41 protein-coding genes and 2 tRNA genes (1 of these 43 running past the window's edge) are annotated in these 57,671 nt (G+C 63.5%); 12 read left to right on the top strand and 31 right to left on the bottom strand.

The window, feature by feature from the left end; translation table 11 throughout:
- Positions 1-39 precede the first annotated feature (39 nt).
- Positions 40-1,533 (bottom strand): Re/Si-specific NAD(P)(+) transhydrogenase subunit beta, encoded by a 1,494-nt coding sequence (gene pntB, locus HMPREF3166_RS06240; RefSeq protein WP_070488241.1) that lies wholly within the window; start codon positions 1,531-1,533, stop codon positions 40-42.
- 3 nt (positions 1,534-1,536) lie between these two features.
- Positions 1,537-3,162: a Re/Si-specific NAD(P)(+) transhydrogenase subunit alpha gene (locus HMPREF3166_RS06245; protein WP_070488242.1), complete on the bottom strand. Its 1,626-nt coding sequence runs from the start codon at positions 3,160-3,162 to the stop codon at positions 1,537-1,539.
- 291 nt (positions 3,163-3,453) lie between these two features.
- Between HMPREF3166_RS06245 and HMPREF3166_RS06250 the strand changes: the two genes are divergently transcribed.
- Positions 3,454-4,317, top strand: a complete 864-nt coding sequence (locus HMPREF3166_RS06250) for a hypothetical protein (RefSeq protein ID WP_246816947.1) — start codon at positions 3,454-3,456, stop codon at positions 4,315-4,317.
- A 101-nt stretch (positions 4,318-4,418) separates the two neighbouring features.
- On the opposite strand, the gene HMPREF3166_RS06255 is transcribed toward HMPREF3166_RS06250, so the two are convergent.
- The 6 genes from HMPREF3166_RS06255 to HMPREF3166_RS06280 form a co-directional block, all read right to left on the bottom strand.
- Positions 4,419-4,491, bottom strand: a tRNA-Glu gene (locus tag HMPREF3166_RS06255).
- Position 4,492: 1 nt separating this feature from the next.
- Positions 4,493-4,564, bottom strand: a tRNA-Gln gene (locus HMPREF3166_RS06260).
- Positions 4,565-4,802: 238 nt separating this feature from the next.
- Positions 4,803-6,305, bottom strand: coding sequence for a glutamate--tRNA ligase (gene gltX / locus HMPREF3166_RS06265; protein ID WP_070488248.1), 1,503 nt, complete (start codon positions 6,303-6,305; stop codon positions 4,803-4,805).
- Between the two features lie 130 nt (positions 6,306-6,435).
- Entirely contained in the window at positions 6,436-7,524 is a 1,089-nt protein-coding gene (locus HMPREF3166_RS06270) for a CE1 family esterase (RefSeq protein WP_035003626.1), read from the bottom strand.
- Between the two features lie 116 nt (positions 7,525-7,640).
- Positions 7,641-8,723, bottom strand: a complete 1,083-nt coding sequence (locus HMPREF3166_RS06275; RefSeq protein ID WP_246816948.1) for a CE1 family esterase — start codon at positions 8,721-8,723, stop codon at positions 7,641-7,643.
- Between the two features lie 95 nt (positions 8,724-8,818).
- The gene (locus tag HMPREF3166_RS06280; RefSeq protein ID WP_246816949.1) at positions 8,819-9,694 is read right to left on the bottom strand and encodes a TIM barrel protein; all 876 of its coding nucleotides are present in this window, start codon (positions 9,692-9,694) and stop codon (positions 8,819-8,821) included.
- A 147-nt stretch (positions 9,695-9,841) separates the two neighbouring features.
- Here HMPREF3166_RS06280 and HMPREF3166_RS06285 point away from each other — a divergent pair, with 147 nt between their 5' ends.
- On the top strand, positions 9,842-10,984 hold the full coding sequence (locus tag HMPREF3166_RS06285) for an isochorismate synthase (RefSeq protein ID WP_070488251.1): 1,143 nt from the start codon (positions 9,842-9,844) through the stop codon (positions 10,982-10,984).
- Positions 10,985-11,036: 52 nt separating this feature from the next.
- On the opposite strand, the gene HMPREF3166_RS06290 is transcribed toward HMPREF3166_RS06285, so the two are convergent.
- Positions 11,037-11,849, bottom strand: coding sequence for a fumarylacetoacetate hydrolase family protein (locus tag HMPREF3166_RS06290; RefSeq protein ID WP_070488253.1), 813 nt, complete (start codon positions 11,847-11,849; stop codon positions 11,037-11,039).
- Between the two features lie 183 nt (positions 11,850-12,032).
- On the opposite strand from HMPREF3166_RS06290, the gene HMPREF3166_RS06295 reads away from it, so the two are divergent.
- Entirely contained in the window at positions 12,033-13,748 is a 1,716-nt protein-coding gene (locus HMPREF3166_RS06295; RefSeq protein ID WP_141741138.1) for an alkaline phosphatase D family protein, read from the top strand.
- A gap of 70 nt (positions 13,749-13,818) precedes the next feature.
- On the opposite strand, the gene HMPREF3166_RS06300 is transcribed toward HMPREF3166_RS06295, so the two are convergent.
- Positions 13,819-14,835, bottom strand: coding sequence for a 3-isopropylmalate dehydrogenase (locus HMPREF3166_RS06300; RefSeq protein WP_070488254.1), 1,017 nt, complete (start codon positions 14,833-14,835; stop codon positions 13,819-13,821).
- 175 nt (positions 14,836-15,010) lie between these two features.
- Here HMPREF3166_RS06300 and HMPREF3166_RS06305 point away from each other — a divergent pair, with 175 nt between their 5' ends.
- On the top strand, positions 15,011-15,892 hold the full coding sequence (locus HMPREF3166_RS06305) for an ABC transporter ATP-binding protein (protein ID WP_070488256.1): 882 nt from the start codon (positions 15,011-15,013) through the stop codon (positions 15,890-15,892).
- Entirely contained in the window at positions 15,879-17,510 is a 1,632-nt protein-coding gene (locus HMPREF3166_RS06310; RefSeq protein WP_070488258.1) for an ABC transporter permease, read from the top strand. Before HMPREF3166_RS06305 ends, HMPREF3166_RS06310 begins: the two co-directional genes overlap by 14 nt.
- A 114-nt stretch (positions 17,511-17,624) precedes the next feature.
- Here HMPREF3166_RS06310 and serA read toward each other — a convergent pair whose 3' ends face one another.
- The 10 genes from serA to HMPREF3166_RS06360 all read right to left on the bottom strand — a co-directional run bounded on the left by serA (position 17,625) and on the right by HMPREF3166_RS06360 (position 29,717).
- The gene (gene serA, locus HMPREF3166_RS06315) at positions 17,625-19,214 is read right to left on the bottom strand and encodes a phosphoglycerate dehydrogenase (RefSeq protein WP_070488260.1); all 1,590 of its coding nucleotides are present in this window, start codon (positions 19,212-19,214) and stop codon (positions 17,625-17,627) included.
- Positions 19,215-19,312: 98 nt separating this feature from the next.
- Positions 19,313-20,524: a GTP-binding protein gene (locus HMPREF3166_RS06320; RefSeq protein WP_070488261.1), complete on the bottom strand. Its 1,212-nt coding sequence runs from the start codon at positions 20,522-20,524 to the stop codon at positions 19,313-19,315.
- 196 nt (positions 20,525-20,720) lie between these two features.
- Entirely contained in the window at positions 20,721-21,500 is a 780-nt protein-coding gene (locus HMPREF3166_RS06325) for an ABC transporter ATP-binding protein (RefSeq protein WP_070488263.1), read from the bottom strand.
- The gene (locus tag HMPREF3166_RS06330; RefSeq protein WP_246816950.1) at positions 21,497-22,660 is read right to left on the bottom strand and encodes an iron ABC transporter permease; all 1,164 of its coding nucleotides are present in this window, start codon (positions 22,658-22,660) and stop codon (positions 21,497-21,499) included. Before HMPREF3166_RS06330 ends, HMPREF3166_RS06325 begins: the two co-directional genes overlap by 4 nt.
- On the bottom strand, positions 22,660-23,568 hold the full coding sequence (locus HMPREF3166_RS06335; protein WP_210383926.1) for a FecCD family ABC transporter permease: 909 nt from the start codon (positions 23,566-23,568) through the stop codon (positions 22,660-22,662). Before HMPREF3166_RS06335 ends, HMPREF3166_RS06330 begins: the two co-directional genes overlap by 1 nt.
- A 126-nt stretch (positions 23,569-23,694) precedes the next feature.
- Positions 23,695-24,591: an ABC transporter substrate-binding protein gene (locus tag HMPREF3166_RS06340; RefSeq protein ID WP_070488266.1), complete on the bottom strand. Its 897-nt coding sequence runs from the start codon at positions 24,589-24,591 to the stop codon at positions 23,695-23,697.
- Between the two features lie 187 nt (positions 24,592-24,778).
- A complete protein-coding gene (locus tag HMPREF3166_RS06345) occupies positions 24,779-25,906 on the bottom strand; it encodes a cation diffusion facilitator family transporter (protein ID WP_141741139.1) in 1,128 nt (375 codons plus the stop codon).
- A 257-nt stretch (positions 25,907-26,163) separates the two neighbouring features.
- Positions 26,164-27,180: a ketol-acid reductoisomerase gene (gene ilvC / locus HMPREF3166_RS06350; protein WP_070488268.1), complete on the bottom strand. Its 1,017-nt coding sequence runs from the start codon at positions 27,178-27,180 to the stop codon at positions 26,164-26,166.
- A gap of 156 nt (positions 27,181-27,336) precedes the next feature.
- Positions 27,337-27,855, bottom strand: a complete 519-nt coding sequence (gene ilvN, locus HMPREF3166_RS06355) for an acetolactate synthase small subunit (protein WP_034973946.1) — start codon at positions 27,853-27,855, stop codon at positions 27,337-27,339.
- Positions 27,855-29,717 carry an acetolactate synthase large subunit gene (locus HMPREF3166_RS06360; protein ID WP_034985529.1) on the bottom strand — a complete coding sequence of 621 codons (1,863 nt, stop codon included), beginning with the start codon at positions 29,715-29,717 and terminating at the stop codon, positions 27,855-27,857. The genes ilvN and HMPREF3166_RS06360 overlap by 1 nt, the downstream gene beginning before the upstream one ends.
- Before the next feature lie 1,002 nt (positions 29,718-30,719).
- Here HMPREF3166_RS06360 and HMPREF3166_RS06365 point away from each other — a divergent pair.
- The 4 genes from HMPREF3166_RS06365 (at position 30,720) to HMPREF3166_RS06380 (ending at position 38,528) form a co-directional block, all read left to right on the top strand.
- The gene (locus HMPREF3166_RS06365; RefSeq protein ID WP_070488270.1) at positions 30,720-32,915 is read left to right on the top strand and encodes a mechanosensitive ion channel domain-containing protein; all 2,196 of its coding nucleotides are present in this window, start codon (positions 30,720-30,722) and stop codon (positions 32,913-32,915) included.
- 13 nt (positions 32,916-32,928) lie between these two features.
- Complete coding sequence (locus HMPREF3166_RS06370; protein ID WP_246816951.1) at positions 32,929-33,498, top strand: PH domain-containing protein; 570 nt, start codon at positions 32,929-32,931, stop codon at positions 33,496-33,498.
- Between the two features lie 126 nt (positions 33,499-33,624).
- Positions 33,625-35,472, top strand: a complete 1,848-nt coding sequence (gene ilvD, locus HMPREF3166_RS06375; RefSeq protein ID WP_035003479.1) for a dihydroxy-acid dehydratase — start codon at positions 33,625-33,627, stop codon at positions 35,470-35,472.
- 320 nt (positions 35,473-35,792) lie between these two features.
- A complete protein-coding gene (locus HMPREF3166_RS06380; protein ID WP_070488316.1) occupies positions 35,793-38,528 on the top strand; it encodes an ATP-binding cassette domain-containing protein in 2,736 nt (911 codons plus the stop codon).
- Here HMPREF3166_RS06380 and HMPREF3166_RS06385 read toward each other — a convergent pair whose 3' ends face one another.
- The 8 genes from HMPREF3166_RS06385 to gatC all read right to left on the bottom strand — a co-directional run bounded on the left by HMPREF3166_RS06385 (position 38,529) and on the right by gatC (position 49,269).
- Positions 38,529-40,094, bottom strand: a complete 1,566-nt coding sequence (locus tag HMPREF3166_RS06385) for a DoxX family protein (protein WP_246816952.1) — start codon at positions 40,092-40,094, stop codon at positions 38,529-38,531.
- 184 nt (positions 40,095-40,278) lie between these two features.
- A complete protein-coding gene (gatB, locus tag HMPREF3166_RS06390; protein ID WP_070488274.1) occupies positions 40,279-41,805 on the bottom strand; it encodes an Asp-tRNA(Asn)/Glu-tRNA(Gln) amidotransferase subunit GatB in 1,527 nt (508 codons plus the stop codon).
- A gap of 230 nt (positions 41,806-42,035) precedes the next feature.
- Complete coding sequence (locus tag HMPREF3166_RS06395; protein WP_070488275.1) at positions 42,036-43,472, bottom strand: HNH endonuclease signature motif containing protein; 1,437 nt, start codon at positions 43,470-43,472, stop codon at positions 42,036-42,038.
- A gap of 312 nt (positions 43,473-43,784) precedes the next feature.
- A complete protein-coding gene (locus HMPREF3166_RS06400; protein ID WP_035003488.1) occupies positions 43,785-44,813 on the bottom strand; it encodes an ATP-dependent 6-phosphofructokinase in 1,029 nt (342 codons plus the stop codon).
- Between the two features lie 121 nt (positions 44,814-44,934).
- Entirely contained in the window at positions 44,935-46,401 is a 1,467-nt protein-coding gene (locus tag HMPREF3166_RS06405; RefSeq protein WP_070488277.1) for a DHA2 family efflux MFS transporter permease subunit, read from the bottom strand.
- The gene (locus HMPREF3166_RS06410) at positions 46,401-47,084 is read right to left on the bottom strand and encodes an NUDIX domain-containing protein (RefSeq protein ID WP_239317677.1); all 684 of its coding nucleotides are present in this window, start codon (positions 47,082-47,084) and stop codon (positions 46,401-46,403) included. Before HMPREF3166_RS06410 ends, HMPREF3166_RS06405 begins: the two co-directional genes overlap by 1 nt.
- 219 nt (positions 47,085-47,303) lie before the next feature.
- Entirely contained in the window at positions 47,304-48,806 is a 1,503-nt protein-coding gene (gene gatA, locus HMPREF3166_RS06415; RefSeq protein WP_070488279.1) for an Asp-tRNA(Asn)/Glu-tRNA(Gln) amidotransferase subunit GatA, read from the bottom strand.
- 157 nt (positions 48,807-48,963) lie between these two features.
- Positions 48,964-49,269, bottom strand: a complete 306-nt coding sequence (gene gatC, locus HMPREF3166_RS06420; RefSeq protein WP_049049747.1) for an Asp-tRNA(Asn)/Glu-tRNA(Gln) amidotransferase subunit GatC — start codon at positions 49,267-49,269, stop codon at positions 48,964-48,966.
- A gap of 63 nt (positions 49,270-49,332) precedes the next feature.
- Between gatC and HMPREF3166_RS06425 the strand changes: the two genes are divergently transcribed.
- Complete coding sequence (locus tag HMPREF3166_RS06425) at positions 49,333-50,004, top strand: ACT domain-containing protein (RefSeq protein ID WP_070488281.1); 672 nt, start codon at positions 49,333-49,335, stop codon at positions 50,002-50,004.
- Positions 50,005-50,062: 58 nt separating this feature from the next.
- Here HMPREF3166_RS06425 and ilvA read toward each other — a convergent pair whose 3' ends face one another.
- The 3 genes from ilvA to HMPREF3166_RS06440 form a co-directional block, all read right to left on the bottom strand.
- Entirely contained in the window at positions 50,063-51,766 is a 1,704-nt protein-coding gene (gene ilvA / locus HMPREF3166_RS06430) for a threonine ammonia-lyase, biosynthetic (RefSeq protein WP_246816953.1), read from the bottom strand.
- A gap of 183 nt (positions 51,767-51,949) precedes the next feature.
- On the bottom strand, positions 51,950-53,548 hold the full coding sequence (locus tag HMPREF3166_RS06435) for a cation:dicarboxylate symporter family transporter (protein ID WP_246816954.1): 1,599 nt from the start codon (positions 53,546-53,548) through the stop codon (positions 51,950-51,952).
- A gap of 286 nt (positions 53,549-53,834) precedes the next feature.
- The gene (locus HMPREF3166_RS06440) at positions 53,835-54,509 is read right to left on the bottom strand and encodes a 3'-5' exonuclease (protein ID WP_049049745.1); all 675 of its coding nucleotides are present in this window, start codon (positions 54,507-54,509) and stop codon (positions 53,835-53,837) included.
- A 213-nt stretch (positions 54,510-54,722) separates the two neighbouring features.
- On the opposite strand from HMPREF3166_RS06440, the gene HMPREF3166_RS06445 reads away from it, so the two are divergent.
- Together HMPREF3166_RS06445 and HMPREF3166_RS06450 are read left to right on the top strand one after the other, a co-directional pair.
- The gene (locus HMPREF3166_RS06445) at positions 54,723-56,708 is read left to right on the top strand and encodes a vWA domain-containing protein (protein ID WP_070488282.1); all 1,986 of its coding nucleotides are present in this window, start codon (positions 54,723-54,725) and stop codon (positions 56,706-56,708) included.
- Between the two features lie 112 nt (positions 56,709-56,820).
- Positions 56,821-57,671, top strand: the start of a protein-coding gene (locus tag HMPREF3166_RS06450; protein WP_141741140.1) for a vWA domain-containing protein. 1,042 nt of this gene lie beyond the right edge of the window; 851 of the gene's 1,893 nt are visible here — the first part of the coding sequence; the start codon lies at positions 56,821-56,823; the stop codon falls past the right edge of the window.

Consider the following 57,671-nt stretch of genomic DNA (forward strand, 5'->3'; position numbering starts at 1 on the left):
CCCCCCTAGCTCAGGCCCCTAACTCCTGCAAGGAAACCCCTACAGGTTCGCGATGATGTCCTCGACGGTCTTCTTCGCATCCCCCAGCAGCATGTCCGTGTTCTCGTTGAAGAACAGCGGGTTCTGCACGCCCGCGTAGCCGGAGCCCATGGAGCGCTTGAAGACGATGACCTTCTCCGCCTCCCAGACCTTCAGCACGGGCATGCCCGCGATCGGGGAACCCGGCTCCTCGGCGATCGGGTTGACGGTGTCGTTCGCGCCGATGACCAGCACCACGTCGATGTCCCCGAAGTCGTCGTTGACCTCGTCCAGTTCGAGGACGATGTCGTACGGCACCTTGGCCTCGGCCAGTAGAACGTTCATGTGTCCTGGCAGGCGGCCTGCCACAGGGTGGATGCCGAAGGTGACGTCCACGCCTTGTTCCTTCAGACGCTCGACCAGCGTGGCCACCGGGTACTGCGCCTGCGCCACGGCCATGCCGTAGCCCGGGGTGATCATGACCTTCTTCACGCCCTTGAGCAGCTCCGCAGTCTCAGCCGCGGTGACCTCGGTGTGCTCGCCGTATTCTCGGTCGTCGGAAGCTGCAGCCTCGCCGCCGAAACCGCCGAGGATAACGGAGACGAAGCTACGGTTCATTGCCTGGCACATCACATAGGACAGGTAGGCACCGGAGGAGCCGACCAGCGCGCCCACGATAATGAGCAGCGGGTTGGCCAGCATGAAGCCCGCCGCTGCGGCCGCCCAGCCGGAGTAGGAGTTCAGCATGGACACAACCACCGGCATATCGCCACCGCCGATCGCCGCCACCAGGTGGTAGCCCAGGAACAGCGCCAGCGCGAGCATCACGCCCAGCGCGATCCACGCCAGGGTCAGGTTCTCGTGGCCTGCGGAAATGAACAGCACCATTCCCACGAGAGACACCACAATGACAGCCAGGTTCAGCAGGTGGCGGCCCGGCAGCATCAGCGGCTTGCCGTCCATCTTTCCGGACAGCTTGAGGTACGCCACGATGGAGCCCGTGAGCGTCACTGCACCGATGAACACGCCCAGGTAAACCTCGCCCAGGTGGAAAGCCTCGATGGACTTCGTGCGCTCGTCCGGCTGAATGAAGGAGTTCACGCCAATAAGCACTGCAGCCAGGCCCACGAAGCTGTGCAGCATCGCGATGAGCTCCGGCATTTCGGTCATCTCGACCTTCTTGGCGCGCGGAATGCCAATCGCCGCGCCGAGCAGCATCGCCACGGCGATCAGCAGCACGGTCACGAGCGGACCGGTGGATGCCTCTCCCCCATTGATGGAGTTGACCACGGCCTTGACGATGGTGGCGATGAGCGCGATGGTCATGCCGGCGATGCCGAAGCGGTTGCCGCGCGATGCGGTCTGCTGCTTCGCCAGGCCTGCCAGCGCCAGGATGAATAGCAGCGCGGCGACCAGGTAGGCCAGGTTGGTAATCTTGTCCGTCCATTCGAGGACGGTCGGGTTGACGAGGTTCTGCGCGCCGGTCTCTGCGGCGCTAAGGAGTTGCTGTTTCATGGCTTAGTTACCTCCGTCGAACATGGTCAGCATGCGACGGGTCACGAAGAATCCGCCGAAGATATTGATAGAGGCCACGACGATCGCCACAAAGCTCAGGCCCGCGACCACCAGGTTGGAACTACCCACCTGCAGGATCGCGCCGACCAGGATGATGCCGGAGATCGCGTTCGTCTCACTCATCAGCGGCGTGTGCAGTTTGTGCGTCACCGCGGTGATCACGTAGAAGCCCACGACGATGGCCAGCATGAGCAGCATGTATTCGCCGGCGACCTGCATCGGGCTGGCGAGAATCAGCGCGATGCCGAACAGCGCAGCAAGGATCTTCCATCCCGCACCCTTGTTCTTTGCCTCGCCTTCTTGGTTTGACGCCGACTGCTCCGCCGCAACCGCATCCGTATCGGCCTTAGCACCCGCACTCTGCGCGGCGGGGGCTGCAGAGACCTTGACCGGTGGGGGTGGCCAGAGGATCTCAGCGACCTCCCCGGCGGGCTGGGACGTGGCGTCATTAGAAGGAGCGCCGGAAGAAGCGACGGCAGACGGCGCCGCGAAGGTGGAGTGCGTGACGGTGATGCCGCGAACGATCTCGTCCTCCAGGTCGAAGGTCAGCTGGCCGTCCTTTCCCGGAGTCATGAGCTTGAGCAGGTTGACCACGTTCTGGCCGTAGAGCTGCGAGGCCTGGGCGGGCAGGCGGCCGGCGAGATCCGTGTAGCCGATGATGCTCACACCGTTGTCGGTGACAGTGATCTCGCCGGGGACGGTGAGCTCGCAGTTGCCGCCGTTGGCAGCGGCCATGTCGACGATGACGGAGCCGGGCTTCATCGCAGCCACGTCGGCGGCGGTGAGCAGCACCGGGGACTTGCGGCCCGGGATGTTCGCGGTGGTGATGACGATGTCGGCGGCGGCGGACTGCTCTGCGTAGAGCTTCGCGGCGGCCTGTGCCTGGTCGGCGGTCATCTCTTTGGCGTAGCCGTCTTCAGACTTCTCGGTCTCCGCCTGGATGGCGACGAACTCGGCGCCCATGGACTCGACTTGCTCGGCGGTCTCGGGGCGCAGGTCCGTGGCCTTGACGATCGCGCCCATGGAGTTCGCGGTGCCGATCGCGGCCAGACCGGCCACGCCCGCGCCGATGACGTAGACGACGGCAGGCGGAACCTTGCCGGCGGCAGTGACCTGGCCAGTGAACAGGCGACCGAAGGTATTGGCCGCCTCGATGACCGCGCGATAGCCGGCGATATTGGCCTGGGAGCTAAGCACGTCCATGGACTGTGCGCGGGAGATGCGCGGAACGGTGTCCATGGCCACGGAGGTCACGTTTTGGTTCGCAAGCTCTTGGATGAGCTGTTCGTTACGACCCGGTGCCAGGCGAGCGATAAGGGTGGCGCCGGGCTTAAGCTGTGCGCGCTGTTCGTCGGTTGGCGCGTCGAGCGCGGTGATGATGTCCGCATGCCAAACGTCATCGCCGACGATGCGCGCGCCGGCCTCTTCGTAAAGGTTGTCAGGGTAATTGGACTGGTCGCCTGCGCCGGACTGGACCGCGACCTCGTAGCCAAGCTTGATGAGCTTGCCCACGGTGTCCGGCGTGGCCGAAACCAGGGCTTCTGGCTCTCTTGGGATACCGATAAGCAAGGGAGGCTCCTCACTGGTGTGTCTCTTGCATGTTTACTTCTGCTCGCGTTTCCTAAAGGCCGTTACGCCTGGTGAAGTCCTGGTTTGGACGGGGTTTGCGAGCCCATTAACTACGTTTGGGTAGTTCTAAAACCATAGGTGCTTATTTGGACCCATATCACGATTTGAGAGAAATACCCCCGTGCCTCTCATAATTTGGGAGTTGACGCCCTCAGCCTCGGCGCTGGAGAGATAGCGACAATTAAAGCCATTCAGAGTTTCCGAGGCAAAGCCATGCGAAGCCTCCAAAACTTGCGTACTCTCACAGCCATGTTCGGACTATTCGGCAAGAAGAAGAACAACGACACCACCCCACAACAATCAGCAGCGCAGGAAGCTGCTGGTCAGCAGCCAACAGCGCAGCAGCCAGCAGCTCAGCACGGCCACTTGAAATTTCAACACAACAGCGACGGTGACGCGACCTTAACCACTCCGAATGGAGAGCTTGTCTACGGCATCATCTCCCCTGCCCCGAAGGATGCCAGCAACTACTCATACGCAAAGGAGATCCTGCCGGGCGTCTACCGCTTCCTCGCCACCGTAGATTCCGGTTTCAAGCCACTTTCCGACGCTGATCTTCCGCAGGGCTTTGACCTTGACCTGCAAGTTCTGGGCGACGCAACCTTCCCGGGCCTGGACATGCCCGGGAGCAACCACACATTTTGGTCAGCGGCTTCTATGGCCACCACGCGTAAGTCTCTCGAAACGTTGAAGGTTGCAAGCGCTGGCGATGTCTTCTTCCAGGTTAAGTCCGACTTCCCATTCGGGGCGACGCTCGCCATCACGTTCGATCTCTTCCTGCAGATCACCAAGATTCCTGACCATGGCCACGGACACGTGGTCTCCATGCCCGGTGGCAGCACGGTTCTGGTTCACCCAGTGGTTCCGGATCAGCCAGCGGACAGCATTATGCAGCAGATGGCCCAGACCCGCCACGAGCTGCGGCAGCACCCGGTGAACATCTCTCCCCTGACGTTCTGGGTGCACGATAACCACTGGGATGTTCTCACCGCCAAGGATGGCGTATCCCTCTTCCTGCCAGAAAGCTTCCCTGTGAAGCGCAATGCTGACGGCGCGCCTCTCATGTCCGACGGCAACGCGGGCACCCGCGCTTAGCGCTCGCGTATCTTCTTCCGGCACATATCCAGCGCGAAAGCGAAAACCTCCGGCCGGCTTCTGAAGGGAAGCTGACCGGAGGTCGTCGTATTCAATATTTGTACCCCGTACGGGATTTGAACCCGTGTTACCGGCGTGAGAGGCCGGCGTCCTAGGCCGCTAGACGAACGGGGCGCTGGCCTACCAGGACTCGAACCTAGAATGACGGTACCAGAAACCGTAGTGTTGCCAATTACACCATAGGCCATCGTTCGTCGAACAAAACCCGCAAGTGACACTCCCCGGATATCCAGGTCGTTGAACACTGCGAACCTCGCTCGCAACGAGGAATACTATAACCAGAACAGTGAATTACAAGCAAATCAGCTGGTAAACACGCATTTTTCCGGCCATAGTGCGCTCACTGCGCCGCCCCTCTCTCGCAGGACGGCACGCGCAAGCGCACCTCCCCCCCGCTGCTTCTACCGCCGCGCCCACCGCTGCCTCTACTGCTGTGTAGGCGCGAACGGCGTCTGCTCGCGGGCGGCCCGCAGGCGTGCCAGCGTGGACTCCTTGCCCAGCAGCTCCATGGACTCAAACAGCGGCGGGGACACAGCCGCACCACTGATGGCCACACGCAGAGCACCGTAGGCCTTGCGCGGCTTCAGCTCCATCTCCTCGATCAGCTTCGACTGCAGCGCCTTCTCAATGACGTCGGTCTTAAACTCCCCGTCCGCGATAGCCTCCAGCTGCGCGATGGCAACCTCGAGAACCTCCACCGCGTCCTCCTTCAGGTTCTTCTTCGCAGCCTTCTCGTCCAGGGACAAATCGGCGTCAGAAGTGATCAGGAAGCGCAGCAGACCGTCAGCATCCGAGAGCGTCTTGATGCGCGTCTGCACCAGCTCCGCGGCGAAAGCGAACTTATCCGCGGGGTAGTCCGCCGGGAAGGCCTTGTGCTCCTCCAGGTAGGCGCGCAGGCGCTCGGTGAAGTCGTCCAGCTCCAGCATGCGGATGTGGTCGGCGTTGATGGCCTCCAACTTCTTCTGGTCGAAGCGTGCCGGGTTGGGCTTCACGTCCGCCACATCGAAGTTGTCGATGAGCTGCTGCATCGTGAAGATGTCCTCATCGGCGGACAGCGACCAGCCAAGCAGCGACAGGTAATTCAGCATGCCCTCGGGGATGATGCCGTTGTCGCGGTGGTTGAACAGGTTCGATTCCGGGTCGCGCTTGGAAAGCTTCTTGTTGCCCTCGCCCATCACGAACGGTAGGTGGCCGAATGTAGGTACCTGTTTAGCGACGCCCACCCGTACCAGCGCCTCGTAGAGTGCGATCTGTCGCGGTGTGGACGGCAGCAGGTCTTCGCCTCGCAGGACGTGCGTGATCTCCATCAGAGCATCGTCCACCGGGTTAACGAGGGTGTACAGCGGCTGGCCGTTCGAGCGAGCGACCACGAAGTCCGGCACGGTCTTGCCGTCCACGCTCATGTCGCCGCGGACGAGGTCATGCCACTCGTAGACTCGGTCGTCGGGCATGCGCAGGCGCCAGACGGGCTCGCGGCCTTCGGCCTGGAACTGCGCGATCTGCTCTTCGGTGAGGTCGCGGTCGTAGTTGTCGTACCCCAGCTGCGGGTCACGCCCTGCAGCCTTGTGGCGGGCCTGGACTTCCTCGTTGGTGGAGTAGGCCGGGTACACGTCGCCGGATTCCTTCAGCTTCTCCAGGACGTCCGCGTAGATGTCCATGCGCTGGGACTGGCGGTAAGGCTCGTGCGGGCCGCCGACCTCGATGCCTTCGTCCCAGCCGAGGTTCAGCCACTTCAGGGAATCGATGATGGCCTGGTAGGACTCTTCGGAGTCTCGCTTCGCATCGGTGTCCTCGATACGGAAGACGAGCTTGCCGCCAGTGTGGCGGGCATAAGCCCAGTTGAACAGGGCTGTGCGCACCATGCCGACGTGCGGGGTGCCGGTGGGCGACGGGCAGAATCGAACGCGAACTTCGCTTACTTCACTCATGGTATTTAACTGTACCTTCCCGCGTTCTTGCCTTCGCGCTCGCTCGGCGCGGGCTTTGTGCAGGCTCTGTGCGGGCAGAGCAAAACCCCCGCGCGGTGGCGCGGGGGTTCGGGTGCCGTTAGGTCACCGTTTAGGCATGACGGTGGCGCGACAGGAAGTGCCACGCAGCCTTCGGAGCGTCCGGGGCGAAGGCGTGCCAGTTGTGGCCGCCGAAGTCCGCACGCCACAGGACGGTGGAAGCGCGGCAACCGTTGTAGGTGAATCCGCTGGTAAGGGCGTGGGCGCGAACTCCATGCAGGGTACGCATGTCGCAGGAATTACGGCGTGCTGCGTTGTCGAAAGCAGCGCGGGCGCCGTAGTAACGCATGCCGTGGCGCTCGCCGCCACCGTAGTGCATCAAGGTGTCGTGCACACCGTGGATCAGCATGGTCGGTACGTTGCGCCCACGGCAGTTGTTCATGGTGGCGTCATAGTAAGCACCAGAAACAGACACGACAGCGGCGACCAGATCCGGAGCCTGGCAGGCCAGGTTCATCGCCATGCCGCCACCGTTCGACAGCCCGGCTGCGTACACGCGGCGGGTGTCGACGTTGTAGCGCTTAGACAGGGAGCGGACCATCTCGCGGACGAAAGCGACGTCCTCGCCGCGGCGGGTCTTGGAATACGGGGCGCCTTCCCAGGAGCGGCCGATGCCCTCCGCGTGGACTACGACGGCATCGCGGCCGGCCACCGCATTGAGGCGGGACGTGTTCTTCATGTCCGCCGCAGATTGGCCGCGACCGCCGAACACAAAGAGGATCGGCTTCTTGCGGCTACCGGAGTTCACCGGAACATCGACGATAGCCGTGCGGGTCTTCCCCTTGACGTTGAAGGTCTGGTAGTTGTTCCCCGGGCGCGGGCTCAGAGAGCCGGCGAGGCCGGTCAGACTACCGGAGAGGCTGCCCACCAGGTTGCTTGGGGCGGCGCTGGCCTGCGGAGTCGCGGACTCGTTGCCGGCAGCAGTATCCAGAGCCGGGCCAGCCAGGGTACTTGCGCCGATACCGAGGGCTACAGCCAGGGAGAGCGTGAGCTTGCGGAAGCGACCGCCGCGGCGAGCCGAGCGGGAAGCGCCGGAGGCTGCAGAGACTACGGAACCTGCGGAATCAGTGTGATCAGCCGCGGAAAGAGAGTGAGTGTTCGCGGCCTTCGTGTGAGTAAAACGTGACGAAAACTTTTGCACCGCTTTAACATACACCGGGCAGTAAAATTTAGGTACTTTTTCTTACAAAATCCTAAAAGCCGCCACAGCGGTGGCTCTAGCTAGCTCTGGCCGGTTTTAGCTAGATCTAGCTAGCCCTAGCTGGCCGCGCCCGGCAGCGTCTTGTTCTGGCGGGCCAGGAAGTTCCAGGCCTCGTTGGCTACGTCGGGCGCAAAGTGCCAGTTGTGACCCTGGTCGTTGATCCGCCAAAAGACAGCCTCGTCGCGGCAGCCAGGGTAGCCGAACTGGGTGACGTTGTTGGGCTTCTGCTCCACCACAGGCTGTGGCGCGCAGCCGTTGCGCAGCGCACGCGAGTGGATCAGGCGGGGCGCCGGAAGATAAGGCGCGTTGTGCAGCGTGCCGCCGTTGTAGTGGGTGAGCTCGTCCTGCTGGCCGTGGATCACGAACGTCGGCACGGACTCCGGCGCGCAGCCCTCGTTGACCGGGTTGTAGAAGGCGCCGGAGACGCTCACCACGCCAGCGATCAGGTCAGGAGCCTGGCACGCTAGGTTCATCACAAACCCGCCGCCGTTGGACATGCCGGTGGCGTAGATGCGGTTGCGGTCGACGTTGAACTTCCTGTCCAGCTCATTGACGATCTGTCGCACGAAGTCGACGTCCTGGCCGCGCTTGCTGGTGGCGTACGGTGCGCCCTCCCAGGCGTTATCAATGCCACGCGGGTAGACCACGATCGCTTCGCTGGCCGCGCCGGTGTTCGAGAAGCGGGAGTAACTGCGGTAATTCTCGGGCGTATCGTCGCGCCCGCCGAACCCAAACAGCACGGGCGTGGGCTTGTGCGGGTCGTAGTTGGAGGTCACGCTGACGATTGCGCTGCGGGTGCTGCCGTCGGGTCGGGTGAACTCGATGTTCTCCGGTTGTCCGGGGTGCGCCCTATCTATTGTTGACGCCGGCTTCGGCGCCGGTGCCGGTTTCGGTGCAGGCTTGGGCGCGGGAGCCGGTGCAGGCGCGGGCGCAGGGGCAGGCGCCTCCTGCGCGCTGGCCACGCCAGCTCCGCCGACGAGCACGGTGGCAAGCATTGCCAGCGTCATAGCAACGGATACCGCCATGAGCAGGGCAAAGCTCAGAGCACGGTTGCCAAGGTGGCGCCCGGCACCCGCAGCGTTTCCGGCAATTCCAGAACTAACAGCTTTAACATTCTTAACAGCAGTCACATGAGTCACAAACGTAACATTAGACACAAGTTTCGCTGCGCATGTGCTGTAACACGCCGGAATGTGCGCAAATTCTTCAGCTTTTACTCAGCTGACCCCACGCACTAGATGTGCTCGAGGACTACTTCCCCCTCATAGCCAGACGCGCGCAGCTGGTTAATCCACTCCTCCAGCGGCGCTTCTCCAGTCCCCGGCGCCCCGCGGCCTGGGAAGTCCGCGATCTGCACGTGCTCCGGCCACAGCTCATTCCCCGGTCCCCGGTCGGCGAGCCAGGTCCAGTCTTCACCGTTAGCGGCGAGGTGGTAGGCGTCAAGAAGAAGGCGACCACCGGCAGCGACCAGGGGCGCAGCCTCCTTAATGCTGGTCACAGGGTAGTTTTCAATACCGCTCAACGGCTCGACCAGGGCCACGCCGCCGAAGCGTGCCAGACGCTTGGCCACTGCGGCGAACGCGCGAACCTGGCGTCGTTGCAACGCGCGACCACCGCGGCCGACCAGCACGTTGAAGCGCCGCACGCCCGTCAGCCGGTGCAGGTACTCGACGGCGTTGAGGTGCTCAATGAGCTCCTCGGTGATCGCGGGATCGCCATCGACAAATACGTCGTCGACCGCACTCCCGGCATTCTCAGTATTCCCGCCGCCAGCGTTGCCAGCGTTCCCAGCACTACCAGCATTCTCAGCGCCACCCTCCGGGCCGACCAGGTGCAGCACTCCCCGATCGCCCGCCGCCAGATCGCCGCCCCAGAGGTTCAGCGCGACGAGCTGGCGCGGGTTCTCTGGTCGCCCCTTAGCCAGCACATCAACCAACTGGCGCATCTGCTGCTCAGAGGGGTGGGGCGTATCCCACGGCCACCACAGCTCCACCTTGTCGTAGGGGGAATTCGCAACCGCTTCGAGGGCATCCGCGCCGGTCTGCGCGCCGAGGGAATGGTTCATCGCGGTGGCGAAACTCACCGGATGTGCACCTGATTCTGTATTCATAAGCATCATCATTCCACGTAGAGGCGCTAATCCAGAATTGAAGTCAGTTTCTTGCCGCGTGCACCCCAGGGCTTCTTGCCGCACACAACCCGCGCGCAACCCAGGCCGAGGCAGCTCGCTGTCCCGCCGGGAAGTAAAATGGCAGCCATGACCCACGAGCAGCGACCGGCCACCGCCCCGGATTTCCTGCTTTCCCGCCCAGATCGCAGCATCCGCACCCAGGGGCGCAAGGCGACCTTCCCGGACCCGTTCGAAGCCTCCACCGCGCTTCGAAACAAGGATGCAGACTTGATTGTCGGCGCTTTCCCCTTCGACACGTCCCTCCGCGCGGCTCTCATGGAGCCGGAGACCGTCGTCCGCGCCGAAGGCCCGCTGGAGCCGCCGGCTTTCTTCCGTGGCAAGGATGCCGCCCGCTCGTTGACGGTCGAGTCCGTCGAAGCGCAGACCACCGCCGAGGAACACACGGCAATGGTCGCCGCCGCCGTCGCCACGATCCAGCAGTCCCGTTTGGAAAAGGTGGTACTGGCGCGTGCCGTGGACATCACCTACGCCGAGACCGTGGATCCGCTGCTTATCGCCGCCCGCCTGATCGACCTGTCCGCCTACCGCGACGGGTTCGCCGTGGATCTCTCCGCCACGGGTCGCTCCGAGTACCAAAACGCAATGTTCGTCGGCAGTTCGCCGGAGATGCTGATTCGCCGCGATGGTCGCCGGATCTCGGCCTTCCCCCTGGCCGGTTCCGCGCCGCGCACCGGAAGCCTCTCTATTGATGACGCCACAGCCCGCGAACTCGGAAGCTCCGACAAGGATCTACGCGAGCACCGCTTTGTGGTGGAGCACTACCGCCGTGTGCTGGAGCCGTTGTGCGAGACGCTGGACATCCCGGCTACCCCGGAGATCCACGAGACAAACGAGATGATCCACCTGGGGACCCAGATCGCGGGCACACTAAAGGACGACGAGTATTCCGCGCTAGATCTGGCCTTGATGCTGCACCCCACCCCGGCCATCGGCGGCACCCCGACGGACGATGCGCTGGGGGTTATTGCGCAGGAGAAGTCTCCGCGCGAGTTTTACTCCGGCGCCGTGGGCTGGTGCGATTCCAGCGGCGACGGGGAGTTTATGCTCTCTATCCGCTGCGCCATCGTGGAGGACAACACCGCCCGCGCCTGGGCCGGCGGCGGCATTGTCGTGGACTCGATTCCCGCCATGGAGGCGGAGGAAACGTCCGCGAAGCTGCAAACAGCGCTGCGGGCACTCAACGTGCCTGCAGCGCTGCGGGAAGTGTAGCGCCCCGAAGCCACAGCCGTCCGGCGCTGACCACGCGGCTGGCGAGCTCCGCCTACTTGCCGTAGGCCTGCACCGGGTTGGCCAGCTTGCCCAGACCCGGGATCTCCACCTCAATGCGGTCGCCCGGAACCATCTCTGCGGTGCCGGCGGGCGAGCCGGTGCAGATCACGTCGCCCGGCAACAGCGTGAAAGCGGAGGAAACCCACTCCACGATCTCCGGGATGGACTTGATCATCTGGTTGGAGTTGGAATCCTGCTTGGTTTCCGTCTTGCCCTCGTGGGTGAGGTGCGCCAGGATCGGCTGGTTGTCGATGTCGATGCTGTCCACAGCCGTTTCGATCCACGGACCCAGCGGGCAGAAAGAATCCAGACCCTTCGCACGGGACCACTGGCCGTCCTGGAACTGCAGGTCGCGGGAGGAGACGTCGTTGACGATGGTGAACCCCAGCACCACGTCCTTCCAGTTGTTCCGGTTGACGTCCTTGCACGGGCGGCCGATGACGATCGCCATCTCGCCTTCGAACTCCACGCGCGTGGCCCACTCGGGGATGCGGATGGGAGCCTCGGGGCCAACGACTGCTGTTGGGGGCTTCAGGAAGATCGTCGGCGGCAGGTGCTCGGCGCTCTTGTTGAACACCTCCTTGACGTGGTCAGCGTAGTTGCGCCCGACGGCGATAACCTTCGACGGCAGGATCGGGGCCAGCAGTCGAACGTCTTCGATAGGCCAGGATTTTCCGGTGAATTCGGGCTGTCCGAACGGGTGGCCTGCGATCTCGCGGAGGGTGGCGCCGGTGCCGTCCGGCTGGCCGCCTTCCACGATCGCGAAGGCCATGCCCTCGGGGTGTGCAATTCGAGCAATACGCATGTTTTCATACCCTACTCCATTGCCCCTTCTACCTCTTGCTATGCCCCTTCTTTGCGGTCTTGTGCCTGTATTTTTTATGACGCCCCCTTCTCCCCGCCCATTAACCATGAATTTAGTTTCACGTAATCCGCGGTTTACGTGCTTGCCACGGCTCCGACAGTTTTAGCCGTTAGCTTGGCCGCTATGACGAATCGCAGCGTTAATCCTCAATTCCCCAACTCCTCGACCCCTTCCCACCCCTCAAATCCTTCCGACTCCCGCAACACCACCCGCAACTCCCACAGCACCACCCGCCGCACGTTCCTGGCCGGCGCCAGCGCCACCGGCGCCGCCCTGCTGGGCACTGGCGTGGCGCACGCTCTCAGCTCGCAGGCCGGCAGCGTGGCTGGCTCCGCCGCCGGATCCTCAGTTGGTTCCAGCGGGGCGATCGGCTCGATTGGTTTGCAGCGCGCCCGGCCGGTGATCACTCATGGCGTCGCTACCGGCGATGTGCGACCCGACGGCGGCCTGGTGTGGGCGCGCGTCGATCGACCGGCTCGCATGGTCGTAGAGGCATCGACGGACCCGGCATTCCCGCGACACAAGACCAAGACCTTCCGCGGCGCCACGCTCACCCCGGATAGCGACGGCACCGGGCGGCTGCGCCTGGTTGGCATGGAGCCCGGCCAGAAGATCCACTACCGCGTGACCATGGAGGACCAGCACACCGCCGCGCGCTCCGTGCCGGTAATCGGCAGCTTCACTACCGCGCCTTCCACCAGCCAGGCACCGAAGAACATCCGCCTGCACTGGTCCGGCGACGTGGCGGGCCAGGGCTACGGCATCAACCCGGACATCGGCGGCATGTACTGCTGGAAGACGATGGCAGACCGCAACCCGGACCTGTTTATCCACTCCGGCGACACGGTCTACGCCGACGGGCCGATCGAGGAAAACCATAAGATGGACGACGGGCGGGTGTTCAAGAACCTCACCAGCCCGTACAAGAACAAGGTCGCCGAGACTCTGGAGGAGTTCCGCGGACAGCACGCCTACAACCTGCTGGACGAAAACTACAAGCGCTTCAACTCTCAGGTCGCGCAGGTGGTGCAGTGGGACGACCACGAGACGACGAACAACTGGTACCCGGGCGAGATCCTGGAGGACGACAAGTACCAGGTCAAGGACGTTAACCTGCTGGCCCAGCGCGGCTTCCAGGCGTTCCACGAGTGGCAGCCGCTAGACCGGAAGATGGCCGTGGATGGCCGCGTGTACCGCAAGATTTCCTACGGCTCCCTGCTAGATATCTTTGTGCTGGATATGCGCAGCTACAAGGATCGCAACCCGGATAGCGGAGCTTCCGCCACCAAGCCGGGGCACATCCTGGGCGCCAAGCAGGAAAAGTGGCTCATCGAGGCCGTGAAGAACTCCACCGCCACGTGGAAGATCATTGCCAACGACCTGCCGCTGGGCATCGTGGTTCCGGATGGGGACGACCAGGAAGGTGTGTCCAACGGAGCGGGCGGCAAGGCCGTCGGCCGCGAGGCGGAGATTGGGCGCGTGCTTAGCGGAATCAAGGACGTGCGCAACGTGGTGTGGCTGACCGCCGACGTGCACTACACCGCCGCCCACCACTACTCGCCGGATCGTGCGGACTTCCAGGATTTCGCGCCGTTCTGGGAGTTCGTCACCGGGCCGCTGAACGCCGGTGGCTTCGGCCCGAACGACATGGACGGCACCTTCGGCCCGGAGGTCGTGTACGTGCACGCCCCGGCGAAGGATAAGCAAAACTCCTCGCCGCTGGATGATTTCCAGCACTTCGGAGAGGTAGACATCGACGGCGGGTCGAAGGACCTCACCGTCCGACTGTTCACCACCCGCGGCAAGGAGCTGTGGTCGAAAACGCTGCGTGCGCAGTAGTCACAAAATGCAGGGGTGGTAGCCGGGCGCACCGCGAGCGGGCGCGGGCTGCCACCAGCTAGTCGGCAGCTTACTTGAGGTTCGCGACCACGCGGTCGCCGACCTCCGCAGTCTTCACCGGGCCGCCGTCGCGCGAGCCGGCCTCGGCCAGCACGGCAGCCTCGATGCGCTCAGCGTTGGCATCGTCACCCAGGTGGCGCAGCATCAGCGCCACCGACAGGATCGCCGCGCACGGGTCGGCAATTCCTTGGCCCGCGATGTCCGGCGCGGAGCCGTGCACCGGCTCGAACATGGAGGGGTTCTTCCGCGAGGGATCAATGTTGCCGGAAGCTGCCAGGCCGATACCGCCGGTGACAGCACCCGCCAGGTCGGTCAGGATGTCGCCGAACAGGTTGTCCGTGACGATCACGTCGTACTCCTGCGGCTTGGTAACCATGTAGATCGTCGCCGCGTCGATGTGGTTGTAATCGACCTGCACCTCGGGGTACTCCTGCCCCACTTTCTCGATGGCGCGCTGCCACAGGGAGCCGGCGTTCACCAGCACGTTCGTCTTGTGCACCCAGGTCAGCTTCTTACGCCTGCTCTGCGCGCGTTCGAACGCATCGCGCACCACGCGCTCCACGCCGTAGTAGGTGTTTTGGGATACTTCGGACGCCACCTCGTGGTCAGTGCCCGCACGCAGTGTGCCGCCGTTGCCGCAGTAGAGGCCCTCAGTCCCCTCTCGCACGACGACGAAGTCAATGTCGCCCGGGTTGACCAGCGGGCTGGAGGAGCCCGGGTACAGCTTCGACGGGCGGAGGTTCACCGCGTGGTCCAGCTTGAAGCGCAGCGGCAGCAGCAGGCCGCGCTCCAGCACACCGGCGGGCACGGTTCGGGGGTCGCCGATGGCGCCCAGCAGGATAGCGTCGTGCTCGCGCAGGGAGTCCAGGTCCTCGTCGGTCAGGAGTTCACCATTGCGCAGGTAGCGGCGGGCGCCGAGGTCGTAATCGGTTGTCTCCACGTCGTCACGCAGAGCGTGCAGAACCTTCAGGGCCTCGGCGGTTACTTCGGTGCCGATGCCATCGCCGGCAATCACTGCGAGTTTCACTGTATGAACTCCTTTGTCTCACTAGTTGGTTATCTAGAACAATAGCATGCCACCCGGACACCACCCACGAACCGACATAAAAGGCACACGATGAAGCCTCGGTTCACAGAGACCGAGTGGGCGTCAGACCCAAAACAGAGGAAGCCACGCGACACCCATTGATAAAGTGGCGCGCATGACCTATGAGCCATTTCCCTCACACTTATCCCCCAACGCGGAGGTCGGCGACGCAGCGCTGGTCATCCGCAACCTAGTGAAGACATTCGCCGACAAAGTCGCGGTGAACAACCTGAACCTGACCGTCCCGAAGGGCAGCTTCTACGGCATCGTCGGCCCCAACGGAGCGGGCAAGACCACCGCCATCCTCGCAGCAACGGGCATCATTCGCCCCGATAGTGGCAACTCCTGGGTCGCCGGCCACCCACTGTGGGCAGACCCCGCCGAAGGCACCCGGGTGGAAGAGGAAGTTCTGGCAGCCAAGCGCAGCTACGGGCTGCTGGTCGACGGCCTCCCCGTCTTCGAACGCCTCAGCGGCAAGGAGTATCTGGAGTACATGGGCTACCTGCGCGACATCCCCGGCGAGGAATTACAGCAGCGCATCGCAGACCTGCTGCAGGCACTCGACCTGGCGGATGCCGGCAAGAAGTACATCGCCGACTACTCCGCGGGCATGAAGAAGAAGATCCTGCTGGCCGGCGCCCTGCTGCACAGCCCCGAGGTTCTGATCCTGGACGAACCCTTCGAGGCCGTGGATCCGGTATCCGGCGAGGTGATCCGTACGATCCTGCGACGCTACGTGGATGCCGGCGGCACCGTGATCCTCAGCTCCCACGTGATGGAGCTGGTCGAGGGGCTGTGCGACCACGTGGCGATCATTAACCAGGGCACCGTCGTCGCCGCTGGAACCACAGAACAGGTGCGCGCGGGCAAGTCGCTTTCCGAGCGCTTCGTCGAGGCCGTAGGCGGCAAGCAGCTGGATACGGGATCCTTCGGCTGGCTCCGCGGCGGCGAGCAGCCGAGCGCGCGACACGAGAGGCAGGCCGGTGTCGAAGACTAAAACCCTCCTCAAACTCCACTGCAAGCTGTGGGCGCACGCCTTCTTGGGCAACCTGCAGATGATCATCGCTTCGGTGGCAGTAACCATCACTGCAGTGATGGGCTGTATCGGGCTAGGCTTCAGCAGCTACGGGGTGCTTGTCAACGATGGAGACCCAGCGATGTTCGTGCTGACGATGGGGCTCGGCAGCGTGCTCTACCTAGCCATGTCGGCCATTTTCCCCAGCGAGGAACGGATGCTGGACCCACGCATGTTCAGCTCCCTGCCCCTGACCGACCGGGACATCTTGCCGGGCATGGTCACGGCGATGTTCATCAACTCGCGGGCGGTGATCTCGCTGGTGAACACCATCATCATGGCCACCCTCGGATATCTCGCATTCGCGGAGGTAGCCTCCGCGGGCGCCGGCGCACTGTGGGTGCTGGCATGCGTACTCCAGCTGGTGATCACCCTGCTGGCGGGCGAGGCGCTGGCCGCCGCGCTCAGCAGTATTGCCACCAAGTTCAACGAACTGTGGGGAAACGTCGCCGGGTTCATCGTCACCTTCGGCTTCCTTGCGTTGTACCTCTTACCTCAGTTGCTGGCCGACGGAACCGACCCCACCGCGGCCATCAAGACCAGCGCTGACGTCCTTTCCTGGACACCCTTCGCCGCCGCAGCCGGAGCGGCTGTTGACATGGCCGGTGTCGGAGACGGTGGCGTCGGCACCGGCCTTGCCAAGGGCGCGATCTGCCTTGTGGCGATCCTCGCCGTGGCTTACATAATGCGCGTGGCGGTCAAGCACGACCTCAACAACCCACTGCCTCCTCAGCACGCCACTCGCGCTGCGAAGGGCGATAGCCTGCTGCTGCCACGTGTCCCTGGCTCCCCCGTCGGCGCGCTGTATTCCCGCGAGATTCGCTTCTGGCGCCGGGACAACCGCTTCATGATGAGCCTGATGGTCGTGGTCGTCATCTGCGGGTTGTACCTACTGATGGGAATGCTCAACGAGACCAGCCACTGGATGCTGTGGTTCGCCCTGTTCTTCGTATCCCTCGGGCCGCAGCAGGTCGCTGGCAATTCCCTGGGCATGGACGGCCCCTCCAACTGGGTGCACATGGTCGCCGGAGTGCGCGGCACGCAGATTGTCGCCAGCCGCAGCCTCTCCACCGTGACGGTACTACTGCCGATCTGGCTTGTCGTCTGCATCGCCGCCGGAGCCATCGACGGCTTTAGCGCTACCTGGTTACTGGTTAGCCTTCTCACCCTGGGGTGCATCGTCATCGCCTCCGCAATGGCGAACTTCAGCGCCACCCGCTTCCCCGCTCAAACCACCGCGCCGGGAACCAACTCCTTCAAGCAGCGCAACGGGGGCAGCAACGCAATAATCTCCGCGCTGGTGACGATGCTGATCCTGACCGCCTCTTTCCTGCCGGGCGGGCTATTAGCGCTGATTCCGCTAGCCACGGCAGACGGAGCGAAAAACAGCATTGTCGCCATTCCCCTGCTCAGCTGGCTGGGCGTGTTGCTGCACTGGGTGATCGTCGTCGGCGCCGCCTGGATCATGAATCGTCGCGCCTCCCGCAGGCTCGACCTCAAGTGGCCGGATATCGCGCAGAAGGTGCAGCAGTACCTGTAGTCGCGCGACCGGGGGGCGTCCATAAAAGATCAATCCATAAAAGAACGCAAGAAAAAGGCCGGGCAACAACTGCCCGGCCTCACACGTACTGGGCGTGAAGCCCAGCCTCGCGGTTTAGAGGTTCAGAACGAATGCGTTGGAGGCGTTCAGCTCTGCCTTGACCTCTTCGACCAGCTGCTGGTCCAGGTTCTCGCTTACGCGCAGAACCAGCGTTGCCGTCTGCTCATCGTCCGTTGGGGACAGCGCGGCGGCGTCGATGTTGATGCCCTTGTTACCCAGCAGCGTACCGACCTTGCCCAGCGCGCCCGGCTGATCCGGGTATGCCAGGAACAGGTTCGTGCCAGTGGCGCGCAGGTCCAGGCCGCGGTGGTTGATGCGGACGATCTTCTCCACGTGCTCCAGGCCGGTCAGCGCGCCAGCGACGGTGGCGGTGGTGCCATCGGCGGCGACTACCTGAACCTCCAGGATGGAGCGGTGGCTGACGGACTCGTCCTGGGTCTTCACGTCCAGCTCCACGCCGCGCTCCTCGGCGATCTGCGGGGCGTTGACGAAGGTGACCTGCTCGTCGATCACGCCGGAGAACACGCCGCGCAGACCAGCCAGACCCAGCGCGTCGACGGACTCGGTGGACAGCTCACCGCGGGCGGTGACGGTCACAGTGTTCGGGGCGCTGTTCAGCAGCTCGGAGGCAACGCGACCCAGGTTGGTGGCCAGGTTCAGCCACAGGGCAACTTCCTCGGAGACCTTGCCGCCGGAGACGTTAACGGCGTCCGGCACGAAGTCGCCGGCCAGGGCCTTCAGAACGGAAGCGGCAACATCGGTGCCCGCGCGGTCCTGTGCCTCCACGGTGGAAGCGCCCAGGTGCGGGGTAACGACGACCTCTTCCAGCTCAAACAACGGGGAGTCGGTGCACGGCTCGGAAGCGTACACGTCGAAGCCGGCACCGCGGATGTGGCCGGACTTGATGGCCTCCGCCAGGGCAGTCTCGTCCACCAGGCCACCGCGGGCGGCGTTGATGATGATCTGCCCCTTCTTGGCCTTTGCCAGCAGGTCCGCGTCGAACATGCCCGCGGTTTCCTTGGTCTTCGGCAGGTGGATGGTCACGAAGTCGGAGCGGCTCATCAGCTCTTCCAGCTCCACCAGCTCCACGCCCAGCTGTGCAGCGCGGGCGGGGTTAGCGTACGGGTCGTAGGCGATGATGTCCGTCTCGAAAGCGGCCAGGCGCTGTGCAAACAGCTGGCCGATGTGGCCGAAGCCAACGATGCCGACGGTCTTGCCCAGGATCTCCACACCCTTGAAGGAGGAGCGCTTCCACTCGCCGTCGCGCAGGGTCTTATCGGCGGCGGGGATCTGGCGGGCGGTGGACAGCAGCAGGCTGATTGCGTGCTCGCAGGCAGAGTGGATGTTGGAGGTCGGAGCGTTGGCGACCATCACACCGCGGGAGGTAGCGGTGTCGATGTCAACGTTGTCCAGGCCCACGCCTGCGCGGCCGACGATCTGCAGCTTCGGCGCTGCCTCGAGCACCTCGGCGTCGACGGTGGTTGCAGAGCGGACCAGCAGCGCGTCCGCGTCTGCGACTGCCTTCAGCAGTTCGGGGCGGTTCGGGCCGTCGACCCAGCGAACCTCGACGGAATCGCCGAGGGCATCGACGGTGGACTGGGACAGCTTGTCGGCGATGAGGACTACCGGACGGGTGTTACTCACGAATGTTTCTCCCTAAAGTGCGACATTGCCTCGCCCACGCCGAAACGACCGCGCCGACGCGGGAAGGGACCACGCCATCCAAATGTGACGTGCGACCCTTACAGCATAACTCTTACCTCTGCGTCACTCAGCATTGCCTTAGAGAATTGCTGTACCGCTCTGTCTGTATTGAAATTGACGCCAATAAGTACCACCTCACTGGAGGGGGTCAGCCCCACCTGGCGCCACCCGCCCGCCGGCTGTATCCGCAGGTCGGGGCCAGCTTGGTGCCAGACGTGGGCAAGCTCCGGGCGATCGGCGATCCAGCAGTACCCCTTGGAGCGCACCAGCCCGGTTGTGGAGCGCAAAGCCTTAATCAGGCGCTCCCTATCGAAGGGACGGTCCCCGCGGAAGACAACGGAGCTGATGCCGTACTCTTCCGTCTCTGGGGTGTGCGGGTTCTCCAGCTCGTCGAGGTAGCCCTCGTAGGCGCGGGCCGTCGCCTCGTCGTAGAGTTGTGCGCCGAGAATGTCGTCGACCGCCGACCGCCCCGCAGCTGCGCCGCCGGTCGCCACACTCGGAGTCTCAGCCGCGCCAGGGTCGCCCGCGCCGGCGCCTGCGCCTGTTGGGGCGTCGGACTGGTCGACGACGATGCGGCCGTGGAGGAGCTTTTCAATGCGCGCCCGCGGGTTCATTCGGCGCAGCAGCGCTACCGTCGCGCGGTAGCGCTGCTCGCTGACAAGGTCCGCCTTGGTGACGTAGATGACGTCCGCGAACTCAACCTGATCGACTAGCAGATCAGCGATGGTGCGTTCGTCGTCCGCAGTCGCCTGCAGGTCCGCTTCTGTAAGCAGCTTCTTCTGCCCTATTTGCGACAGGAACTGGGCGGCGTCAACAAGAGTAACCATAGTGTCGATCGGCGCAACGTCGGCGAGGCGAGTGCCGTCCTCCCAACGCCATTCGAAGGTTGCAGCGACGGGCATGGGCTCGGAGATGCCGGTGGATTCGATGACGATGTGGTCGAAGCTGCCGCTGCGCGCGAGCGTGCCGACGGATTCCACCAGATCCTCGCGCAGCGTGCAGCAGATGCAGCCGTTGGTGAGCTCGACGAAGCGGTCTTCGCCGCGCGTGAGGTGGCCTTCCCCGGCGATGAGGGCGGCGTCGATGTTGATTTCCGAGAAGTCGTTGACGATCACCGCGATGCGGCGGCCGCCTCGGTTGGCGAGCAAGTCGTTAAGCAGTGTGGTTTTGCCCGAGCCGAGGAAGCCGGAGAGCACCGTCACGGGCGTGGCGCTCCCGGTGGTGGCAGTCGGCGCGACGTCCGCAGGCACCCCACTTCTCTGGCGCAGGGCCTCGCCAGAAGCAGCAACTTCGGAAGCTGGGTGGTCGGAAGAATGGCTATGTGCGTATCTCACAGCCAGCTACCCTACACTTTATTGCAACCTGTTTTCATCAGTGACGCTGGAACTAAACTGCGAAATACTTCTAACGACCCTATCTTTAGCGCCTTTAGCGTCTTTAACGTCTTTAGCGATATGGGATCGGCAAAACTCGACCCGTTTCCGGATCCTTAACCTCCAGGCAGGAAATTCCGAAAAGATCCTCAACGAGCTTCGCAGACATAACGTCTTCCGTCTCCCCCGCCGCTAGCACCTGACCGTCACGCATAGCGACGATGGAGTCGGCGAAACGGGCCGCGTGCGTCATGTCGTGCACGACCATCACGACAGTCCGGCCAGCAGTGTTGAGATCCCGCACCAAATCCAGAATCGCGATCTGATGGGCGGGATCCAGGTACGTCGTTGGTTCGTCAAGGAGCAGCACGGGAGTCTGCTGAGCCACGGTCATTGCTACCCACACTCGCTGGCGCTGACCGCCGGACAGATCCGTCGCTGGAACGTCGAGCAGGGCAGTAACCCCGGCGCGTTCCGCCGCCTCCTCCACCGCGCGGTGGTCCTCCGCTCCCAACGACGCAAACGCCCCGGTATACGGGTACCGACCGTACGCGATAACTTCCCGCACGCTCACCCCTTCGGGAGTAACGGGCTGTTGCGGCAAGAACGCAACGTGCCGGGCAAACTCACGCGCGCTCATCCTGCGGATGGAGCGATCGCCTAGGTAGACCTGCCCCTTAGAGATTGGTTGTTGACGCCCCAACGCTCGCAGCAGCGTAGATTTTCCGCAGCCATTCGGGCCTATGAGGGCGGTAATCTTCCCCTCCGGAACCTGGAGAGAAACATCTCGCAAGACATCCGGGCCGCCGTAGCCTACCGTGATGGTCTCGGCGTGCAAGGCAGGTTCACTCATCGGGAGCTCCTTTCATCTGTCGTGGGCGCCGCGGGGGCTCCCGCAGGGGTGCGAGACATACGCAGCAGAAGATAAATGAAGTACGGGGCGCCGACAACGGAAATCAACGCACCCACAGGGATTTCGGTGGGTGCAAATGCCCAGCGGCCAAGGGCGTCACAAAAAACGACCAACCCCGCGCCAGCCAGCGCAGACACTGGCAACACTCGCCTGGCAGCACCGCCAACTAGCAGTCGAGCAGCATGCGGCACGATTAGTCCTGCGAATCCCAACACCCCCGCCGCAGCCACAGCGGCAGCTCCCAACAGGATCGCGAACAGCACCGCCACGGTGCGCCACGTTCGCTCACTGACACCTACTCCCGCCATGGCAGAAGAGTCCAGGTTCAGCATGTCCAGGTGCCTCGAGAGCACGATGGCTACCACGATGACTACCAACACCACTGGCCCCACTACTTGCGCATCCGCGAGAGTGCGGGCGTAAAGCGCCCCCTTAAGCCAGGTCATCGCTGCGCCGGCTTCCGGCGCAGCCTTGACCAACAACAGTTGAGTCAGCGCACCGAGACCTACAGAAACCGCTACTCCAGTGAGGGTGAGCCGCACCGGATCCGTTGCTCCCTTTCCTGCGAGCACCAGCACCAGGCCTGCACCCACCAGTGCACCAACAAAAGCCACGGGAGTCAGTGCCTGCGCCGGCAAGGAACCGACACTCAACAGAGCTGCCACGGCAGCCAAGCCCCCTCCTGCGGTGACGCCCACAGTGTCCGGAGCTGCCAGCGGATTACGCAGGGCTAGCTGCAGCAACGCGCCGGAGACCGCCATCGCTGCACCAGCGAGGATTCCCACGAGCACACGGGGCATCCGGTAGCGCCATATGAGTTTCCCACCGGTGAAGAGGTCGTGGATCGTCTCTGCCGGGGGCTTCATGACGGCGCCGACGCTTAATCCCAGGACGATCGCGAACGCCAGCAAAGCCAGCAGCGCTGCATACACGGCTATAACGCGGGGCGCGCCGGCATTAGTACGCCGCGGCGCTATAGCAACTTCCCGCGGCGCCGCAGTATCACCCTGCGGCGCTGGAGTGTCATTCTGCGGCGCTGCAGTTCCCGGCTGGGAAACGCCCCTCCGGAGGATTCGTTTGCGATTCAGCCTGCGGTTCATCAGCGCCCACCTCCTGGTCGCAGCCGATTAATACCCCACAGCAGCAAAGGCACGCCTGCAATGGCAGTAACCACGCCCACTGGAGTCTCCGCCGGCGCCCACAGAGCCTGCGCAACGGAATCCGCCAACAGCAGAACCGCCGCGCCCACCACTGGGGCGATCACTAAGCTCAATCGGTGACGCGGGCCCGCCACCCGATACGAGACAACCGCCGCCATCAAGCCAAGGAAACCAATGGGTCCAGCAGCCGCAACTGCCGGCGCGATCAACAGCACTGCGCCCACCACTGCCAAAATGCGCAGACGGTGGGGGTTCGCGCCGACGGAAGACGAGAGGGCGTCACCAGCAAAAAGAGTATCCAGCCCCCGACCAGCAGCAATGGTAAACGGCAGAACCACCGCCACCGCAATAATGCAGGGCATTATGTCTGGGAGACGAACCCCACCCAAGCGCCCCGAAAGCCAGGACAGCACGGTCGAAAGCTGAGCCTCATCGATGACCAAAATGATCGCGGTACACGCCGAGAACAATGCGGAAACGGCTATGCCCAGCAAAATCATCCGCTGCACCGACTGAGCACCAGTCGGATCCCCCACCGTCACGCGCATCCCGATACCTACCGTGATCAGAGCTCCAAGCGCTGCACCACACAACGCCCCCGGCAGCACAGCTGCGCCCGACACAGATCCCGTGATCGTCGTGCACAGCACAGCGCCAAACGCCGCACCGGAATTCACGCCGGTGATTTCCGGATCCGCCAGCGGGTTGCCTGTAGCCGTGCGCAGCAACACGCCTGCCGCACCCAAAGCCATGCCGATCACCGTCGCCGCCAAGAGCCGGTCGCGCATAACGGAGTGCATCTCCCCCGCGAGTTCTGGCGCGTTAGTCGGCACCTCCACGCTGCTCATGCGCCAGACCCATACCGCAAGAATGACAGCCAATCCCAGCGCCAGCAGAATCGCTAGTTGTGTAAGGCGTGGTTTTAGCCCTCGTTGCACTTAACTTCCTTCGGTCGTAAACGCACGAAGGTGCGCCTACTTACGAGCGTTCTCCGTTTCAATGATCTGATCCAGCATTGCCTCTGCGGCCAGCGGGCCACGAGAACGGGACCAGGTGTCCTGCTCCACGTCCACGATGTCCTTCACCACATCCTTATATGGGCTGGACTTAAAGCCCTCGATGTCGTTGTACAGGTACATCCGGTCCAGCTTCATTGAGGGGAGCTTATCACCCGTCATTTCGGCAACGTCAGTCTTGGACTCGATAGCGGTACGGGAACCGTCGTAGCCGTAGACGTAGCCGGCGTCAGAAAGAAGAGAGCCTGCAAAGGAATCCTTGATCCAGGTGTAGAGAGTGCCCTTCGACCATCCGACCAGCGCTGCACGAGTGTTCGGCTTGACGAGCTTTTTGGCCTCTGCGACCTTGTCTTCGATACGCTTGCGCACTTCCTTAGCTTTATCCTCCTTGCCCAGCTTCTTTGCGATGTCATCCATGGAGTCAAGGACGTCGGTGTAGCTGGCGTCGCTGTAGGACTTCGTCTCTGCAATTTCCTCCAGTTGCGGCATGATCGATTCCTGCCGCGTTGGGCTAGCGAGGATCAGATCGGGCTCAAGAGACTGAATGACCTCCAGGTTTGGCTGTTTTGCCTGGCCAACCGATTCGATGCCCTCGAGCTTGCCCTCCAGAGTTTTCGGCCCGGCGGACTTGCCGATCTCTACAATGCCGACAGGCTTTACGCCCAGTGCCTCAAGGATTTCCTCATATCGCCAGTCCAGCGCGACCACCCGTGGCTCGCCGTCTTTACCGCCTCCGCCGTTGTCACCGTCACCGGCGCCACAGGCAACAAGGGCCGTGGCGCCGAGAATCGTCGCGACGAGGAGAGCCAGGGCGCGACGTAAAGAGCCGCGCTGAGAGTTTCGAGAATTCATCATTCCGCAGACACTACCAGACTTAGGTTCACCTAAGCCAGGTAAACCTACCTTGCCAGGTCTAGGGCGATTGCCGAGATTCTTCCCACCTGTTAGCGAATGTTGCTGCCCCACCGTTGGCGCACGTTGCTTTCTCGGCCACTAGCAGACGTTGTTCCCCCACCGTTAGTGCACATTGCTGTCCCAACCGCTAGCAGACGTTCTGCGGACCCTCGTGGTCGGCGTGGCTGGCGCGCTCCACCTGAATGGTGGCGTGCGCGATCCCCCGCTCCTGCAGAGCGGCCTGTGCCGCGCACAGCACCGCGGCCGGGTCGCGGCCTTCCGGAACCACCAAATGCACCGACGCCAACGCGCTCGTACCATCCAGCGACCACAGGTGGAGATCATGCACATCCAGCACGCCGTCGACCTGCCGCAGCAGAGCATCAACCTCAGCGGGCTGGTAGCCCGGAGGCGCCTGCTCGAGCAGAATGCGCAAGGCCTGCATCATCAGCTGCCAGGCGCGCGGCAACACCAGTGCGGCAATCACCAGCGAGGCGATAACATCCGCATACTGCCAGCCGGTCAGAATGATCACGCCACCCGCCACTAGCACCGCGACGGAACCCAACATATCCGCCAGCACGTGCAGGAATGCACCCTGGACATTGACGGAATGCTCCCGCTGGCGGTTCAAGATCCACGCGGAAATGATGTTGGCTAGCAGGCCGATCACCGCGACGATCATCATCGGGCCGGCCATAATCTCCACCGGCTCGCTGAGGCGCTGGAACGCCTCGACCACGATCCAAGCGGAGATTCCCAACACGGTGACCGCATTAACAAGCGCGGCGAGCACCTCCACCCGGCGATAGCCGAAGGTCGCCTGTGCGGTTGCGGCCCTGCGACCGATCAAAATGGCAACGACTGCGATGATTAGGCCGGCGGCGTCCGAAAGCATGTGCATCGCATCGGCCAGCAATGCGACGGAGCCGGTGATCAGACCGCCGATCACCTCTGCAAAGAAGACTGTGCCAGTGACGCCAAGCACAATGAGCAGCGCGCGCAGCGGAGCATCCGTCGGCGCGTGGGAGTGCGAATGCCCGTGCGAATGCCCGTGGCCAGAGTCGTGGGAATGTGCATGGCCGGAATCGTGCGAATGTGCATAGCCACCCTCAGATACGCCGGCGGGCGCGGGCGCGTCAGCGCGAGCATCGGCGGGGCGAGCCTGGGCGACGGCAGCCGCGGACGCGCCGGAACGCGCAGAACCGTGGCGGCGCACGTCGGCACCACCACGGTCGTGCGGTTGCTGCTGAGCTGCGCTTGCGGGGTCGTTCATACCCTCACTATAGGCAGCCACATCCCTTATTGGCAACTTACTGAAAACAAAGACGGGGAGCCAGAACGGCTCGCCATTGGCGGCCGGAACATGGGCTCCCCGCTAAACAGATTCCAAATTCAGAATCCATAAACTTGGAAATCTAAAGCATTCAGTTATTCAGCCAGACCGCTTTACGCAGGCCGTTTCGGCCGAGCAGTTTCGGCCGAGCAGTTTCGGTCGGGCAGTTTCGGCCAGGCCGTTGTGACCAGGCCGCTTTAGGCGGTCTCGGCGCGAGCGTCGACCTTGACCCAGCTCATCAGGTCGCGCAGCTTGGCGCCGGTCTTCTCGATCTCGTGATCGTTGTAGGAAGCGCGCAGCTCCTCCAGCTCCTTGTTGCCACCCTCAACGTTGGCAACCAGGCGCTTAGTGAAGGTGCCGTCCTGAATGTCGGTCAGAATGTCCTTCATGCGCTTCTTGGTGTCCGCGTCGATGACGCGCGGGCCGGACAGGTAGCCACCGAACTCAGCCGTGTCAGACACGGAGTAGTTCATGTTGGCGATGCCACCCTCGAACATCAGGTCCACGATCAGCTTCAGCTCGTGCAGGCACTCGAAGTACGCCATCTCCGGCTCGTAGCCAGCCTCGACCAGAACCTCGAAACCGGTCTTCACCAGCTCCTCGGTGCCGCCACACAGAACAGCCTGCTCGCCGAACAGGTCGGTAACAGTCTCAGCCTCGAAGGTCGTCGGGATCACGCCGGCGCGTGCACCACCGATGGCAGCTGCGTAGGACAGAGCCAGGTCACGGCCGTTGTTCTTCGGGTCCTGCTCAACGGCGATCAGGCACGGAACGCCCTTGCCGTCGACGAACTGGCGGCGAACCAGGTGGCCCGGCCCCTTCGGTGCAACCATGCCGATGATGATGTTGTCGGCCGGCTCGATCAGCTTGAAGTGGATGTTCAGGCCGTGGCCAAAGAACAGTGCGTCGCCGTCGTTCAGGTTCGGCTCGATGTCCTCGGCGAAGATCTTCGCCTGGGAGGTGTCCGGAGCCAGCAGCATGATCACGTCTGCCCACTCCGCAGCCTCCGCGTTGGTCTTCACGGTAAAGCCGGCTTCCTCAGCCTTGGCGCGGGACTTGGAGCCCTCACGCAGGCCGATGACGACCTCCACGCCAGACTCGCGCAGGTTCTGGGCGTGTGCGTGACCCTGAGAGCCGTAGCCGATGATAGCTACCTTGCGACCCTGGATGATGGACAGATCAGCGTCGTCGTCGTAAAAAACATCAATTGCCATGGGGAGCTTCCTTTCGTTGACTGTCTACCTTTATAGCAGATTCTATTTCATTTAGTGAGACTTTTGCGTCCACATAGTGAACTCTTGTGGGCTGGTGCCCTCTTTCGTAGGTAGTGACGCCCACCCGGCTGCAAGCTGAAGGCGTCACCAAAGAACCTAGAGATTCGCCGGGTACATGGCGCGAGGACCGCGACTGATCGCAGTCGGCGACGCCTCGACAAGCTCGCGAATCCCGAACGGCTCCAAAACGTCCAGCAGAGCCTGCAGCTTCGACGGCGTACCGGTGCACTCGATGATCACCGACTCCGGCCCGACGTCCACCACGTGCGCGCGGAACAGCTTCGCGGACTCCACCACCTGGGTGCGGTTCGCGTTGTCAGCGGAGACCTTCACCATCATCAGGCCGCGGGAGACGATGGTCTCCGGGTCGTGGCGCGTGACCTTAATAACGGGGATCAGCTTGTTCAGCTGCTTGGTGATCTGCTCCACCACGTGATCCTCGCCCTCGACGATGATGGTGATGCGGTTGATGCCCTCGACCTCCGTGCGACCAGAGCTGATCGACAGGATATTAAACGCGCGGCGGGTAAACATGCCGGAGATACGCGAGATGATGCCGTCGACGTCCTCACACAGGACGGACAGGGTGTGGACCTGTACCTTGTTCGTGCTCATTAGTCTTCTTCACCTTCCTGGGTGACCTCGTGGATCTCCGCGGGCGATTCTGCCGCCGAGGATTCCTCGTCGAACAGCGGCCGCAGGTTGCGTGCGTACTGGATTTCCTCGTTGGACGTGCCGGCGGCGACCATCGGCCACACCTGCGCGTCCTCGCCGACGATGAAGTCGATGACGACGGGGCGGTCGTTGATCTCTTCAGCCTTGCGGATGGTCGGCTCTACATCCTCTGGCTTAGTGACGCGGAACGCCGCGCAGCCCATAGACTCAGCCAACATCAGGAAGTCCGGCAGGTAAGTCTCCCCCGGCTTCAGGTTGGTGTGGGAGTACCGCTGGTCGTAGAACAGCGTCTGCCACTGGCGAACCATTCCGAGGTTTCCGTTGTTGATGAGGGCGACCTTGATCGGCAGCTTCTCCACCGCGCAGGTGACAAGCTCCTGGTTGGTCATTTGGAAGCAGCCGTCGCCGTCGATGGCCCAGACGGAAGTGTCCGGCTTGCCGGCCTTTGCACCCATGGCGGCGGGCACGGAGTAGCCCATCGTGCCGAGACCACCGGAGTTCAGCCAGGTGCGCGGGTTTTCGTAGTCCACGAACTGCGCCGCCCACATCTGGTGCTGCCCCACGCCGGCGACGTAGATGGCGTCCGGGCCGATGGTCTTGGACAGGGTCTCGATGACGTACTGCGGGGCGAGCTTGCCGTTGGGCTGCTCGTCGTAGCCGCGGGGGAAGTCCTGCTTCAGCTTGTTGAGGTAGTTCAGCCAGCCGGCGGTGGCGGGCTTCTTCAGGTCCAGGTTCCGCATCGCCTGGTGGAGTGCGGCCAGCACTTCGCGGGCGTCGCCGACGATTGGCACGTTGGCTTCGCGGATCTTGCCGATTTCCGCCGGATCAATGTCGGCGTGAATGACCTTCGCATCCGGGGCGAAACTATCCACGTGGCCAGTGACGCGGTCGTCGAAGCGGGCGCCGATGGTGATCAGCAGGTCGGAGCGCTGCAGGGCTGCGACCGCCGGGACACTTCCGTGCATGCCGGGCATGCCCATGTACAGCGGGTGGGAGGCCGGGAAGCTGCCCAGAGCCATGAGGGTGGTGACAACTGGGATGTCGTTGGCTTCTGCGAATTCCAGCAGTTCTGCGTGCGCTTCCGCCTTGATCGCGCCGCCGCCGACGTACAGCGTCGGGCGCTTCGCCGCGCTGATCATGCGCACGGCTTCCTCTACCTGGCGCGGGTGCGGGCTGGTGACTGGACGGTAGCCGGGCAGCTCGTACTTCGGCGGCCAGTTGAATTCCAGCTCTGCGTTTTGCACGTCCTTCGGGATGTCCACCAGCACCGCGCCGGGGCGGCCGGTGGAGGCCACGTGGAAAGCCTCGGCGATGGCGCCGGGGATGTCCTCGGGGCGGGTCACCATGAAGTTGTGCTTGGTGATCGGCATGGTCACGCCGCGAATGTCCGCCTCCTGGAAGGCGTCAGTACCTAAAAGACCCTTACCGACCTGGCCAGTGATGGCGACCAGAGGCACCGAGTCCATGTTGGCATCGGCGATGGGGGTTACCAGGTTCGTTGCACCCGGGCCGGAAGTTGCGATGCACACGCCCACGCGGCCGGTGGCCTGAGCGTAGCCGGTGGCGGCGTGGCCGGCGCCCTGCTCGTGGCGGACGAGGATGTGGTTCAGCTTCTCGGAGTCGTACAGCGCCTCATAGAGCGGCAACACGGCGCCTCCGGGCAGGCCGAATACAACATCGGTGCCTAGCTCTTCTAGGGAGCGGACTACGGCCTGTGCGCCGTTAATTCGCTCTGGCCGCTTGCCGCGGGGGTTATTCGCCAAGGTGGCGGGGCTGGGTTGCGAGCGTGATGTGTGTGTCACGTTTTCCTTCGCTCCTTGAGTCCTGGAATCCGTCCTGCCTTCAATTCTTTGCCCCCTCCGCTTCCCGGTTTCCTGCCGTCGCGCCGCGCCGCGGCGCACGTCACGCGCCTCGACGTCTGCCTCAGCACGCGCCGCGCAGTTCACGTCTCAGCACGCGCCGCGCAGTTTGCGCCTCAGCGCTGCGCATCAACGCAGCGCCAAGCAGCGCTCTGCAGTGCCCCGCAGTGCCACGCGCATCAGCGCCACGCATTGCCACGCGGCGCACGCCGCAGCGTTCGCACTTCGGCGAGCTGGCGTCACCAGGAAGCGATAGAGCCGAAAATCTTCGGTGTGGAATCGCTTGTTCGGTTAGGTGCATGTCCTCCACACAACAAAAGCCCCCAACTTGCCGACGCTGCTGCGTCAGTTGTCGGGGGCGCCGTGTCGAGCTCGACGAGGTAGCTAGTGGCGCCCCTCGATAATGAGTACTCGTACTAGTTGCGTGAATTCCATGGCTCTAAATTTAGCGGCTTTCGCGAAAGTAGTCAAGCCGTTGACCACTCGTTTCCCAAAGTATGATGCCCCCGTCTCACCTACTGGACAGCCCAAAACGCCCCCGACCTGTACTTCATCCCTCCCGCACCCCCGGCCTCCCTCCGGTTTCTCTCTCCCCGATCTCCCCGGCTCCCCTGAGCTTCCCCCTCCAGTTCCCATCCGCGGCTTCCCTCCGGTTCCCCTCTGGCACTCAGCCTCAGCGCAACCGAAACTCCAATGTCCTCCCGGTCACCACGCACCCGGCGGCGCGGTTACCCCGGTTGCTCCGGCACAGAAGTGCCACGGTCGCCCCGGCGCGCAGTGCGTGCTCCTGAACGCGAGCCGTGAATCCGACTGGGAACCCCGTCTGGAAACGAATCAGAATCGGGTCAGAATCTGGTCAACATCTGGTCAGAGTCAGGTCAGAATCCCGTCCGAATCCTGGCGGAGCACTCTCCCCGATCGTTTCCGGGACTACGGTGGGGAAGCATGTTGAAGTTCTATGCTTTCCAGCTCTGGGAATGGGTGGTCGTCCACGGCCTTCCCTTGACTGCACTGGTCATTATCGCAATTTTGATCCCCCGCGTGGGGCGTTTGGCGATTCGCATTGTCAGCAACCGCTTCGATGAGAGCGAGGAGGCCACCAAATCCCGCCTCGCCCTGGTCGGAGCGTTGGTGTACGTGCTGCAGGCGATTGCGTACTTCGCGATCATCATGCTGGGACTGACGAACCTGGGCGTCCCCGCTATGGGTGCCGCCCTGCCCGCAACGGTGGTTTCGGCTGCTATTGGTTTCGGCGCACAGAACGTGATCGGCGATTTCCTCGCGGGGTTCTTCATCATCTCGGAGCGTCAGTTCGGCGTGGGCGACTTTGTTGCCTTCGACGGCACGTCCAGTGACATTTCGGGCACGGTTGTGGCGCTGACGTTGCGCGCGACGAAGGTCCGTACGGCCTCCGGCGAGGTGGTGACAATCCCGAACGGTTCCGCGGGTGTAATCACGAACTATTCACAGGATTGGTCGCGGGCGGTGGTGGACTTGGCGGTTCCTCTGCAGCCGGGCGAGTCCATGTCGCAGCTGACGGATCGCGTGGAGGCCACGGCTGCGAAGGCTCTGGGGGATCCGACTATCGCCGGGGACGTCACCGGCGAGCTGGAGGTTCTGCCAGCTACGGATATCGTCGCCCCCACTGCGGCGGGTCAGTCGTGGCAGGTGAACTTCCGAGTGATGGTCGTGGTGAACCCGGCGCGCCAGTGGGCTGTGGAGCGTGTTTTGCGCTCGGCGCTGGTGAATGTGTTCTGGGATCGTTACGACATGCCGCGGGTCTTTCTCGAGGGTTCTGACGCCCACTCCTCCCCCGTCGCCGATCCCAGGAAGGCTGTGGCGGCGGAGTCCGCGCTGGCGCCTACGGAGGTCCTTCCCGCCCAGCACGCGTCGAGCGACCGGTCGGCCTCAACCACTGCTGCTTTGCAGAGCGGCTCCGCAGGAATCGCCGCTTCAGTGACCGGTGACGGCGACGGAGACAAGGAGCGCAGGGCCGCTTCTGCTAGCAGTTCTGCACCAGTAGGCCGATCCGCACCCGTGGACAAAGCTTTAGCGACACGCGGAACCGCGTCGGCGCACGAAACTGCCACCGTGGATACTGCCGCCATGGATGCGGTGCAGGCGGAAGGAGCTGACCGAGCCAGCCAGCTCGCGCAGCCCGGCCAGGCTGCACAGGGTGAAAAAACTGGTCAGCCCACGGAGGCTCCCACGACTGACGGCCCTGGCCAGACTGAACCGGCTGACGGACCCGGCCAGGCGGCACCGGCCGACGGCTCCGGAGTCCGTCCCCTCGACAGCGATGGAACCATCGGGCGGACGCATTCGGTTCCCTCGCAGGACTCCCACTCCGCCGCAAGCCCCAACACCACCTCCAGGTCTGACGGCGATGCCGGCGCGGCAGCCGGCACTGACGGTGCAGGCCGCGCTGGCGATGGAAGCGGCGTGAATGACAGTGAAGAGAATGCAGGTGAAGAGGATGCCGACGAAGAGAAGGAGAAGTTCCAAGGCATCTGGCGCAACGAGGAACACTCCTCCAGGTTCAAGAGGATCATGAGCGTCGGTGGCCGCACCCGCCCCTCCACCACCGGGCTGATCCTGGCGCTGCTGCTAGTCGGCGGCCTGGCGCTAGCCTCCTCGAACCCAGAGGGGGGAGACACCGGCTGGCTCTCCCCCGACTACTGGCGCGACCGCCCCTCTAACAGTGCATCCACCGAAGACTCCGAGAACTCCGAAGCAAACGATCCATCCGGCGAAAACGCCACCGGCCAGAACAACCCCACCGCTGACCCGAACTCCGACCCGAACTCCAGCGGAAACACTGACGGCAACACCGACGGAAACGCCAACTCAAACCCTGGCGGCAACGCTGGCGGCAACACCGACGGAAACGCTGGCTCAAACTCAGGTGCAAACTCCGATCAGAGCGCCAACTCGAACCCCGGCGGAAACGACGGATCACCCAACGGGACAGCAAATGAGCCAAACAGCAACTCCAGTGGCAACAATCCCAACAGCGGAAATGGTGGCGTCCAGAATAATTCCAACAACAGCGGCACCGGCGGCAACAGCATGAACGGCGCTGCGCCCCGCGCTATGGGTGCGATGGGTACGCCCAATGCGACCGACACCACCCATGGCTGATTAAATGAACACCATGAACTCGAAGGTTTTCCACCCCAGCCGCGAACACATCCTCGGCGGGTTCGTCATGTTCCTGATCTGCCTGCTATTCACGGGCTATAAGGTCGCCTGGTTTTTCTGGGTTCCGCTAGTGCCGCTAGTGTTTATTCTGTGGACTTTGTGGGTACGAACCACCGTGTCCGACAAAGCCATCACCACGCGCTACCTCTTCCGCGCAGGCAAAACCATGCAGTGGGAAGACTTCCGCGCGCTCCGCTTCAACCGAGCCGGACGCGCCTACGCCGTAGACAACCAGGAGAACAGCATCTGGCTGCCGGGCGTGACCTTTAACTCCCTGATCGACCTGCACAAGGTCAGCGGCGGACGAATCCCCGACCCCGTCAGCCCAGCCCGCGCAGCCACGGACGACAAGGTGCAAGTCGTCAACAAGGAGGGCTACGCCGTACTCATGGACAAGGACGAGTACAAGGAATACGAAAAGCAGCGCCGCCGCGAAGCGGGAGTCGATGCGCCGGACGCCGCCGCACCGGACGCCGACGCGCAAAACACAAGCGCCCCAGAAAGGGACAACACCAGCAGCTGACCGCCCGGCTCGTGCTTAAGCTTTGCCGCGCTAACCAGCAAACGGCAAAACAAGAAATCACAGGAAAAGACTTTTCCGGAATAAGAACTCCAGAGTAGGAACAACAAGAAGAGAGCCGTGAACAGTATGAACGCCATCCCATTGAGATCCGCCGTCACCACCCAGGGCCGCAACGCCGCCGGCGCCCGCGCCCTGTGGCGTGCTACAGGCATGACGGACCAGGACTTCGAGAAGCCCATCATCGCCATCGCGAACTCGTACACGCAGTTTGTGCCGGGTCACGTGCACCTGAAGGACGTGGGAGACATCGTCGCTGACGCCATCCGCGAAGCCGGCGGCGTACCCCGCGAGTTCAACACCATCGCCGTCGACGACGGTATCGCTATGGGGCATGCAGGCATGCTCTACTCGCTGCCCAGCCGCGAGGTTATTTCTGACGCCGTCGAATACATGGTCAACGGCCACGCCGCCGATGCGCTGGTGTGCATCTCCAACTGCGACAAGATCACGCCCGGCATGCTGAACGCCGCCATGCGTCTGAACATCCCGGTGGTGTTCGTCTCCGGCGGGCCGATGGAGGCTGGCAAAACGGTGGCAGTTGATGGTGTCGTACAGGCTCCGACGGATCTGATTACCGCCATCTCCGCCTCCGCGTCCGACAAAGTCGACGCGCAGGCGCTGCTGGAGGTTGAGTCCGCCGCCTGCCCGACGTGTGGCTCCTGCTCCGGCATGTTCACCGCCAACTCGATGAACTGTCTGACCGAGGCGCTTGGCCTGTCCCTGCCGGGCAATGGTTCCACCTTGGCGACTCACGCCAAACGGCGCGACCTGTTCACCAAGGCTGGCACCACCATCGTTGAACTGTGCCACCGCTACTACGGCGAGGGAGACGCCTCCGTCCTGCCGCGGAACATCGCCACCCGCGAGGCCTTCGAGAACGCAATGGCACTGGACATGGCCATGGGCGGATCCTCCAACACCGTGCTGCACATCCTCGCGGCCGCCCAGGAGGGTGAGATCGACTTCGACCTGCACTCCATCGACCAACTGTCCCGCGAAGTGCCGTGCCTGTCGAAGGTGTCCCCGAACTCCGACTACCACATGGAAGACGTTCACCGCGGAGGCGGCATCCCCGCCATCCTCGGCGAGCTCTACCGCGCCGGCAAGCTGAACGAAGGCGTTCACTCCGTTCACTCCGCCACGCTGAAGGAATGGCTGCTGTCCTGGGACATCCGCTCCGGGGCTGCAACTGAGGAAGCCATCGAGTTGTTCCACGCCGCCCCCGGCGGAGTCCGCACGACCGAGCCATTCAGCACTGAGAACCGTTGGTCCAGCCTGGACACCGATGCAGAGGGTGGCGTCATTCGCGATGTAGAGCATGCGTACACCGCCGATGGCGGCCTGGTTGTCCTCCGCGGCAACCTCGCCGAAGACGGCGCCGTAATCAAGGCCGCGGGTGTTGATCCGTCTATCTGGCACTTCGAAGGCAAGGCACTAGTCGTCGAATCCCAAGAAGAAGCCGTGCGAGTGATCCTGGACAAGAAGGTCAAGCCGGGTCACGTCGTGGTCGTGCGCTACGAAGGCCCCGCCGGCGGCCCGGGAATGCAGGAAATGTTGCACCCGACCGCCTTCCTCAAGGGTGCGGGGCTCGGCAAGGAGTGCGCGCTGATCACCGACGGTCGCTTCTCCGGCGGCACGTCCGGGCTGTCCGTCGGACACATCTCCCCCGAAGCCGCGCACGGCGGCCTGATCGGCCTGGTCCGCGACGGCGATCCGATCACCATCGACGTGCACGAGCGCCGATTGGAGCTGAACGTCTCCGACGAGGAGATCGTGCGCCGCCGCTCCGAGATGGAGGCTTCCGACAAGCCGTGGACTCCCACCACTCGCCAGCGCAAGGTCACCAAGGCGCTGCGCGCTTATGCCGCGATGGCAACCTCCGCTGACCGCGGAGCCGTCCGCGAGGTGAAGTAACCCCAGCGGGCGCGTACCCTCCGCATACCCAGCCTCACGCTGCAGCCAGCACGCCCCCTTAACGGTGGCGCTGCCGCCCCGCCCCGGCCACAAGATCTGGCTTCGAGCGCCCGGCCGACTTCTCCGGCGGCGCTGACGCCCCGCACAGCCGGTATCCCCGGGGTCGCGGCCTCCCGGACGGCCGTAGGCTGGAGGGCATGCATGATTCACACATCCAGCCCGAGGCAGAACGCGCAGACTCCAATGCAGTCGAGGCTGACAGCGCCCGCGGCGGCCGCGCTCGCGGCGACAGCGCTCGCGGCAGCGCTGGCGACGACGGGATGATCCGCGTCCGTGACGCACACTTGCGCAACCTCAAGCACCAGGACGTCTCGCTGCCCCGTAACGCCCTGGTGGCGGTGACGGGCGTATCCGGCTCGGGGAAATCTTCGCTGGCGTTTGGCACGCTGCATGGGGAGGCTCAGCGGCGGTACCTGGAATCCGTCGCGCCGTTCGCGCGCCGGCTCATCGGCGGAGCCGTCGACCCACGCGTGGGGTCCGTGGAGGGGCTGCCGCCGACTGTCGCGCTGCAGCAGGGGGCGCAGGCGGGCGGAGCGCGCTCGACGGGGGGTACCGCATCGAACCTGTCGAACACGATCCGCCTGCTGTATTCCCGTTGCGGCGATTACCCTGCGGAAGTGCGCGAACGCCACGGCGGGCGTCTGGACTCGGACAGCTTCTCCCCTAATACGACGGCGGGAATGTGCCCGGAGTGTCAGGGCACGGGAGTGGTGCATGAGCCGACGGAGGAGTCCATGGTTCCGGACCCGTCGCTTTCCATCGACGAGGGCGCTATCGCCGCTTGGCCCGGCGCGTGGTTGGGGAAGAACTTCCACGATATTGTCGCGGAGCTCGGCTTCCCTATGGACATTCCGTGGCGAGACATCCCGCGGGCCGACCGGGATTGGATCCTTTTCACGGACGAGCGGCCGGTGGTGACGATCCACCCCCACCGGGGTGCGGATCAGATTCAGCGGACGTATGAGGGCACTTGGCGTTCGGTGGCCTCTTATCTGCGGAAGACGTTGGCGGAGACGGGTTCCGATTCCACACGACGCCGCGTCCTGTCGTTTATGAAGTCTTCCCGCTGTGGGGTGTGTGATGGTCGTCGCCTTATTGTCGACGCCCTTTCCGTGGAATACCTCGACCTTCCCATCGATCGCCTTGGGGCGCTTCCTTTGGAAGACGTTCTCTCTCGCTTCGCCGAGCGCCGCGGCTCTATGCTCGCAGACACTGCCCGCGGTCAGGCCGATCTCTACGCCACAACTGGGCGAAGAATAGCGCAGCACGCCCCAGCACAGCAAGAGGCCACGAGGCGAGAGGCAACCGAAACTTCAGTAACTTCAGACACTGAAGCCACAGAGGATGCTGCGGAATCCCCCGCCAGCGCGGAGGCCGAGCGGATTCTGCTGGACCAGGCGATCCCTACGCTGGAGTCTGTGGTGGATCTCGGTTTGGGGCACCTGAGCCTGGACCGTGCCACTTCCACCCTGTCGGCGGGTGAACTGCAGCGGCTGCGGTTGGCGTCCCAGCTGCGGTCGGGACTTTTCGGAGTGGCATACGTTCTGGACGAGCCGTCCGCGGGTCTGCACCCCGAGGAGCGCCGCGCAGTGATGCGGCTAGTCCGAGGTTTCCTGGACGCGGGCAACAGTGTCCTACTGGTCGAACACGACATGCACCTGGTTGCGGAGGCCGACTGGATCGTCGACGTCGGCCCGGGCGCAGGCGAGCACGGCGGGGAGATCCTCTACTCCGGCCCGGTCAAGTCCCAGAACCCGACCAAACTCCGGGACCCGAACGCCTCCCAGGCTGAGAGTTGCTGCCCGGCCCCATCCCAAGGCTCAGCGACCACTGCCGCTGCTGTCGGGGATCCCAGCCAGGGCACATTCCAGATCCCGTCCGAAAGCGCGGGCCTGGCGGGAATGGACTGCCCCACCGGGCGGGTCCTCGCCGCAGGGCCACTGAAACTGACCACCGACGCCGAAGCGCGCACCCCCTCCGGCGTTCTCAGCCTCACGGACATCAACGAACGCACCCTGAACGGCCTCGACGTGGAATTCGGCCTCGGCGCGTTCACCGCGATCACGGGCGTTTCGGGTTCCGGCAAATCCACGCTCCTGCACACGCTGGCCAACTCTCTGCGCAAACAGGTGAAGACATCGGTCGACGACGGAGACGTGGCGTCAAAAGATAAAGACCCCGAAGAAAAAGCAACGGCCCAGCTCAGCGCAGACATCACCGTCAATCGGTTGGTGCAAATCTCACAGAAGCCCATCGGCCGAACCCCCAGATCCTGCCTCGCAACGTACACCGGACTATTCGACCGCGTACGGAAACTCTTCGCACAGACCGACGAAGCGAAGCGGCGCGGCTGGACCGTTTCCCGGTTCTCGTACAACGTCACCCAAGGACGCTGCCCCACCTGCAGCGGCGAAGGGCAAATTGAAGTCGAGCTAGTGTTCCTGCCCGGCAGCTACACTCCCTGCCCCGACTGTCACGGCGCGCGTTACAACGCTGAAACGCTGGAAGTCACCTGGAACGGCCGGACAATCGCGGACGTGCTGGAGCTCACCATCGCTGAAGCACGGGAGGTCTTCGCCGACGAAGAGGCAATCGCCCGAGCTCTGCGGGCTCTGTCGGCTGTGGGGTTGGATTACCTCCGGCTCGGCCAGCCGGCCACGGAGCTTTCCGGCGGCGAGGCCCAGCGGATCAAGTTGGCTACGGAGCTGCAGCGGGCTCAGCGGGGGCATACCGTGTACCTCATGGATGAGCCGACCACCGGCCTGCACCCGGCGGATGTGGATTTGCTTGTGACGGAACTCCAGCGGTTGGTCGACAACGGGAACACTGTGGTGGTTGTGGAGCATGACATGCGAGTTGCCGCGCAGGCGGACCGGGTGCTCGAAATGGGGCCGGGGGCCGGCGCGCGGGGCGGTCAGGTTGTGGCAGACGGAAGCCCCGCCACGGTGGCTCAGACGGACACCGCGACGGGGCGAGTATTGGCGGAAAGAAGCTAGCTAATTGAACGGGTTTCCTCCGCCGACGCCGAGCCATAGTCCGGCGGTGGCCGCCGCTGCGACTACGAAGAAAATCCAAGCGGACGCCAACGGTCGGGTTGCCCATCCTCTGCTGCGGTCGAGGCTGATCCGGCCGGGGCCGAGGAAGATGAGGCTTATTGACGCCACCGTCAGCGCCGCCCACAGTTGGACGTGAGGGCTCAGGCCGTATGGCCATAGGGTTCCCTGGAAGCTGTCGAGATTGTGGAATGCCATGAAACCGCTGACGATGGTGGCGAGTGCTGCGCCGAAAGGCGTGACGAGGCCGAGGAGCAGTAGCCCGCCGGCAACAACCTCCGCGACCGGGATGCCGATGGCGAGGATGTCGGTGAAGTTGTAGTTGCCCAGTTGGCTCTGGAATACGTCGACGCCCGGGTCTCCGCCGAAGGCGAACAGCGTCTGCAGGCCGCGTACCAAGAGGTACGCGCCCAGCACTGCGCGCAGGATGAACAGTCCGAAGCTGGTGGTGCCGCGCTTAACTTCCGCGCCCGCGCCGGCACCCGCCGCGTCGCGGTCTGCGCTCACCGTGTCGTGATCTACCCCAGTCACGCCAGCATCAACAGCCGTATCAGCGCTGCCAGCCGCGCCCGCGCCGGTCACACCAGAACCAGCGCCAGCGCCCGCGCCAACCACTCCAGCACTAGCAGCCCCAGCGGCCGTATCAGCGCCGCCAGCCGCGCCTGCACCGCCAATCTCAGAACCATCAGACGCGCCGGCAACACCCGCGCCCGCCGCACCCGCGGCAGCGTTGCCATTTTCAGAGCCATCGGTCGTGCCTGCAGCTCCCGCGCCAGCAGCCGCGCCGGTCACACCAGCGCTCGCGGCAGGGGTCGCGCCGTTCTTCGCCTGTCGGATGAAGGCCTGATCGTTGGTTGAAGTGGTGGGCCGCTCCGCCGGGTTGGCGTCATCAACCTTGCCCCAACGATCGGACGCGCCGTTGGCAGCGCCCACATCAGCACTAGCCCCAGCGGGCTGGGAGGAGTCCAGCTTCGACAGATCCACTTCCGGCTCCGGCGGGCGGCTTTCAATGCGCTGCGGACGCGCCCGGCCCAGCACCGCATAAATATCCCGTTTGGCGGGCTTCTCCTCTACAGGAGTTTCAGCCTCTGGAGCCTCTGTCCCTGGAATTTCAGCCGAAGCCTCGGCCGACGTGTCAGTCGACGCACGCTCCGATCCAGTGTCCTTGTTCGGAGCGCCCTCAACCGTCACAGCGGCCGCAGCGTCCGACTCGGCCGGCTCTGACGTTTTCGCCGACTTCGCCCCTCCCCCGGAAGCCTTCCCCCTCTCTGGAGCTTCGGGCTTAGCATCCCCTGCTGCTGACGCTTCCGCAGTTTCTTCGCCGGCAGTCTCTTCGCCGGGCTTGTCAATCTTGGTCGCCTTGGCGGGAGGTGTGGCGTCCGTGGGCTTCTGCGCGTCCCGACGGTAGACGGGCACGTCGATGTCGTTGTTCAGGTCATCCGCCAGATCATCCGCGGAGTTGCCGAACAAAGCGTCGTCTGGACTGTTGGGCTTCGCGTTGTTATTCACGCACCCCAGACTATTCTGACCAGCGCGATTTCCGCGGGAGGTCGCTCGGCATGTCTTCGATGGCATACTCCATCGGCTGTGTGCCTGCCGAGTTTCCGCGCACCTTTCGACTCCGACGGTCCGGCATTCCGGCCCCCGGCTACGGCAGCGCTTCGCCTCCGCCGCCCATTGGGCTCGGGCGCTGCTAGCTGAGCTTCTTAGCGATCAGCTGGTTGACCTGCGCGGGGTCTGCCTTGCCCTTGGTGGCCTTCATGACGGCGCCGACAATCGCACCGGTGACCTTCTTGTTGCCCGCGCGGTACTTTTCGACGATGTCCGGGTTTGCAGCCAGGGCCTCGTCGACTGCCGCTTCGATGGCGCCGTCATCGCGCACAACTTCCAGGCCGCGCGCTGCGACGACCTCGTCGACGTCGCCTTCGCCCGCCAAGACTCCGTCGACTGCTTGACGTGCAAGCTTGGTGGTGAGCTTGCCTTCGTTTACTAGTGACGCCACCCGCGCCACCTGAGTCGGCGTGATGTCGAGACCGGTAAGTTCCACGCCTTGTTCGTTTGCCTTGCCTGCGAGGTAGGAGACCCACCAGGAGCGAGCTTCGTCGGGCTTGGCGCCTGCTTCGACGGTGTCGACCACTAGATCCAGGGCGCCGGCGTTGACGAGGTCGCGCATTTCCTCGTCCTTCAGGCCCCACTCCTCCTGGATGCGGGCGCGGCGGATCCACGGCATTTCCGGCAGGGTGGAGCGGATCTCTTCGACCCACTCGGCGGGGGCGAGTACGGGCGGCAGGTCTGGGTCGTTGAAGTAGCGGTAGTCCGCCATGGTTTCCTTCGGGCGTCCCTTGGAGGTGGTGCCGTCGGTTTCCTGGTAGTGGCGGGTTTCCTGAACGATCTCCACGTTGTTGACGAGGCAGGCTGCCTGGCGCTGCATTTCAAAGCGCACGGCTTGCTCGACGGACTTCAGAGAGTTGATGTTCTTCGTTTCGGTGCGCGTGCCGTATTCGGTGGTGCCGACGGGGCGCAGGGACAGGTTGGAGTCCACGCGCATGGAGCCTTGGTCCATGCGTGCGTCGGATACTCCGAGTGCCTTGACGAGGTCACGCAGTGCGGAGACGTATGCCTTCGCAACTTCTGGTGCGCGTTCGCCGGCGCCCTCGATGGGCTTGGTAACGATCTCGATCAGTGGCACGCCTGCGCGGTTGCAGTCCACCAGGGATGCGGTGGCTCCGTGGATGCGGCCGTCTGCACCGCCGAGGTGAGTCAGCTTGCCGGTGTCTTCTTCCATGTGGGCGCGTTCAATCTCCACGCGCCATTCGGTGCCGTCCTCCAGCACGACGTCCAGGTATCCGTCGTAGGCGATGGGCTCGTCGTACTGGGAGATCTGGTAGTTCTTCGGCTGGTCTGGGTAGAAGTAGTTCTTGCGTGCGAAGCGGGACTTCGGAGCAATCTCGCAGTTCAGTGCCAGGCCGATCTTGATGGCCCATTCCACGCCTAGCTTGTTTACGACTGGCAGCGCGCCTGGCAGGCCGAGGCTGCATGGGTCGACGTTGCTGTTTGGTGCGTCGCCGAATTCCGCGGAGGACGTGGAGAACATCTTCGTCTTCGTGGCGAGTTCGACGTGAACTTCCATGCCCATTACCGGGTCGAAGTGCTCCAGCACTTCGTCGAAGTCCATCACATCATCGGAGTAATCGTAGACAGGCGCAGTCATGCCAGCCATCTTAATACGTCCCCGTATTCGTGTGGCGTTAGGGTCGCTGGGCGTCCACGATCGCCCGCTCATGCCTCGCGCCTGCGGCCGCCCGCTCACGCCGCGCGCCCGCCACGCCCTGCCTTTGGGTGCCCGGCAGCTCCCAACGCGTCCGCACCGCCACCGCGCCAACGCAGCAGCACGTCAACGCAGCCGCACCTCCGCGCACCTCTCTCGCATTTCAGCGCGCCAATGTCCACCTACGGTCCTTCGTCAGCCATTTCAACGTCTCCCAGGGCGGTCGCGCGCCTGAGCGGTTCCCCGTGTCCCGGCGCCCCCGGCGGTTCCCCGTGTCCCGGCGCCCCCGGCGGCAGCCAGGTGACGCGCCCGCCTTCGCGCGCCATCCGCCCGCGGCCGCGTTGCCCGTTCACGCCATTGTGATACGGACACAAAAGCGTCATGTTCTCGGGGTTTGTTTCTCCGCCTTTCGCAAATTCCTGCAGGTGGTGAACTTGGCATTCACTCGCCGGACGCCCACATCCCGGCCAGGCGCACCGCGTCGTTTCGGCTTCCAGCATTCGGCGCTGTTTTGATGACGCCAACCGCTTCACCCTGTACAAATTCACCGGTCCTCGCTCCGGGGCTATCAGCGTGATGCAATCTCCATCATTCAGCATCACGCCTGCCGCCCCGGCCGCCTCCGCAACAACTGCCACACCGACTGAACTCGCAGTAAGCGCCGCTTCCGCCGTAGCGGCCGCACCGGCCGCGCCCTCCGCGCGGGCCGCGTCGGCTGGACTCGCATTAAGCGCCGGCCCCGCCATAGTGGGCACACCGGCCACGCCTGCTACCTCGGCCGCACCAGCTGCCTCCGCCGTAGCGGCCGCACCGGCCGCGCCCTGCGCGCCGGCCGTGCCTGCCGATGTGCTGCCTGCCACCCCGGCCGAGCCTGCCGAGGTGCTATCTGCCCCGGCCGCGTCGGCGATTGAAGCGTCGGCAATTGGCGTGGATAGCTGGCGGGGAAACACAGCGTCTTCTAAACGGCGGGCGACGTATTCCGCCCCGGTGAAGACGGCACCGTTGGTGGCCCGCAGCTCAATCTCATCCCCTTGGCCGCTGAGTACCTGAATGTAGTCATCCAGGCTGACCACGACATTGGTGGTCAGCGTGCTGCGTTGAATGGTTCGATTCTCCGTGAGCCACGCCAGTGGATCCAGGCGTGCGGACTCCCAAATCTCCGACATGCGGTGCGACGGCCCCGTGAACTGGATGGTGGTCTTCGTGCCGTGCATGATCCGGCGTCCTCCGTCGTCGGGCACCCGCGGCCCCTGCATTTCGCGCCGCAGTTGCGTCGCCCGGCGCGAAATGGCCGCATAATCTCCAGCGGTATTGCATAGCGCTTCGGTAAACACGTAACGCTGTTTGATCCCCAGCGTCCGTGCTCGCTCGGCGATCAGTATCAGCACATCCAGCCCATGTCCGTTGCGCTGGGCGGCTCCCAGCGCCCGCTTTTTATAGCGCGAGTACGCCGCCCCGGAGAAGTGTTCCGCGGCCCGCGCCACGCTCCGCGCATACTCGCGTTCCAGCGGCAGCTGCTCGGCGGGCTTGCCCATGGCTTCTGTCAGCAGCTCCACGCCGTGGCGCTGCGCGTCCGCCACTTGACGCTTGAGCTCCGCGAGCTGCTGCAACTTTTCCATGCCCCGAACGCTAAACCATGCGCAAAATTTCTGCCCCGCCCCACGCGACCACCTGTGGATAACTCGCCCTCTTCGCAAGCGTTCTCCACAGGCTTTTCAATTCCCTCTTGACAATTCTCCGCCAGGCATGCTGTACCGCATTTCAGCACCGCCCGGCGCTGGCTTAACGTCAGCCACACAGCGCGCCCTGCCTGTGGCGCTTGGCTCTCTCGCCATTACGCCGCGCCAGGCTGCTCGCGCGCCTCCGCCGCCCTGCACCTTTGCTGCGCCGCCTCACGGCGTCCGCGGCGCCCTCGGCGTCCGCGGCGTCCGCTAGCCGAACAGCGAGCGCGCCGTTTCGTAGCGCCTCTCAGGAACTTCCTTCAGCGTGCCGACGGCCTCTTCAAAGTCGATCAGCTCGATGCTGCCGCCCTTCAGTGCAACGACCTTGCCGAACTCTCCCCGGATGGCGGCCTTGGTGGCATTCACGGCAAAGCGAGTTGCCAGCACGCGGTCAAACGCCGTGGGAGTTCCGCCGCGCTGGATGTGCCCCAGCACGGTGGAACGCACGTCGGTGTCCAGGCGGTTTTCGATCTCCTTGGCAATCAGCGCGGACATGTCTTGGAATTTCTCGTGGCCGAACTGGTCCACTTCGCGTTCGGCAACATCCAGGGTCCCTTCCTTCGGCAGTGCGCCTTCGGCAACGACGATGATGCCGTACTTCTCCCCCAGCTGGAATCGGCGGGCCATCCGGCGGCAGACATCGTCGATGTCGAACGGGAACTCCGGGATCAGGATTTCGTGCGCGCCGCCGGCCATGCCCGCGTGTAGAGCGATCCAACCGACGTGGCGGCCCATGACTTCCACGATCATCACGCGGTCGTGCGATTCGGCGGTGGTGTGCAGGCGATCGATAGCGTCGGTGGCGACGGCGACGGCGGTGTCAAAGCCGAAGGTGTAGTCGGTTCCGTTGACGTCATTGTCAATGGTCTTCGGCACGCCGACAACCGGCACGCCGTTGTCGTGCAGGAAGCGCGCGCCCTTAAGGGTGCCTTCGCCGCCGATTGGGATCAGGGCGTCGATGCCTGCATCCGCGAGGTTGGCTTTGACGCGGTCGATGCCGGCCATGAAGTCGTCGGGGTGTAGGCGTCCGGTGCCGAGGATGGTGCCTCCGCGGCGCAGGATCCGGTCGATGAAGTCGTCGTCGTACAGTTGCACGCGGCGGTCTTCCAGCAGTCCCTGCCAGCCGTCTTCAAATCCGACGACGGTATGGCCTTCCCCGGCCGCCGTCCGCACGATGCCTCGGATGACGGCGTTCAATCCTGGGCAGTCTCCACCACTGGTCAAGGTCGCAATACGCATGTTTTAAAGTTTAGCGATACCCCGCGGGATCTGCCGGACGGGATTATTTCGCGACGGTTTCGGGGGTTTTGCTGGTCTCTACTGGTCTTTTTTCCGGTCTTTTTGTCTTTATTATTGACGCCTACTCGTCTCCGCGGCTGCCCTGTGGCCGAGCCATGGCGGAGGCCACTGCGCCTAGCATCAGCATGATCACCGCGGGCAGCAGGGAGTCGCCGAAGGCCTGGGGGCCGACGGCGCTGACGCGCGCTTGGACGACGGCGGCGATAACGGCGGCTCCGGTGACGGCGCCGAGTTGGCGGGTGGCGTTGTACATTCCAGAGCCGGCGCCGGCGAACTGGGGCGGCAGGTCGCGCAGGGTGGTGGTGGAGTTCGGAGCCCAGACGAAGGAGTTTCCGAATCCGAGGATCACGAACGCCCCGATCATCATCCACAATGGCCGCTCTGGCCGCATGGAGAACACCAGCGCGGCCACGCCTACAGCCATCAGGCAGAACCCGAGGACAGCGAAGCGCCTGGGTTCGTAGCGGTCGACCAGCCGGCCGACGAACGGCGCCATAATTCCAGCGATGATGGCCATGGGCGTCACTACGAAGGAGGCTTTCATCGGGCTGAAGAGGTGGACTTCCTGCAGGTACATCATCACTGGCACCATCATGCCGGCGACGGTGAAGCCCATGGTGAAGATGGATGCGTTGCCGAATGCGAAATGGCGGCGTGCGAACAGCGCAATCGGCACGAGCGCGCTGCCTGCGGGCAGGCGGGATTGCAGCCAGACGAAGGCCACCAGCAGCGCCACGCCTCCGAACAGCAGTACCCAAATCCACGGCGCCCACCCGGCGGGGTCGCCTTCTTGGATGCCGTAGATCACCATCGTCATCGCCACCATGGAAAGCAGGATCGACGGCACGTTGATGCGTTCCTCGGTCGGCTGGAACCGCGGTACCCAGCGGGCGACCATCACCACGGATAGCACACCGATGGGTACGTTGATGAAGAACACCCACTGCCAGGTTGCGTATTGGGTGATGAGGCCTCCGAGCAGTGGCCCAGCGAGCGTGGAGATTCCCGCCGTGGCACCCCAGATGCCCAGTGCTGCCCCGCGCTTGTCGCGCGGGAAGATGCGGTTGATCACGCTCATGGTCTGGGGCGTCAATAAAGATCCGCCAATACCTTGCACGGCGCGGGCGGCGATCAGCGTTTCGATGCTGCCGGCCAGTCCGCAGGCAAGCGACGAGAGCGTGAAGATCGTCATTCCCGCGATGTAGAGATTCTTCGGGCCGAAGCGGTCGCCGAGCCGGCCGGTAACCATCAGCGGCACCGCGAACGCCAGCAGGTAGGCGCTGGTGACCCACAGCACTTGGCCGTAATCGGCGTGCAGGTCGGCTTGGAATGCGGGCGTGGCGACGGCGACGATCGTTTGATCCAGCAGGATCATGAAAAAGCCGATGCACAGCGCCACGAGGGCGCGCCATGCCTGCGGCAGCGGGAGCGGCAGCGCGAGGTAACGCCCGTCGCTCAGCTGATCCCGACGGCCCTGCTGGCTCTGCCGGCGCATTTGCGCACGGCTCTGGGGCTGAGCTGAATTCATTAGAGGGAGTCTACTGCCGCCCGGATGGCGGGCAAACTGGCCTTAAACTCCGGCATCAGCGGCAATTCTTCGAGCTGGTCGATGGGCTGCCACAGTAGCTCCAGCGATTCAGCTGTCGGGTGCAGTTCCAGGTGTTCGGAGCAGGTGGCCAGGACGGTGGTGTACGTCCACTCGTTGATTTCTGGGTTCTCGTATTGCCACCAGAATGTGCCGCCGAGTCCGAAGATTCCGTGGGCGTTCAGCGAGGCGTCGAGGCTAGGGTGTCGGACGGGGAAATCCTGCAGGGCCTTGCGGGGGTCTCCGCTGCGTTCGACCATTGTCTCGATGTCGGCGAAAAGGTGCCATTCGTCGTCGCGGACGGGCAGGCGACAGTACGCAACCTTGACGGGCACGGTGGAGGTGACGATTTCTCGGTGTACCTTTACCGATGACGCCCCCACGCCCGTCTCTTCCCACGTTTCGCGGAGGGCGCCGTCGGTGGGTGATTCGCCGACGTCGATGGCGCCGCCGGGCAGAGCCCAGGTGCCGCCGCGGTTGGTCCACTTGGCGCGGTGCTGCATCAGGACGTGGCGGTCGTCGGTGACGAGGAACAGTCCTGCCGCGCCGAGGACTCCCCAGCGTCGGGACCCGTCGGGGTCTTCGACGAAACCGTCGCCTGTGTAAAGTTCGGGAATCTTACCCATGTCCCCCACCATACGCGGATCCCCGGCCTCCGCCGCCGGCCGCCCGGGCCTGAACATTTCAGCGCCCCGACCTCGGCAAAACTATGCGGCTGGGTAACCGCAAGGCCAGACCGACCGCCTTGCCCGCCAACTCTGGGGACGCCAGACCGGCTGCGGGTGAGCCGGCCGAGGGGCTCCCCTACCCCGCCAGTTCAGGGTCAGCCAGCTATGTGTGGCCGATTAGTCGCGGCCGGCTTCGAAGGCCGCGCCGACGCGGTACAGGCGGTCGTCGCCGTGCGCCGGCCCCATGATCTGCAGGCCGGTCGGCAGGCCGGAGTCGCTAGCGAAGCCACCCGGCACGGACATGCCGCACACGCCAGCCAGGTTCAGCGGCAGGGTGAACAGGTCAAACATGTACATTGCCAGCGGGTCGTCGACCTTCTCGCCCAGCTTGAAGGCGGTGGACGGCGTCACTGGCGCGACGATCGCGTCGACCTGCTCGTAGGCCTTGGCGAAGTCCTGAGAGATCAGGTTGCGCACGCGCTGAGCCTGCAAGTAGTAGGCGTCGTAGTAGCCGACGGACAGGGCGTAGGTGCCCAGCATGATACGGCGCTTAACCTCCGGGCCGAAGCCTTCGGCGCGGGTCAGGCTCATCACCTGGTCGGCGGAACGGGAGCCGTTGTCTCCGCGGCGCTGGCCGTAGCGCATGCCGTCAAAGCGGGCCAGGTTGGAGCTGACCTCACAGGGCAGAATCAGGTAGTAGGCGTTCAGCGCGTGGTCGAAGTTCGGGCAGTCGACCTCCACCAGCTCAGCGCCCTGGGACTTCAGCTGCTCCAGGTTGGCGTGGTAGGTCTCCAGCACGCCCGGCTGGAAGGCCTCGGCCCGCTCGAACTGCTTAACCACACCCAGCTTCACGCCGCTCAAGTCTCCAGAGGCGCCCTGTTTCGCCGCCTCGACAACCGGCGCGACGGCGTGGGAGGAGGAGGTCGAGTCGTTGGCGTCATGCCCCGCAATAACCTCGTGCAGCAGCGCGGTATCCAGGACCGTGCGCGCCGTCGGGCCACCCTGGTCCAGCGAGGAGGCGCAGGCCACCAGGCCGTAACGGGAAACAGTGCCGTAGGTCGGCTTCACGCCGACGGTGTTGGTCAGCGCGGCGGGCTGGCGGATGGAGCCACCCGTGTCCGTGCCGATGGCCAGCGGAACCATGCCGGCGGCCAGCGCTGCAGAGGAGCCACCGCCGGAGCCGCCTGGCGTGCGCTCCAGGTCGTAGGGGTTCTTCGTCGGGCCGTAGGCGGAGTTCTCGGTGGAGGAGCCCATGGCGAACTCGTCCATGTTCGTCTTGCCCAGGATCGGGATGCCAGCGGCGCGCAGACGCATGGTGACGGTCGCGTCGTAGGGGCTCATGTAACCCTCCAGCATCTTGGAGGCACACGTGGTCGGCGCGTCGGTGGTGGTGAAGACGTCCTTCAGCGCCAGCGGCACGCCGGCCAGCTTGCTGGTCGGCTGATCGCCGGCGGCCAGTGCGTCGTCAACGTTGGAGGCCGCCGCCAGCGCCTCGTCGGCGCCAACGTGCAGGAATGCGTGGATGTCGCCGTCGATCTCGCCGATGCGGTCCAGGTGGGCCTGCGTAACTTCCTGGGAGCTGATCTCGCGCGCGTGGATCTTCTCCGCCAGTTCCGCGGCGGTCCAGGTGGTGTAGTCCGAGTCGTCCCGGGAACCGACGATGTACTTGTTCTCAGCCATGAGTGTTCCTACAGTTCCTTTGGTTCTTTAAGTTCTTTAGTTCTTTAAAGCTTGGAGTTCTAAACGTTCGTTGCTCTAGCGGTCTTTTAGCTTTGTGACGCCACCCGCGGCAACTGTGCAGCAGCCCCAGTGACGCTAGCGTTCCTCAGCGGCTGTACTAGTCCGCGAGGATCTGCGGCACCTCAAAGCGCTGCTCGCTCTGCTTCGGCGCCTGATCCAGAGCCTGCTCTGCGGTGAGGCTCGGAACGACCACATCCTCACGCATCACGGCGACATCGCCGTCAACGTTCTGAGTGGGGTGGCTCAGCGGCTCAACACCTTCGGTGTCTACCTTCCTGATCGCGGCCACGTGATCGACGATTCCGTCGATCTGAACTGCGTATTCATCCAATTCCTGCTCCCCCAGGTCCAGGCGAGCCAGGCGGGCCAGGTGGGCAACATCTTCGCGCGAAATCTCAGACATGGGTTCTACTCTAGCCAAGGCAAGTAGCCCCCGTGGACTTCAGGTGGCGCTAGTATCGGTGCCATGTCTTTCCTTATGCGTGTGCGTATGCCCGATACCCCCGGCTCCCTCGGCCTGCTGGCCATGGCGCTGGGGACTGTCGGCGGTGACATTCGCGGTGTGGACATCGTCGGACGCCCAGAGCAGGATGAGCCCGACTTCGTTATGGACGACATTGTCGTCTCCCTGCCGTCTGGGCATCTGCCCGACAGCCTGATCACGGCCACACAGGAGCTCGACGGTTTCTACGTCGACTCGATTCGCCCCTTTACAGGTTCTATCGACCGACGTGGCCAGATTCAGATGCTGTCCGGGGTGGCGGAGAAGCGGCGTCACAAAGAAAAGGCGCTAGAGATCATGATGCAGGACCTGCCGCGCTCCATGACGGCAGGCTGGGCGGTCGTACTGGATACGATGCCGCGGACTCACCGGGTGGCGGCTTCCCCTGCCGCGCCGGAAGACAACGGCAAGGAGCTGGATCACCCGCCGTTGGACGAGGCGCGCGTGCTGAACCCAGAACGCGAGGATTGGATCCCCGAGAACTGGGCGGTCATGGATTCCGCGCTGGCGGGCACGCCGATCGAGGGCACGAGCCTGCTGCTTATCATCGGGCGTCCGGGCGGGCCGGACTTCCTGCTCAGTGAAGTTGAGCATTTGCGCCAGCTCGGAGCGATCTTCGGCGCATTCTTCAGCTAACGCTGCACACGTCGGCGTACCACCCGCGTGCCGGTGCGCCGCATACTTAGGCGCCCAGCTACTCGGCGCTGATGAAGAAGTCGTAGGCCGGGCTGTCTGTCACGTCCGTGGCGTGGTAGCCGAGCTGCTGCAGGTGCTCCTGGAATTCTGCGTCGCCGGAGACGTCCTCGAACGCCGCCAGCACGCGGCCGTGGTCCATGCCGAAGCTGCGGTAGTGGAAACCGGTGATGTTCCAGCGGGTTCCCAGGACTTCCAGGAAGTGCAGCAGGGCTCCCGGGTTTTCGGGGAATTCGAAGCTGTAGGCGGTTTCGTCGACGTGCTGGCCGGGGGTGCCACCGATCATGTAGCGGACGTGCTCCTTGGCCACGTCGTCGTCGGACAGGTCGACCACGCCGTAGCCTGCCTCGTGGAGGTCTTCGGCGATGGCCTTGCGCTCGTCTTCGCCGTTTTTGAGCTTGACGCCCACGAAAATGCGGGCGGGCTTCTCCCCGTCGCGCTGGCCGACTCGGTAGCTGAATTCTGTGACGGCGCGGTGGCCGAGGATTTTGCAGAATTCGAGGAAGGCTCCCTCGCGCTCGGGGATGCTCACGCCGAAAATACCTTCGCCGCCCTCGCCGATCTCCGCGCGTTCGGAGACATAGCGCAGGGAGTGGAAGTTCACGTTCGCGCCGGACAGTACGTGTGCCAGGGTCTCCCCTTCGACCTGGTGGGTGGCGGCGTAGCGCTTCAAGCCTGCCAGGGCGACAGCGCCGGCTGGCTCGGCGATGGCGCGTGTGTCGTCGAAGATGTCCTTGATGGCGGCACTGATCTCGTCGGAGCTGACGGTGATGACGTCGTCGAGGTACTCGCGGCAGACTCGGAAGGTTTCGCTGCCGATCTGCTTGACGGCCACGCCTTCTGCGAAGAGGCTGACGTGGTCGAGGGCCACGGGGTGCCCGGCGGCGAGCGCATGAGTGAGGCAGGCGGATTCTTCGGGCTCCACGCCGATGACCTGGATGTTGGGGTCTAGTTCTTTGAGAAGCACGGAGATTCCGGCGGCCAGTCCGCCGCCGCCGACCTGCACGAAGACGCGGTCTACGTCGGGGCGGGATTGGAAGATTTCCAGCCCGGCGGTGCCTTGGCCGGCGATGACGGCTTCGTCGTCGAAGGGGGCGACCCACACCATTCCCTCAACCTCGGAGAGTTCCATGGCCTTGGCTTTGGCTTCGTCGAAGTTTGCGCCGTGCAGCAGCACTTCCCCGCCGAAGCTGCGGACGGCGTCGATTTTGATGCTGGGTGTCACTTCCGGCATGACGATGACGGTACGGACGCCGAGTTCCGTGCCGGAGAGCGCTACGCCCTGGGCGTGGTTGCCGGCGGAGGCGGCGACGACTCCGCGGGCGCGCTCGTCGTCCGTGAGCTGGGACATGCGGTTGAACGCGCCGCGGATCTTGAAGCTGTGCACGGGCTGCAGGTCTTCGCGCTTGACCAACACTTCGTTGCCGATGCGCTTGGACAGCGTTTCCATGTTTTCGAGTGGCGTGTTCGTGGCCACGCGGTAGACGGGGGCGGAGACGATCTTCTTCAGATATTCCGCGCCGGAGATGGCCTCCGTGCCTGCGGTGGAATCAGCACCGGCGGTGGCTCCTGCACCAAACGTGGTTCCAGCACCGGCGGTGGTTGCAGCTGCGGTGGTCTCCGTGCCGGCGTTTTCTTCCGTGTTTGGGACTTGCCCTGCCGGGGCGTTCTCCTCGCTTACGGGACGTGAAGCTTCGTGTGACATGCGCTTCAGTATAGTCCTGCCGGTGATCCCCCTTACGCGGCAGTCCCCCGCTGCCGCGCCGCGCCCACTGCGCGCTTGACCGGGCCGCGGTCTCCGCCGCCGCCCGGCGGCCACCGTCAGCGGCCGGACATGCCCAGCGGCCACTGCGCGCTTGCCCGGGCCACGATCCCGCCACCCGCCGGGCTATTGCTGACGGTAATCGTCCAGGTTTACCTGCGGGGTGGGCTGCAGGTGTGCCGTAGCGGGGTTCTTCACCGACGGGTACTTGAGGTCGACGTTGTGGTCGTCCCCGGCATCCACGTACGGATCTTCACCGTTCAGCACGCGCTTGACCTGCTCCTTGTCGACAGTGTGCGTCCACTTGCCGACCAGCAGGGTGGCCACTGCGTTACCCGAGAAGTTGGTCAGCGCACGAGCTTCGGACATGAAGCGGTCGATGCCGACGATGATGTCCACGCCGCCCAACAGCTCCGGGCGGTGGGACTGCAGGCCAGCGGCCAGCGTGGCGATACCCGCACCGGACACGCCCGCCGCTCCCTTAGAGGCGATGATCATGAACACCAGCAGGCTGATCTGGTCGCCGAGTCCCATGTGGACGTTCATGGCGTCCGAGATGAAGATGGCGGCCATAGTCAGGTAGATGGCAGTACCGTCCAGGTTGAAGGAGTAACCCGTCGGCACGACGATGCCGACCGTGGACTTGTCCACACCGATGTGCTCCATCTTGCGCATCAGGTTCGGCAGTGCAGACTCCGAGGAGCTGGTGGCGAAGATCAGCAGGTACTCGCGGCCCAAGTACTTCACCAGCTTGAAGATGTTGAACCCCGTGAATACCCGCAGGATCAGACCCAGGATGCCGAACACGAAGATCACACAGGTGATGTAGAAGCCGAGGATCAGCACGCCCAGCTGCAGAACGGCCTTGATGCCCGTGCCGCCGACTACACCTGCCATGGCGCCGAAGGCGCCGATCGGTGCAAGCCACAGGATCCAGGACAGGATCTTGAATACCAGCTTCTGCAGCGTGGCTACGAAGCTGAGGATCGGCTCGCCGGCCTTGCCCATAGACTGCGTGGCGAAGCCCACCAGCAGGGCGATGAACAGCACCTGCAGAATTTGGCCACTGGTAAAGGCGCCGAAGAAGGTGTCCGGGACGATGCCCTGGACAAAGCCCACCAGGCCTTCGGCCTTCTGCTCTTCGCCGTTGCCGAAGGTGTTGCTTCCGCCGGTGCTCAGGTTCAGGCCATCGCCCGGCTGGAGAATGTTGCCAACCACCAGGCCCACTGCGAGGGCGAAGGTGGACATCGTAACGAAGTATGTCAGTGCCAGGCCGCCTGCTTTACCTACTGACGCCGCAGACCTCACCGAGCCAATTCCCAGCACGATCGTGCAGAAGATCACCGGTGCGATGATCATCTTGATCAGGCTGACATAGGTGGTGCCCAGCTCTTTAAACCCCTTGGCTGTATCTGGCGCCACGAGGCCAAAGATGATGCCGGCGATCACGGCGATGATCACGCCGATGTATAGCCAGTGGGTGTTGTCTTTCTTCTCCCTTTTAGACTCCGCGATCTGCGGAGCAGAAGCGACGGCGTAACCAGGAGCGGCCTGCTTCTCCTGGGAGCTCTGTCCGGCTGGAGCTTGTCCTGCCGAGTGCTGTTCAGAGCCGTGCTGCCCACTTGTGTGTTGTGCAGCTGAGCGCTCGTCAGCTGAGTGTTGCCCAGCTCCGCTGAGTTCAGCGCCATTGTGCCCTGCGCCCTGGGGATTGCTTTTATCGTCCATGATCCCTAGTGCCCCATTTCGGTGTATTCAGATGTTTTCTGTATTCAGCTGTCTTCTTCAGGCGTCTGCCTTCTTCAGGGGTCGGCCTTGTTGAAGCATCTACTTTCTGGAAGCGTTGGCTCCCATCCCCTGCTGCGCCAGTGAATTCCCTTCGAGCTCGGCTGGAGACCCAGTGGGCGTCAATAAAAACGTCAGTGAGCAGCAGAGGGGAAGAGCCTCTACACCTTTATTCTGCTCCTAGGGGGAGATAAGAAACAAATGGGCGCTGCGATAGGTTTTCTTAAAACTATTCGGCGAGTGGCCACGCGGTGTTGACCTGCACGTTCTTGCCTTTTTTCTGAAACCACTCTTGCAGTCCCTTCTGGGACTCGTAGAACCACGTGGCCTGCGAAAGCATCAGTTCATCTGCTGACATCTGTGTCACCTCGGGATACTTGCGCGCCAGCATCCACGCCACACGGGCGGCAGCCACCGCATCTGCCGTCGCCTCGTGGGCGTTGTCCAAATTCACGCCGTAGTGCTGGCACACGCTTTCCAAGGTGCGCTTGCCCTTGCGGTACTGATCCTTTGCCCTATCAACCACGTAGGGATCGAATACGGGGCCGTCGACAGTGAAGCTAGGCTCCAAGGCGCGCAGAACGCTGAGGTCATAGGCGGCGTTGTAGACGATCAGCGTGGCGCCGGAGCGCCATGCCTCCCGGATCCCCTCGATGGTTTTGGCGAGCACTTCTCCATGATCCTGGCCGTGCTCGCGGGCGTATTCAGTAGTGATGCCGTGGACGTCGGAGGCCTGCTGGGGAATCTCCACGCCGGGATCGGCGAGCATCTCGATGTCGTTCCGCTCGCGCCCCTTGATGGTCACGAGTGCGCTGGTGACGATGCGGGCGGTCTTCGGGTCTACTCCAGTGGTTTCCAGGTCGAAGCTCAGCATGTGTGCCGGGTCAAAATGCGGTGCAGTCATGCTGACTACTTTATAGGCGCCCCCGGACACCCCTCGTTATCGTTCAAAACAGTACGTTCTTCATGCGGGTCAGGGCTTTGTTTCCTAGTATTTTCTACACAACAAAATTCTTTTATCGGGAACTTTTTCCGCGCTGGGAACATTACGCGCCCGCGTTGCGTCCCACCCTTGTAAAACAAAACCTCGCAGTACTTAGAAAGGCGCTGATCCCCCTTGCACCCCGCTAGCCACGCCCCCAAGGCCACAGCGAAACAAACAAAACCCTGGCGCCTCACCCTCGCGCTACTCGCCTTCCTCACCATCATCACCCTCCTGCCCATCCTCGCCGTCAACGCCAACGCCGAAGACGACAACAACAACGGAGACGAACAAGTCAGCGGGAATAACGACGACAGCAAAGTAGCCGTCGTCCTCGACGCCTCCGACTCCATGGCCGAAAAAGATACCGGCGACGGCGGCACTCGCATGGACGCCGCCAAAAAAGCAGCCAACGACACCATCGACACCCTCGCCGATTCAGCCCAAACCGCAGTCATCGCCTACGGCTCCGAAGAATCCAACGCCCCGGACAACCGCGACAAAGGCTGCCAAGACATCACCACCCTCGCCTCCCTCGGCAACAACAAGCCCGAAGACCTCAAGGACAAAATCAACGAACTAGAACCCAAGGGCTACACCCCCATCGGCAACGCCATCAAAAAGGCCGCCGAGGAACTCGGCAGTTCCGGCAAGCGCAACATCATCCTCGTCTCCGACGGCATCGACACCTGCGCCCCACCACCAGTCTGCGACGTCGCCGAAGACATCGCCGGCGACGGCATCGACCTAGCCATCCACACCGTCGGATTCAAAGTCGACGACAAAGCCCAAAAAGAACTCGAATGCATCTCCGACGTCTCCGGCGGCACCTACACCTCCGCAGACGACACCGAAGCACTCACCGAAGCACTCACCGACGCCGCCCAACGCGTCGCCGGCAACTACGAATCCGCAGGCACCCCAGTCCAACTCGCCGACAACGCCACCGACGGGTTCTACCTCGGCGAAGGCCTCTACCAAAGCACCCTGCCCATTAACCAAGAAAGCGGAGAAGACGGCGACGACAAGTGGTTCAGCATCAGCGTCCCCGAAGGCAAGAAGGCGCAGGTAACTGCAAACCTGGTTCCCGTAGGCTTCGAGGGTGGCGACCACATTTACTACAACATCAACGTTGAATACAAGAACGATAGCTGCAGCGACAAGGGCTCCGGCTACTTCGGAAGCTCCAATTGGCCCGGCCCGCCGGAAGCGGAGTCCGTCACTATCGACCCTGAAGAGGACTGCGATCCGACGAAGTATCGCGTGAAGCTGAACCACTCCGGCACCGAATTGGATCGTGACCTGCCGGTTGAGATCATGGTTGGGTTCGCACCTCAGGTCGACGGCGCCGATGCCGGCCCGGAAAACGATCGGGAGACTCCGAAGGGCAAGGACAAGGATAAGGTCAAGGTGCCGAGCACCACTCCGAAGCCGACCCCCGGCGGCACGTCCTACAATCAGGCAACCGAGATCTCCCCGGGTACTGTGTCCGACACCCTGGTTCCCGGCGAGACGAAGTTCTACCGCATGAATGTCGACTGGGGCCAGCGCCCCATCGCGGAAGTTGAGTTCGACAAGAAGAACACGGATGGTTCCCGTAACGGTGACATTTACGTCGCGTCGCCGCGCCGCGAAGTCACGTCTGAGCAGACAATTCAGACCCTCGACAAGGATGTCCCCACCACCGCACGTGCCGTAGGTACGCCGTACGTTTTCTACCGCAACCGTGAAGAAAATGTGGCGCATAAGGAAGCTTCGGACGCCGGTCAGTGGTATGTCATGGTCACCCTCGATGGCTACAAGGACAACGGAAAGCAAGCAAAGGACATCGAGTTCCGCCTGTCCACTGCGGTGGAAGGTAACAAGGTCGATGGACCGGAGTGGCGTCAAATCCTAGAGCCCGGACCGGCCCCCACCCCCGAGGCACCAGGAACCAGTGACGACGGCAACGGCGGCCAGGAAAACAACGGCAACTCCAACGACGAAGAGTCCAACGCCCAAGCCAAGGACATCGACAACGCCTCCCAAAGCAACACGATCCTGTACATCGGCCTGGGAGTCTTGATCCTCATTCTGATCGCAGCAGTGGCGGTCTACTTCACCGCCGTCCGCCGCAAGTAGCGGCTCAGCCTCCGCGAAGTCCGGAACTAGAAAGGGCTGATTCCCCTTGCTCCCCGCCCATTCGGTGCCCAAGGCTCACGCCACTCAACCGCCACGAACTCGGCGAGCCGCTATGGCGCTGCTGGCTTTCCTCACGGTGATTGCGCTTCTGCCGGCATTGGCGGTCGACGCACAAGCGCAGGATAAGGACAGTGTCGGCCAGCATGGCGGTTCCGGCCAGCGCCGCGGTGACGGCACCGATAGCCAGGTCGCCATTATTGTTGACGCCTCACGCCACATGACCGAGAAAAGCAGCGGAAGCGATAGCGAAACCCGGATGGACGTGGCGAAAAAGGCTGCGAACGAAACAGCCAAAGCGGTAGCCGACAGGTCCGAGACCATGGTCTTGGGATATGGCTCCGAGGTAGCAAAAGCTCCCGAAAACGAAAACAGTGGCTGCCTCGATATCACTTCCCTTTCGCCTCTGGGGGACAACAAAGCTTCCGACCTCGAAGGTGACATCAAAAAGCTACAGCCCAAGGGCTATGCACCGATCACTAATGCCCTTAAGCAGGCCCAAAGGGAAATGGATTTCAGCAAAAAGCGCAGCATTGTTCTCATTTCCTCTGGCATCGACACGTGCCCGCATCCACCTGCGTGCGAATACGCCGAGACTAAATACAATGATCCAATGGAGAGCATTCACACCATCGGTGTGGACGTCGACGACAAGGGAAAGAAGGAACTCGAGTGCATCGCCAAAGCCTCCGGCGGCACCTACTCCGACGCCGATAACATTCAAGACCTCCTGGTGGAACTCATCGACGTGAAAGGGCGCGTGCCGAACTACGGCACGCCCTCGGGCACGCCCGTCCAATTAGCCGACAACCCCGACAACGGGTTCTACCTCGGCGAAGGCCTCTACCAAAGCAGCCTGCCTTCTCCACCCAAGGGAAAAGAAAAAGGCGACGAGAAGTGGTTCAG

It is taken from the genome of Corynebacterium sp. HMSC08A12 (genome assembly GCF_001807485.1).
Classification (GTDB): Bacteria; Actinomycetota; Actinomycetes; order Mycobacteriales; family Mycobacteriaceae; genus Corynebacterium; species Corynebacterium evansiae.

Bases quoted from the DNA above. Each gene is read 5' to 3' on its own strand.
- HMPREF3166_RS06305 (WP_070488256.1), top strand. From the start codon at position 15,011: ATGACCTATGAGCCATTTCCCTCACACTTATCCCCCAACGCGGAGGTC.
- HMPREF3166_RS06290 (WP_070488253.1), bottom strand. From the start codon at position 11,849: ATGCGTATTGCTCGAATTGCACACCCCGAGGGCATGGCCTTCGCGATC.
- HMPREF3166_RS06295 (WP_141741138.1), top strand. From the start codon at position 12,033: ATGACGAATCGCAGCGTTAATCCTCAATTCCCCAACTCCTCGACCCCT.
- HMPREF3166_RS06410 (WP_239317677.1), bottom strand. From the start codon at position 47,084: ATGGGTAAGATTCCCGAACTTTACACAGGCGACGGTTTCGTCGAAGAC.
- HMPREF3166_RS06325 (WP_070488263.1), bottom strand. From the start codon at position 21,500: ATGAGTGAACCTGCCTTGCACGCCGAGACCATCACGGTAGGCTACGGC.
- gltX (WP_070488248.1), bottom strand. From the start codon at position 6,305: ATGAGTGAAGTAAGCGAAGTTCGCGTTCGATTCTGCCCGTCGCCCACC.
- ilvA (WP_246816953.1), bottom strand. From the start codon at position 51,766: ATGTCACACGAAGCTTCACGTCCCGTAAGCGAGGAGAACGCCCCGGCA.
- HMPREF3166_RS06340 (WP_070488266.1), bottom strand. From the start codon at position 24,591: ATGATGAATTCTCGAAACTCTCAGCGCGGCTCTTTACGTCGCGCCCTG.
- HMPREF3166_RS06330 (WP_246816950.1), bottom strand. From the start codon at position 22,660: ATGAACCGCAGGCTGAATCGCAAACGAATCCTCCGGAGGGGCGTTTCC.
- HMPREF3166_RS06435 (WP_246816954.1), bottom strand. From the start codon at position 53,548: ATGGACGATAAAAGCAATCCCCAGGGCGCAGGGCACAATGGCGCTGAA.
- gatA (WP_070488279.1), bottom strand. From the start codon at position 48,806: ATGGCTGAGAACAAGTACATCGTCGGTTCCCGGGACGACTCGGACTAC.
- HMPREF3166_RS06345 (WP_141741139.1), bottom strand. From the start codon at position 25,906: ATGAACGACCCCGCAAGCGCAGCTCAGCAGCAACCGCACGACCGTGGT.
- HMPREF3166_RS06285 (WP_070488251.1), top strand. From the start codon at position 9,842: ATGACCCACGAGCAGCGACCGGCCACCGCCCCGGATTTCCTGCTTTCC.
- gatB (WP_070488274.1), bottom strand. From the start codon at position 41,805: ATGGCTGGCATGACTGCGCCTGTCTACGATTACTCCGATGATGTGATG.
- HMPREF3166_RS06395 (WP_070488275.1), bottom strand. From the start codon at position 43,472: ATGGAAAAGTTGCAGCAGCTCGCGGAGCTCAAGCGTCAAGTGGCGGAC.
- HMPREF3166_RS06405 (WP_070488277.1), bottom strand. From the start codon at position 46,401: ATGAATTCAGCTCAGCCCCAGAGCCGTGCGCAAATGCGCCGGCAGAGC.
- pntB (WP_070488241.1), bottom strand. From the start codon at position 1,533: ATGAAACAGCAACTCCTTAGCGCCGCAGAGACCGGCGCGCAGAACCTC.
- HMPREF3166_RS06280 (WP_246816949.1), bottom strand. From the start codon at position 9,694: ATGAATACAGAATCAGGTGCACATCCGGTGAGTTTCGCCACCGCGATG.
- ilvN (WP_034973946.1), bottom strand. From the start codon at position 27,855: ATGAGCACGAACAAGGTACAGGTCCACACCCTGTCCGTCCTGTGTGAG.
- HMPREF3166_RS06380 (WP_070488316.1), top strand. From the start codon at position 35,793: ATGATCCGCGTCCGTGACGCACACTTGCGCAACCTCAAGCACCAGGAC.
- HMPREF3166_RS06370 (WP_246816951.1), top strand. From the start codon at position 32,929: ATGAACTCGAAGGTTTTCCACCCCAGCCGCGAACACATCCTCGGCGGG.
- gatC (WP_049049747.1), bottom strand. From the start codon at position 49,269: ATGTCTGAGATTTCGCGCGAAGATGTTGCCCACCTGGCCCGCCTGGCT.
- ilvD (WP_035003479.1), top strand. From the start codon at position 33,625: ATGAACGCCATCCCATTGAGATCCGCCGTCACCACCCAGGGCCGCAAC.
- HMPREF3166_RS06400 (WP_035003488.1), bottom strand. From the start codon at position 44,813: ATGCGTATTGCGACCTTGACCAGTGGTGGAGACTGCCCAGGATTGAAC.
- HMPREF3166_RS06365 (WP_070488270.1), top strand. From the start codon at position 30,720: ATGTTGAAGTTCTATGCTTTCCAGCTCTGGGAATGGGTGGTCGTCCAC.
- ilvC (WP_070488268.1), bottom strand. From the start codon at position 27,180: ATGGCAATTGATGTTTTTTACGACGACGACGCTGATCTGTCCATCATC.
- HMPREF3166_RS06335 (WP_210383926.1), bottom strand. From the start codon at position 23,568: ATGAGCAGCGTGGAGGTGCCGACTAACGCGCCAGAACTCGCGGGGGAG.
- HMPREF3166_RS06425 (WP_070488281.1), top strand. From the start codon at position 49,333: ATGTCTTTCCTTATGCGTGTGCGTATGCCCGATACCCCCGGCTCCCTC.
- HMPREF3166_RS06440 (WP_049049745.1), bottom strand. From the start codon at position 54,509: ATGACTGCACCGCATTTTGACCCGGCACACATGCTGAGCTTCGACCTG.